The organism is Parashewanella sp. 2304DJ23-3, assembly GCF_056591695.1.
This window is the reverse complement of record NZ_JBWQOH010000013.1, coordinates 1-57,671: the sequence shown is the minus strand read 5'-3', so window position 1 is coordinate 57,671 and position 57,671 is coordinate 1. Positions and strand designations below refer to the sequence as shown.

Below are 57,671 nucleotides of genomic sequence, written 5' to 3'. Positions count from 1 at the left end.
TTTTGACTCCAGCTGCTATGGCCTAGTTTTTCTAACAGCAATCGACCAGAATCGTCTTCTGTCGAGTGTTTCCAAAATAGTTTATAAAATATCACTTCATTGAGTGTTGGGAGTAACTCAACATAAAGCTTCATTTGGCCTTGTTGAGCGATAAGTACACCACTAAATTGCGTCAAAGAGCCATTAGATGCACTACTGGATTTTAGCTGTTCTAATGTTGTTGCAATGTCAGGCGCTTCATCAGTAGAGTATAAATTCACCTGATTACATATATCGTTTAAATCAGCCTTGTTGTCGCAAACTAATTCATCGTGAATGGCATAAATATCAGCGTTAGCAACCGTTCTATATTTAAAGAGTCTAGAGCCCTTAGGGAATTTCGTATCAGGGAGAACTTGTTTCCATGCGTTAATCAGTGCTGTATTCGATTGTAACGCTGTAGATAATAATAAATTATCAAGGGTATGTTCTGTTGCTTTAACCGTTTGGCTAAAGGTTGGAACGTCTGGATTCAGGAGTTGAAGTTTGTCATCAATGATTCGATGAGAGTACTTATTCGGCAGCAAGGTCCATTCATTGTCGTGGAGGACACGAGTTTGTCTGAACCCGCTGTTTTGTATTAACTCGAAAGCAGTACCGTTAAATTGGTATGACTTGAACGATGAAATCCCTGTTTCTGGTGATATTCTTCGTTGCGAATAACGAATGTATTGCTCATCGTGAGAGTTCTCTCCCGCTAATTCAAATAACCCATCTGTCGTGATTTCTGCTTTTAAATCATATGTTGGGGCTTGTTGGTCGAGTTCAGCGGCTTGTTGCATCAACTTAAGGCTAGTGCCAGTAAGTTTCAATGCTCGCTTAGTGGTAGGCGAAAAGTTTTCAAAAGCAAACGGTTTATCTATCTTGCCGATTCTTGCTTGATAAGCTTCTTGTGCTAGTTTTTTGATATGCCTCATTGTATTTGATCTATGAATTTTATCGATCAAATCATTCAGCTCTTTATCTTTGATGTCTGGTTTCTCTTCCCGAATTAATGCGGCTAAATCGTCAGAAAACTGAGCATGATATTCATGCTTTACAGTCATTACCGTATTGGCCATGTATTGCATTTGTCTCGCCAATTCAGCTTGTAGCTTATTCGTGTCGGTAGATTTAGCCTGAGAGACATAGTCAATAGTGGGTTCACATGTTTCTATGCTCTCACGAACAGCGGCTTGCGCCGAATCCTGTGTAAAACCATTGTCCATCATGTTGTAAATAAGGTCTGTACAAGGTGAGATCATCTTCATGCTTGCATTACTCGAAAGCTGCACATTACCGAGCATGGCATGATCAGACATATCGGAAGATTCAAGAGTAATGAAAGCTCGAATAGGTTTTGAGTCAGCATCCGCTTTTGAAACATTCTGAAGAACATAATTGCCTTGCTCCCCTGACATGGTGGTCGGTTCGCCGCTGGTGTATGAACCATCCTCATTACTGTCCATATACACACGAGCATTTTTAATATGATCATGAGCCATCACTTTACCTTGAACAGTGACGGTTTGTGGTTGTTCTATGGGGGTTTCGGGTGTCGTGCTTTTATTGTCGCTACCACAGGCTGTTAAGCCTAAAGCTAATGCGCAAGTTGATAAGCTAAACATGTACTTCATTGTGTTACTCCAAAATTCCGTTTAATGGGCGTAGTGCACAAGAATGTAATAATTTTTATTGGTGAGTTTCTGCTAGAGTGCTTAAATTGGCTAAAAGAAACATGCAATACAGTTTAGGTCAGAGAAAGTTTTTATGCTCGAAAGATAGATGATGAGAGATTAAAATTGACGACGGACTTCAAATCGCCATTCAAAACCACCTACATCAGTGCCAGAGGTTAATGGGTAGGTCAAATCAATATGGGCGACGTTACCGTAACTGGCTTTAGATGAATACAATCTTGCGCCAATACCAACGCTACCAATAACGCCTTGTTCTTCATTCAAATGCGCTCTACCTCCAGACGCCCGACCAAAATCAGTAAAAACCGCCCAGCCAAGGTCGGCCAGTTGATAGAGATTTATGTTAGGGATATACCTAAGTTCTGCCGTAGTGAGCCATGCATTATCACCATGCTGATAATCATCAGGATACCCTCTAACGCCAGTTTCATCTCCTAGGGTGTTAAGTTGATCTAAGGGTAGATGTTTTGAAGTGGTAAATCGTGCTTTGCCATAGCCTATCCATTTAGGCGTAAAGTGATAAAAGTATTCACCACTCAAATTCATTCGGTAATAGTCTTGTTGAGAAGTATTGAAGTGGCCTTCTCCATTTAGGTTCATCAGAAACAAATGTTGTTTATGTTGATAGCCTTTTGACGTAGACCAATTTAAATGGTATCCCAACTCACTATTAGGTCTTGTATCTTGAGTTTCAAGCCCGAGAGTGAAACTATGTTGCCAGCCTAAATTAATGTCTTCGTTCTTATGTATTAGGCGAACATTTTGTAAAACCCGAAAGTCATCTTGAATAAACTGATAATTTACCCAAGGGTATAAAAAGTCTCTGTCAGCAGGGCGTTGCCCCGACACGTTAGTAGAAATAAATTCATGTTTGTCCTGAGTTACACCAACCGATAATCTTGATAGCTGTTCACTGTTATGAGAGAGCAGCCAACCATAATTAAGGCTGGCTTGATGGATATTATGCTCGAATTGCTCAACATCTTCGCCATTTTGACGTATGGTATCAATGCGCTGCTCATCGTTATAATTGACTGAATAGCTGTGGGTACCTTCAAGCGTATAAAAGGGTTTATCAAAGCTAAAGTTAATTGCTTTACCATCACTATTATCGTAATAACTTGCACTAACATCCGCATGTTTCACCCATTTCACAGGTGCTGACAGGCCAAAGAGGTACCCCTTTCTATCTCTGTTAGATTGATATTGAAAACTTGTGCCAATGCCTAAGCCGACTAAGTTATCTTCTTTAACCCCAAATGAATACTTACTTTCACCATTGCTGTGGCTGAAGTTCGCAGTGGGTAGTAATGACCAATTGTCCCAAGTTTCTACCACAATGATTTTACCTTTGCTTTTCATATCAGCGTCAGGGTCGGGTTTGGCAATGTATACTTTGGCGTCACGAATGTACGGCAGCCTTCTGAGGACTCGCTGAGCTTCAGTGATGTCTTGTGCATCCACCGTATCTTTTTCGGCAAAATTGAGTCGGTCTAAAATGACTTTTGGGCGTGTGTTGGTGTGCAGCTCATTAGCCCAGTGATGAATGAAAAAGGCGTTATCGGCACTTTCATCAAAAATTGAGTGGTTGATGATGATAATTTTGTCGACCTTAAAAGTGTCATTTTGCCTTACCGTTGGGGCAGCATAAGAGGCTGTAAACTTACAAAGTAATATGAGTGTCATTACTAAGTATCGACCAAAAGTCATGCTTGCTCCTTTAAAATGGTATTGAACAAATAACACACATTTATTAAAGGATAGTCAAGAAAATACAGTTTTTAGATTTTATGGGGAGGAGCTACTGCTGAGAAACAGTAGCTCAAGGCTATTACAGGTTACGTCTTGGTGGAACCGCAACGTTGGCAAAAATAAGCCCTGCCACTAATGACATAAAGATCAAGAAGATTTGTGAGCCTATCTCGACTTGATTGAGCATCGTCTCACCTGAAATAAGCGCATTTAATCCAATGTAAGTTTTACTGCCAGGTACTAAAATAACAATACCTTGTAGTAGAGCAATCGAGGCTGGCGCCTTCATCCAACGGGCAAATAAATTTGAGTACATTCCCACAGCTAAAGCACCGAAGAAAATACCAATGGAATCACCAATGAAATAACCGCCGAGCATTGCAAATGAGAAGGCGACAATACCGGCTAAAACACCCCATGGAGCGTCTTTAACTCGGGTTTTAAACATGATGGCAAGTGCAACCGACAACAATGGGACGGCAGCCCAAGCCGCTCCGTGAGGAAGAGGCATAGGCTCTGTTACTGGAACAACCCCGAATAAAGCATGACCAAGTGCTAATCCTAAAAATGCGCCAAAATAAAGCTTAAACAACAACATCATGGCATCCATGATCCTTGCTGTACCGGATATTAAGTCTCGTGAAGCAAGCTCAGCTAAACCTATCGTTAATGCCAGGCCCGGGACGAATACAATAATGCCCGATAAGATCACTACAGGAATATTGATACTGGAGTCATAAGTGGCAATAAAACAGCTTAAAAATGCGCACACGATGGCCGCTAAAGGTTCTAGCATTTCAGTCATTTTGCTTGAACGCTCAGCAACATGTACCAACCCATAAACGATGAAGCCCAACAATCCAGACCAAACTACGTCGTTCCAACTGGTGTCCATCAGCATCGCAAAGGCACCTGCTGATAAGCCAAAGGCAAAAAAGGTCAGAAGTGAACCATACGGATTAGGTTTGTCGGCAATTTCGTCAATGCGCTCTAACGCTTCATTTAAATTACGTTGTCCTGAGATTAACTCGTCTACCAATTCATCAGTTCGTGCCAGTGCGCCCAAATCCAACTCGCCTGGCTTAACACGCGCAAGGTGGTTGTACTCTTGTTCAGCATCATGGTGCAATACAAATGTCATTGAGGTTGGAGAGATGACAAAATTACCTTCTAACCCTAAGCAGCGAGAAACTTTCATTAAGTGAGCTTCAAGTCGGTAAGCGGGTGTTCCGAACTTATGAAGTGCTTTGCCAAGCTTAATGATAAACTTGCGTTTTATGCGGAATTCTTGATCGTTCAACGTCTAAGCCTAATAAATTGCAATTAACCTATAACCAATCCACGCAAATCAATGGATTGTACTATTTAAAAATTGCGCGAATATTAACTTATTTTGTCGATTTTTTGCTAGAAAAAAATGAAAAATATGCACTTTTTTTTAAGTTTAAATCGTAATGGCTATTTTTCTATTAAAACTTAAAAGGTTACTGCGCATTTGGTATGGTGAACAGTAACCTTTTTACATGTCAATTTTATGAATCCGAGTGCTGAATTGGACCCTTTAGTGTTACCTTTAAAATCAGGTAGCCAATGATGCCTGAAATTACAGAACCAAGAATAATTCCCAGTCGCTCGTCGAACATCCTGTTAATCCCCGATTCTTCAAATGCCAAAGAACCAATAAATAAGCTCATTGTAAAGCCAATACCACACAATGCAGAAGTACCATACAAACTTGCCCATGTCATATTGTTGGGCATTTTAGCGATCTTCATTTTTATAAACAAAGCACAAATACCAAAAATACCGACCTGTTTACCGACAATAAGACCAAGAGCAATACCAATTGGGACTGGGTGCAATAGCATTTCGGCATTCACGCCAGAGAGCGAAATTCCTGCATTCGCAAATGCGAAAATTGGTAATACAAAAAATGCGACGACAGTATGTAAGTCATGCTCCATGGTTTTAAGCGGCGATGGCGCATTGTTGTCTTTGGTGTTGAGCGGAATAAATAAAGCTAAAACTACACCAGCTAATGTAGCATGAACCCCCGATTTTAATGTTGCGATCCACATAATGATGCCGATAAGAATGTACGGACTCTTAGCGATAATATTGCTGCGATTCATGATGGCTAACACGGGGATACAAAGCGCAACAACAATCAATGCTGCAATGGATATCTTGGAGGTATAAAATAAAGCAATAATTACGATGGCCCCAATATCATCAAAAATTGCCAATGACGTTAAAAATATCTTAATGGATGTGGGTACTTTACTTCCAAGTATTGCGAGTATGCCTAACGCAAATGCAATATCTGTTGCTGCGGGTATCGCCCAACCATTTTGTGCCGTTGGGTCGCTGTGATTGAAATATAAGTATATGAGTGCAGGGACGACCATTCCGCCGACAGCGCCAACGGCGGGTAAAATAATGCTTTCTTTATTAGACAGTTCACCTTCCATGAGTTCACGTTTGAGCTCTAAGCCAACCATCAAGAAGAATACGGCCATTAAGCCATCGTTAATCCATAACAAGAGTGGCTTAGCAACCTCCAAAGCGCCGACTTTGACTTCTACAGGAGTACTGAGAAGCAGCTGGTAATATGGCTCTAACGGTGTATTGGCAATAATGATCGCTAGCAATGCAGCAATCATTAAAATGATCCCGCCAGCAGACTCTAATTTGAAAAAATCAGTGATAAAAGAAGGTTTAGTGTTTTCCATCTTCAGGACGGTCCTCCATAAAACAATTATTGAAGAAAACCATAGCAAATTGCTCGGGTATTTCCCACAAGAATTGACATTTTATGTCTTTAATCAAATGAAGGGTGATCAGTCTTTGGCGAGTGCTACGAGGAATTCGTGCTTAAGTTTCGGTGAAATCATGATCTGTTGATGTTTACCATAAGTGATGATCAATCTATCCATAGACAAAGCTGGGCTTGATATGGGATTACGTGTTTCTGTGATTGAAGTGATGGATTCGATGTCGATTCGCCATTTGAAAGGACCGCTAGTGATGATCAGTTGATTTTTGTGTTGATTGATATAATAACGGGTACTACCAAGTAGCCATAAAGGAAAAACAACACCAAGAAATAAAATGATCGAAGCAAATAAGGAATTGTGTAAAGTGAGTTCGGTTCCTAAAAGCTTGGCCGCTGCTAAAGCACAAAGAACAACACAAGCTAAAATTACCATTAACAACCAATGATCTATTTTTGAAACGAAAACCTTCACTTTCTAGATGCTCCCTGATTACGAATTCATCACTATATCACAGTATGATATTTAACCGCTTCTAGCAACTAATTAACCGAAACATCACTTTTGGTGTCTAAATGATATTGGTGTGAAAATGACAGTCTTTTCTTGATTGTGCTTTTAACAATCATCACAGTTGTAAATTATTTAAACTGTTTAAAATTAGTCACTTATAAAGTTGGCATGATCTGAGCAATGCATAAGTTAATTCATTTTGGGAAACAATAGATGCAAGGGGCTTGTATGAGCAAACAGAAGATTACCGCCATAGCGCTGCTCATGGTGCTGGTGGCCTCCTTTACGGTGCTACTCAGTTTAGGTAGTGAGATTTATCAAACGAAACCGCCAATCGCAACCGAATACAGCAGCACGTCAGGTGATGTTATTTTCAGTGGCAATGATGTTGAGCAAGGGCAACTTGTTTGGCGTTCGATGGGCGGACATCAGTTGGGGTCAGTTTGGGGACATGGTTCATACGTGGCACCTGACTGGACTGCAGATTGGCTTCATCGTGAAGCAGGCGCATGGTTGAACATCAAAGCTCAGCAAAAGTTTGGTGTTAATTTTGATGCCTTAGACAGTAGTAAGCAAGCAGGCTTAGAACAGTTGTTGCGTGAAGATATTCGTAAGAATACCATTACTGAAAATGCGGATGGCACCATCAAAGTTATTTTGTCTGATACCCGCATAGCTGCAATTAATGTTGTGTCTCAGCATTACTTGTCACTTTTTGGCAGCGACCCGAAACTGGCGAGTTTGCGTGAACAGTACGCCATGAAAGAAGGTACTGTGCCAGATCTTGCTCGCCGTGAGCAACTTAATGCTTTCTTATTTTGGGGCGCATGGGCAGCGATCACCGAACGCAAAGGCGAAGATTATACTTTTACCAATAACTGGCCTTATGATCCTCAAATCGGCAATAAACCAACGTCAGATAATATCGTTTGGTCAATTTTGAGTATCGTCTTCTTAATTGCAGGGGTTGGCGCACTTATTTGGCACCATGCCAGTACCAAGCACGATCCACTACCAGAGCCTGCAAAGCAAGATCCGCTGTTTTTGAACAAGCCGACACCGTCACAAAAAGCAGTTTATAAGTACTTTGTTACTGCGATTGGTTTGTTTTTACTGCAAATTTTCTTAGGAAGTATTACGGCGCACTATGCCGTTGAAGGCCAAGACTTTTATGGCTTCCCGCTTTCAGAGATTCTACCTTATTCAGTGACTCGTACATGGCACACTCAGTTAGCCGTATTCTGGATTGCGACAGCATGGCTTGGAACGGGTCTTTATATTGCGCCTGCGCTATCTAAATATGAGCCTAAATTTCAACGCTTAGGTGTGAACGTACTTTGGGTTGCTCTCGTGATAGTCGTTCTGGGGTCAATGACGGGTGAATGGTTAGGTGTTCAACAATACTTTGACCTAGACATGAACTTCTTATTCGGGCATCAAGGTTATGAATACATTGATTTAGGTCGTGTATGGCAAGTATTGCTATTGGGCGGGTTATTGATTTGGCTAGCCTTAGTAACTGCTTCAATTCGTCCGGCGTTAAAAGAGAAAGGCGAGATGCGTCCAGTCATCTGGATTCTGTACGCCTCTTGTGTCGCCATTGGCCTATTTTATGGTGCTGGCCTGTTTATGGGCAAACACACTAACTTAGCGATTGCCGAGTACTGGCGCTGGTGGGTGGTTCATTTATGGGTAGAAGGATTCTTTGAAACCTTTGCAACATCAGTAATTGCATTGATGTTAGTACGCCTAGGACTCATTCGTGGCCGCAGTGCTAACGGAGCGGTATTGTTCGCCACCGTTATTTTCTTAACGGGTGGTCTCATTGGTACTCTGCATCACCTTTACTTTACGGGGGCACCAACGTCCGTTATCGCTTGGGGTGCCATGTTCTCAGCATTGGAAGTTGTGCCGCTGGCATTAATTGGCTTCGAAGCCGTTGAGACTTATCGTTTACGTAAAGCCAGCCCTTGGATGGAGCGTTATCATTGGGCCATTATGTTCTTCGTTGCCACCGCATTTTGGAACTTAGTTGGTGCCGGTATGCTTGGGTTCTTGATCAATCCACCAATTTCTTTGTACTTTGTTCAAGGCCTTAACTTAACGGCAACTCACGGTCACGCCGCATTTATGGGTGTGTACGGGATGCTTGGTATTGGTTTAATGTTGTTCTGCTTACGTGGCTTAACAAATGATCTTAAATGGAACGAAGGATTAGTGAAAAAAGCCTTCTGGAGTTTGAACATTGGTCTAGCGGCAATGGTATTTATGTCACTTTTACCAATGGGATTAATCCAATTCTTCGCTGTCATTGAGAACGGCTACTGGTATGCTCGTTCGCCAGCAGTCATTCACAGTGAAGTGGTAGAAAACTTAGTATGGTTAAGAACGATTGGTGATGTAGTTTTCGCATTTGGTGGCTTGTTCATTGGTGTATTCTTATTTGACCTGATAAAGAAAGCCGTTATGGCACCAAAATCTGGACGTGACGTGTCTCAGATCGCATAAGTTAATTATTAATCAATATAAGGAGCTCATTTGGGCTCCTTTTTTAATGTGGATCAAATTCTAAATATTACCTCAGTGTTAAAGTGACCAATGTAATATTGACGATGGAGATTCCACTATGTTCGCTCAGTCCCAAATAACAGGGGATACCGTTATGGCTCTGAACCAATCAGATTTGACGCGTATTGCGTTAGATATCACCTCAGGGTTAGCGAACCGTGATCGCTTTTCACGCTTGTTGGATACCATCCGTCAAAACTTGCATTGCGATGCGGCTGCACTGTTGTCATATCATGGTGAATACTTTTCGCCATTGGCCATCAAAGGATTGCATGATGATGTACTGGGTCGTCGATTTGTTTTAAATGAACACCCAAGACTTGAGGCAGTGGCGCGTGCGGGTGACATTGTTCGATTTCCTGCAGACAGCGACCTAGATGATCCTTATGATGGACTTATTCCAAACCAAGGTGATGAACTTAAAGTTCACGCTTGTATTGGTTTGCCATTATTTGCCAATGAGAGGTTAATTGGCGCCATTACCATTGATTCATTTGATCCAAAGCGATTTGATCAATTCAGTGATTTTGAGTTACGTAGCTTGAGTGCCATTGCAGCTGTTTCATTAAACAATGCTTTGATGATGGAAAAACTCGAACAGCGAGCGATCAAAGATCAATCCAACAATAGTACAGTTTCAAGCTTGAATGAGCACAATCAAGATTCTGAAATGATTGGCCAATCGCAATTAATGCAAAACTTGCTTCAAGAGATTGCCGTTGTCGCTCATAGTGATTTAAATGTGCTGATTACTGGTGAAACTGGCACAGGTAAAGAGCTTGTTGCTCGTTCAATTCATCAAAAATCCCGACGAGCTGAGCAACCGTTAGTCTATCTCAATTGTGCAGCTTTACCTGAAAGTGTTGCTGAAAGTGAGCTATTTGGCCATGTGAAAGGTGCATTTACTGGGGCCATTAGCCATCGCAGTGGTAAGTTCGAAATGGCAGATAAGGGCACGCTATTTCTCGATGAAATTGGAGAGTTACCATTAGCCTTACAAGCTAAATTATTGCGAGTTCTTCAATACGGTGATATTCAAAAGATTGGTGACGATCGTAGTTTGCAAGTTGATGTAAGAATTATTGCTGCAACTAATAAAGACTTAAAAACAGAAGTGATGGAAGGGCGTTTTAGACCGGATCTTTATCATCGTTTAAGCGTTTTTCCAGTACAAGTCCCCTCACTCAGAGAGCGAGAAGGAGATATCACCTTACTCAGTGGTTTCTTCATTGAACGTTATCGGCAAAAGCTAGGGTTGAAGCACCTAAAATTAGCGCCGAGTAGTTTAGTGTTGCTGAACCATTATGCTTGGCCTGGAAATGTTCGAGAACTGGATCATGCCATTCATCGTGCAGCCATTATTGCACAAGCGCATTCGGGTGAAGAGCTTTGTACTATCAAGCCACAGCATTTTGAATTGTCAGGCGCTACAACTGGTGCGCAGCAATCAACTCATATTACGAATTCGCCAGCAATGAAGGTGATTAAAGGCTTAAGCTTAAAGCAAGCCGTTGATGAGTTTCAATCAGATTATATTAAGCAAGTATTAGATGAGAACAATAATAATTGGGCTGCAACCGCACGCTATTTAAAGCTTGATCCAGGAAACTTACACCGCTTAGCTAAGAGGTTGGGGTTAAAAGGCTAGAGGCCGTTCTCAATTAGTCATTTCGGTTTTAGGCGTAACCCGAAGGGCTGTATATATTTTTCGTTTCTTCGAAATTGCTTGGCTGTTAATTTATGGTGAATCTGTATTCATTTAAAGTAGTTAATACGGCCACTAAGGTAATCAGTGCAGCTAACAAGTGTCACCTTAATGAGTTTTGCATAAAGTACATCAACGTTAAAAAGTTGAAAACAGCTCTGACCTTGAACAGGGATTAACGTATACTAGCGGCGACTTTGTTATTGGAGTGTATTGTGCTGTTAGTTGTTCGCTGTTTAATTTTAGCCATTGCGTTAGTTACGGTTTTTGTTTTTAGTGGTTTATATTGTCTGTTAAGACCTCGTCATCGTGATAATGTACATGTGTTAGCTCAAATCTTTTCTAAAGTCAGCATCGTTTTGGGTATAAAGTTAGTTGTGAGACTGCCTAAGGTTTTGCCTCCAGCCCCTAATGTTTATGTGGCGAATCATCAAAATAACTATGACATATTCACTCACACTGCCGTTGTGCCAAAAGGCACGGTAAGCATCGGCAAAAAAAGCCTCGCTTGGATACCTTTTTTCGGGCAATTATATTGGCTGTCTGGCAATATATTAATTGACAGAAAAAACCGTCACAGTGCTGTGAGCACGATGGCAAAAGCGGCAGAAAAAGTGCGTAATGAAAAGCTGTCGGTTTGGGTTTTCCCAGAGGGCACGCGTTCAAGAGGCCGTGGTTTATTGCCTTTAAAATCAGGCGCATTTCACACGGCAATAGCCTCAGGTGCTCCCGTAGTTCCTGTGGTTGCAAGCTCTCAAAATGATATAAAGTTAAACCGTTGGAATAATGGTACAGTAATCATTGAAATGATGGAGCCAGTAGCAACGGAAGGGTTAGCGAAGTCAGATGTGAAAATACTCTCAGAAACCGTATTTCATCAAATGAAAGCTAAGTTAGAACAGTTAGATAATGAGGCTGCAAAGCTAAAATAAACTGGCAAAGAAAAATCTATCTCAGTAAAATTGGTGAGATATTTTTGCATTGGAGTTTTTTATGTCTGTTGAACGTTTGCTCAAAGAGCAATTTACAGAAAATCGAGCAATTGTTGATGAATTACTGGCGGACGGTTCTTTACCTGATGTGGAGTATATTATTGAGCATCATATGTCCTGCCGCAGCTTTGACCGTCTTGAAAAAGCAGCAGTAGAGGCATTCAAATTGGGTTATGATGTTTCAGATGCTGAAGAATTTGAACTGGAAGATGGCAGTATTATTTTCTGTTTTGATGCAGTTGCTCATCACGAATTAGATGTTGAACTTTTAGATAAAGCCACTGAGCAATTTGTGCAATTAGCGGTAAAATTAAAAGTGGATTACGACGGTTGGGGAACCTATTTTATGGATGAAAACGGCCCTCAAGAAGAGCCGCCTGTTCTTCATTAATCGGTAAACTAATGTAAATGTTTTTCGGCTGATTTTCGGTAGATAACACTACGATTTCGGCCATTGAGTTTTGCTCGATATAACGCTTTATCAGCCTGAGATACCCACATTAGACTGTCTTTTATTGATTCATCCAAATCGCATATTCCTAAACTGATCGTGACATTAAAAGATTCACCCTCAATATTAAATTCAAGTGTTTCTATTTTTTTCCGCAGTCTTTCAGTAAAGCAAATCGCATCCGCACTGTCTGTGCCAGCGAGTACTACGCCAAATTCTTCGCCGCCATAACGACCCGCACAGTCGGTTTCCCTTAATGACTGATTGAGCAGATGTGCGATTCTTTGAATTACGATATCTCCGGTCTGATGTCCGAATTGGTCATTGATTTTTTTAAAGTGATCAATATCTAACATCACTAAACTGGCAGGAGAATCATAACGATTAAAGCGTTCAAACTCTCTTTCCATGCATTGCTGCCAGTGGCGGCGATTATGCAGTTGCGTCAGTTCGTCTGTTTGGCTCAGACGCTCCAGAATTTTGTTGGCACTGTTGAGCTGTAGTTTACCGACAGCGATATCAGTAACGTCGTAAATAATGAGACTAATATGCGACACTTCACCTGTTAAGGACATCAGAGGTTGAAGCGTAACATTTTGGTACATATGCTCAGCTCGGCCTGTTATTGGACGAAAGTTTTTAAATTTAAAGACAAATGGGCGCTGTTCCCAGCTAATGAAGGAGCGGTTTCTAAGTAGAAAAACCGATTCCATTTTCTGCTTAAGCCAATTAACTTCAAGATCGGGGAACTCTTCAAAGAGGTTTTTATCTTTTAAGTCATTGGGTGATACACCGCTGTGGTTTTCCATAAAGCTGTTCCACAACTTTATATTGTAATTTTTATCTAAAACAACAATGCCAACTTCAATGGTTTGTACCATGTCAATTAACCAATGAAACTCGCTTATATGGGTATCATCTGTAGACATCGCAACTCCTATGATTCAAGCAAATAGCTGAGTTTGTTTGTCATCGTAGGCAGTGAGTCTTCTGTGAACAGCAACAGTAAGTCGCACTGAATATTATGATCTTGAATACGGTAATTAATTTCCATTGCCAACGTTCGTTGCCATTTTTCAGCGTTGTCATGAATGAGCTCATTGGCGGTACAATGTCGGCCTAAAACAACAGGGTGACTTTGGCTAAATGGCATGTGCATTTGCTCAGAAATACCATTTAAAAATGCACCGATGAGAACGTTCCCGGTATCGATTAATACTTCAATCTCAGCTTGGCTTGAATCAGGATGGTTAATGTTCATCAACTTTGCCATGTCATCAAAGCTAGAGTCATGGAATAACAATAAGGCTTCACCAGCAACGCCTGCACCAATGAACCCTTGGCAAAGCGCTGAAATTTGTTTGTCATTCTCTGTCGCTTTTAATGCCATCGTCAGTTCACTGACTTCAAGCACATTCACTGTCGGAATCGGCAGTGGTACATAAATATCAAGCAATTTAGCTAACAGATCTGCAGCACGCCCCATTGCAACATTAGCGATTTCTTGGCAGGCATCGCGCAGGTCGACTTTGATCATTGGCGCATCATCAGCTTGCGCATTATAGTTGCCATTGTATATGCCGTATTCTTGCAAAATATGACTTAATGCTTCAGTGCTGATGGGCTTTTGAATGAAATCGATAGCGCCTAGTGATTTTACTTTTTCGTAAGCTTTAAGTTGAATGTCGCCAGAGACGACGATAATCATTGCAGGTAAGTCGAGCTTTTGGACCGTTTTTAAAACTTGAAAGCCATCCATTACGGGCATGGTTAAGTCGAGAAATACGACTTCGCCTTTGCCTGCTTTAATGGCTTCAAGCCCTTCCATGCCATTTTTTGCAAATGTAATCGACACATCCCAGTCTTTTGGCAATACTCGAGCCATTTGCTTGCGTGCCATTGCTGAATCATCACAGATTAATACCTGGGTGGTCATGGGTTGAACGAGTCCTTCTTTGCCATCACTCATGGGTGATTTTTATTATTGTAGACGCTAATCATCATGCTTTGACATCAATGTATTTAGATTGATTCAAAAACATCGCCCTAGTCTTTGAAGCATGTCTTACTTTATTTATTATTTGGCAACATTTTGACGATAGTCAATTTATAAGTGAATGGTATACCGAAAATTAACGATGTACCAAAGAACTTGTTCAAATAATGTTTATTGGGTTAAAAAGTGATCAATTTTTGCGTTGAGTGATAATTAATCTTATTTTAGGTAAGCTTGTGTTTTTGCTCTATTTATTTTTGAGGCGTTTTCGCCTTATAAATTGACATTTTATAACACAGATAACTCACGGGTTGAAAATATGTCATTTCAAAATATCAAATTACTTATTGAAGATCAGGTTGCATTTGTAGTTTTACATCGTCCTGAAAAAATGAATGCACTTAATTTTCAAATGTTCAGAGAGTTAGACAGTGCTTATCGAGTGTTGAAAAATGACAGAACTTTGCGGGCAGTCGTAATCACAGGAGAGGGAGAGCACTTTTGCAGCGGTCTCGATATAAAGTCTGTCATGGCCTCTAAAATGTCTGCGCTAAAGTTACTATGGAAATGGTTACCGGGAAATGCCAACTTAGCGCAGCGGGTTTCCATTAACTGGCAACGACTTCCTGTTCCCGTCATTGCAAAGATAAATGGGCATTGTTATGGCGGTGGAATGCAAATTGCGCTGGGAGCTGACTTTCGCATCGTATCGCCTGACAGTGACTTTTCAATTATGGAAAGTAAATGGGGGCTGATGCCGGATATGGCTGGTTTGGCGAATTTACGTCAAATTATGCCAAAAGATAAGGCAATGAAATTGACAATGACATCTGAAATTATTGATGCCAACACAGCGCTTGAATACGGGCTTGTTTCTCAGGTTGCTGATGACGTTGAACTTGAAGTTGCTAGATTAATTGAACAATTTAAACAGCACTCACCAGATGCGTTAGCTGCAATAAAACTCAGTTACCATCGAAACTGGTCTGCAAGTATTCGACGTTTACTGGGTCGTGAAACTTGGTATCAAATCAGATTATTATTAGGAAAAAACCAGCGTAGAGCAGTTTATCGGCAAATGAAGGATGAAAGCGCTAGCTACTTCCTAAGAAAGTTTAAATGATATTATTTGAAAAATGTCCCGTTTTTACCAATGCAGTCGATTCTGAAGTTTTTGGACTTTTTGAGTCCGCAAGGTTAGGCTTAGTTTTACTCCAACGTAAGTGTCTTTGAGTCTTTGGAGTGACTTTACTAAGTCCCTCCGAGGGCTGTTGTTGTTTTCTCTTCTCTTCTTCTGAATGAAACTCAGTAAATGCGAGTTGAGTTTTTTGAGCAGTTTTAGCTAATGTTTGGTTTTCTCGTTTTGTTTCTTTGTTGATTTTGTTTACCACCTGTACTGCGGCATCTTCAAATGCTTTTAAATCAGAAAGTAGTTCTTCTTTTTTTATACTAGCTTCAAAATCATCGTATTCATCGACAGTTTCTTTTGGTTTTAACTGAAATGTACCGTATAAACTGCCCACTGAGTTATCGATGACTTTTGGCTCACGGTGGAGTGGATCTGTTTGAGTTGAGACATGACAAGATTGAGACTGAACGGTTTCGGTACAAACCTCTTGAGTGACTTCATCTGAGAAAATATCTTCAATTTCTTTTTGCAATTGTGCTTGTTCTGCATGTGATAGCGTGTTTTGGATTTCACGATCACCTACACCATATTTTAAGCTTGCAGAGCTTTTTGGAAGGGTATCTTCTGAGTCTGCAATGAGCCCTGCTTTTAAAGATTCTACTGAAGGCTTTGGCACAGGCTGTTTAGGAGAAGGCGTTTTTAGGAATTGATCTAAGTGGTTGCCAAGTTTCTCTTTGACTTGATTCACAGCCCATGAAGTCGCTTTTGTGACAATGCTATGTTTAGGAGAAGGCTTTCTTGAGTTTAAAGCACTTCCTTCGAACACTGTGGGGCGTGATTGAATTGACGTTGGTCCTTGAAACATGTAGCTACCTCATTTCAGTTGCTAATAAATATTCTAAGGAGAAATGGAATATATCCAATTTAAATTTAATTCATCTTTTGTTAATAAAAAGGCAGCCTTATGGCTGCCTTATAGAATTGACAATGATTCAGATTAAGCGTGACTAACCAGCACCAAACGAATCGCATCAAGTTGCAATGGGCAATCATTCATATAACCACCTAGCTCTTGGATTTGATCTCGTAAATGTTCTAATTCCTCATCACGAATATTCGGGTTAATTGCTTTTAACGCTTCCAATCGCTCAAGTTCAGTTGTGATTTGAGTAGTCATAGATTCACGAGCGCCTTCAACCAGTAGCGCTAACTTTTCTTCCGCAACCTCTTGTGCTTTAGGTAATAGTGGGTGAATCTGCGCTTGCGATGCGGTAACCAGTTTGCTACCAATATGACGATTTACTGCACTGAGCTGACGATCAAAACCATCATAGTCTACTTTATCAGAGAGATTATTCCCGGCCTTATCCAATAACACGCGTATTGGCGTTGGAGGTAAGTATCGATAAAGTTGGCTCGATTTCGGCGCTGAAGCATCCGCCATATACATTAACTCTAAGAACAGAGTGCCTGCTGGCAATGCTTTGTTTTTCAGAATCGCCACACTTACAGAGCCTGTTTCAGAGCTGGTTATTAAATCTAAACCAGTTTGCACAATTGGATGCTCTTGGGTGATAAGTGCAATATCATCACGTGACAAGGCCGTATCACGATCAAAGGTTACGGTAATACCATCTTCAGGTAAGCCCGGGTATGTCGGGAACAGCATATGTTCACTTGGTTTTAAGATAATGGTGTTTTCACCGTTATCTTCTTGGTCAACACCGATAATGTCCCATAAACGGATCACTGAGCTAATTAAGTCAGTATCTTCGTCACGCTTTGCCAAACGTTCAACCAACTCTTGTGATCTTTTGCCACCATGAGAGTTGATTTCGAGCAGTCGATCTCGACCTTGCTCCATGGCCTGCTTGAGTTCTTTGTACCGTTGTTGTGTGTGGTTCATCACTTGTGTCATCGCATCTTCATCGCCGGTTGTTAGGCAAAGAAGTAGCTCACTTGCAAACTCTTTATACAACATATGACCAGACGGGCACGTTAGCTCAAAGGCATTTAAGCCTTGGTGATACCAATTCATCAGGGCTTCTTGTGCAGTATCTTTAAAGTACGGCAAGTGAATATTGACATCGTGTTGTTGACCGATTCGATCAAGGCGACCAATACGTTGCTCGAGTAAATCTGGGTTCAGCGGTAAATCAAACAGAATTAATTGACTTGCAAATTGGAAGTTACGACCTTCAGAGCCAATTTCTGAACAGATCAACGCTTGTGCACCACCGTCTTCTTGCGCAAAGTAAGCACCGGCTTTATCACGATCGATGATCGACATACCCTCGTGGAACACAGTAGCTTGAATGCCTTCACGTAAACGAAGAGCTTCTTCAAGACTTAATGCTGTATCTGCTTGGCTGGCAATAATCAGTACTTTTTGGCTACGATGATTTTTTAAGAACTCAATCAACCAGTCAACTCGGGGGTCGAACTTCCACCACTCTGAGTTTTCAGAATCAAATTCTTGATAAATCTTTTCTGGACTTAAGGCTTTTTTGACCTTTAGCTCAAGCTGAGCTGCACCTGTTGACATACCTGTCGACATCATGGCATTTACACGTGCTGCGGTGCGGTATTGCTCTGGCATGACTTGAGGCTGAGGATTAAAAATACGTTGTGGGAAGCCTTTTACAGAAGCACGACTATTTCGATAAAGCACACGCCCAGTACCGTGACGATCCAGTAACTCTTGAAGTAATTCATTACGAGCAGCGTGTTGCATTTCAGCATCAACATCATCGCTTTGAATCATCTGAATATTTGGGTTGATGTCTTTTTCAGTCAGTAATTCTGTCAAACTGTTGATGGCTTCATTAGACAGCTTTTCTTCACTCACTAAGGCATCGGCTGCGGCTGCCACATCGCGATAACCTTCTTCTTCTTTAACGAAAGTTTCGTAGTCGTAGAAACGATCAGGATCAAGCAAGCGTAAGCGAGCAAAGTGACTTTGATGTCCAAGCTGGTCTGGTGTAGCAGTAAGTAAAAGTACACCAGGTACAACGTCACTTAAGGCTTCAACGACTTGATAAGGACGGCTTGGCTTGTCTTCTGACCACTCTAAATGGTGAGCTTCATCAACCACCATTAAATCCCAATCAGCATCAACGGCTTGCTCTAAACGCTTTTTCTTTCGCAGTAAATCCATTGAACAAATAATGAGTTGTTCTGTATCGAATGGATTGTCGCTATCAGCATAAGCTTCAACGCAGCGCTCTTCATCAAAAACGGAGAATTTAAGGTTAAAACGGCGCAGCATTTCAACCAGCCACTGGTGTCTTAACGAATCAGGAACGATGATCAATATGCGTTCCGCACGGCCCGTAAGTAGCTGTTGATGGATGATCAAACCCGCTTCGATGGTTTTACCTAGCCCAACTTCGTCGGCCAATAACACTCGAGGCGCAAAACGACGGCCAACTTCATGAGCAATCCATTGTTGGTGAGGAATTAAACCTACACGGGGACCTTGAAGACCAAGTAAGTCAGATGTGGCTAATTTATGGCGTAACAATTGTGAACGGTAACGAACACCAAAACGATCTAAGCGATCGATTTGTCCTGCAAAAAGACGATCTTGAGGCTTATTGAAACGTACATTGTGGTTCAATAAGGTTTCACGAAGAATGACTTCCTCGCCTGTATCTTGTCGGGTGCCTTTATAGACAACCAATTGGTTTTGTTCTTCAACCTCGGTGACAATTAATTTCCAGTCTTCATGGCTTTCCACGACGTCACCAGGGTTATAAATAACACGAGTAAGAGGGGCGTCTTCACGGGAAAACATTCTATTATCCCCAGTGGCGGGGAATAACACGGTCACCATGCGACCTTCAACTTGAACAACGGTTCCTAAACCAAGATCGGACTCAGTATCACTGATCCAGCGCTGACCTAATGCAAACGGCATTTTTTACTCTTATCTCCGGGCTGACTCACAAAAGGCGCGTATCTTATACCATCGGAAAAAGATTTACATTAGGGCATGTGGAACTTTGAAACTTATTTTAATTTTCGCCGTTGATTAAGCGATCACAAACCCTGTTGTTTTATGTTTATAGCATGAAATGTGGCGCACTGAGTCAGACGTTCACAGCAAGAGCCTAAGCCTATACTCGTCTTTGACTAAAAACAATCCTAATCCTATTTACTGGGTTCAGGCAAAAGTGGATCGCCAGATAAAGTTTGCAAAAAATCACGCCAAATATCATGCGTGCGTTGCTTAACAGTTTGATAGTCACAGTCGGCAGTCATAATGCTGACAATAGTACCTTGAGAATACATCTGATAGACCGCTTTACATTGTGCTTTTGCATAGTTTTGCCATTGCACTTGTGATTCAATAATGGCTTTAGACGCTTGTGGTTGAGATTGGTAAGCCGATTTAGCTTTACTCAGGTATTGCTTCATTTGCTTTTTAGCAAGTACGGTTTGTTGCTCTTTACACTGAGCTATTTGCAGAGTGTTTTGGGCGTTTTTACAATCTGTGGCTGCGAGGGTAGATGAACTGAATATGAGTGTAGCAATGAGAACGGTTTTCATAATTGAGCTCCGTGAAGAAAAATTTGCTTGAACCAAGCCTACTTTTGACTTTAAGTTATAAGCATAAGCTTATAAATTGCAAATTAAATCCCCCACAGTTTTTTAGGGATAACATCTGAAAGGAATGTATGCATAAGATTGCTACTCTTGGTCCAGCAGGTACGTATTCAGAACAAGCCTGTATCCGTTTTATTCAACAACTTGACGATGCTTGTAAAATTCATTTCTTTCCTTCAATTAAGAAAGTGATTTCAGCCGTTGGCGATGAGTCAGATATTGGTGTGATCCCGATTGAAAATTTTTCAGAGGGGTATGTGTCTACCGTATTAGATGAATTGTCGAAAACCGATGTGCAAGTGCTAGCAGAAGTGCTGTTACCAATTCGGTTTTCTTATGCCAGTAACCAAGCTAACAAACAAGATGTCGAAACTTTGTTTGTACAATTTGTGGCAAAAAATCAATGCAGTGAGTTTTTAGAGTCATTTCATGATGTTGACTTTGTACAAACTGAGAGCAATATTTTATCCTTGGAACAACTTAAACGCTGTGAAACCCCCGCTGCAGCCATCATCCCCAGTGCGGCAGTGAGCCAGGGTGAATTTGCTATGATCGAACATGGTGTTGCTGATTATGTAGAGAATCAAACTCGGTTTCTAGTATTAGGTAAGCCTAATCTGTCTATCAATTTGCCCATCGATTTAACGACCAGTGTTAAGACTTCTATCATTGTTTTTAATGATGATGATTGCCCTGGTGCACTCAATGAAATTTTGAACGGGTTTGCCAGTAGAGGCATTAATTTGTTGTCCATTATTTCTCGTCCAACTCGGCAAGCTTTTGGGCAGTACTTTTTCTATATTGATTTAGAAGGGCATGCACAAAGTCCAAATTTGGCTTCAGCACTGAGGGTAATTCAGTTACAGCATCGAATAAAAGTTTTGGGAAGCTATCACAAGATATACAGTGAGTAGGGTGTATTAAAATTTAATAAAAAAATCGTATCTTTTTTTCTCAGCATAAGCTTTACTAAGAAGTATCTGCTGGCAGAACCAAAGGGAGGGTGACCGTAACAGTTATTCATTGAATGTGTTATCACTCAGCATTTTTGGAGGCGCCATGGACCGAGACGACACTAAGCTGTTTGTATTAGATACCAATGTTTTATTGCATGAACCACTAGCGATATATTCTTTTAAGGAACATGATGTTGTAGTACCGATGACGGTACTGGAAGAACTCGATAGTATTAAGGACAGAAAACGTGATGTAAGTCGCGATGCCAGAGTGGCTATACGAACATTAGAAGATACTTTAGGTGGTGATATTACCCCTGAACAGCTTGTAAAAGGCGTTGAATTACCCGCAAGACCGGGTCATGAGGATGCTACTGGCCACCTCTCTATTTTCCCTGATCACCAGATTGAATTTACCATTGGCACTTTGCCTGGTGACAACAACGATAACCTCATCTTAAACACGACTTTACACTTACAAAAACTTCATGCGCCACGCATGGTTGTTTTGGTGACAAAAGACATCAATATGCGTCTCAAAGCCAAAGGGGCGGGCATTCAGCAAGTTGAAGATTATCGACGCGATCAGATCATCGATGATGTTCGCTTTTTAACAAAAGGGTTTCATCAATTTTCAGGTAACTTCTGGAAGCATGTTGGCGATATCGACTCTCAGCGAGAGGGACGAAAAACGTTTCACCAAGTTCCAATGGCGGAAATTGATACTGACCTACTCTATGTTAATCAATACTTAATTGATGAAGACTCAGATTTTTGTGGCCGTGTGGTTGAGAAAACCAGCGATCACGTAAAATTTCAAGATTTGAATCGAGAGCGTTTAATGAACTTAGACGCTTGGGGTATTCGCCCTAAAAACGTCTATCAAGGCATGGCAATGCAAGCCTTGTTAGATTCCGATATCGATATGGTCATCCTTACCGGCCCTGCGGGTTGCGGTAAGACTTTGTTGGCTATGGCTTCCGCCTTAGAGCTGGTCATTGAACGCAATCAATATGACAAGATTATTGTGACCAGAAACACGCCAGAGATTGCCGAATCTATTGGTTTTTTACCGGGCACGGAAGAGGAAAAAATGGGCCCTTGGCTTGCGGCAATTACCGATACACTTGAAGTGTTGCATAAAAATGATGTTAACCCATCCGGAAGTATGAATTACATCATGGAGAAGGCAAACGTGCAGATGAAGTCAATTAATTTCATGCGTGGTCGCTCGATTCAAAATGCAGTGGTATTACTGGATGAGTGCCAAAACTTAACCGCCTCACAGTTGAAAACGATGATCACACGTATGGGAGAAGGTACTAAATTGATTTGTTGCGGTAACTTAGCGCAAATCGATTCCAACTACTTAACTCCGGTTACTTCAGGTCTTACTTACATTGTTGAGAAGTTTAAAGACTTTGATGGCAGTGCAAATATTTACCTGAACGGTGTCGTTCGTTCACGTCTTGCTGAGTTCGCAGAAGAACAGCTGTAGCAACCATAATGAGTTGATACTTCGATCGCTACTGCGTTGGAGTATCAACCAAAATAATTCGTCCTAAGGGAGCGTATTTTTTCCCATAATCGCTATTTTCTCCAGAAATAAAGGTAACTTCATAGAGGGTTTGATTCTCATGGCCATGAGTTAATGGCTGCAGTTCAAACTTATATCCTTCTTTAAGATTTGTGCACTCCTTGGTCATATTTACACCATCGTAAGGCTCAAAGACCGGCTCGGACTCCATTTGTTGGGTTTCATGAAATCTACGAAGTGTCATGGTTTTAAGTTCTTGAGCTTGACTATTAAGTAAGCAACCATTATCAGATAATTGTGTTACAGACCATTCAATAAAACCTTCAAACGATTTGAGTTTTGGGGCCCCTTGCTGGATTGCAAAATGGATTTTAGTATTTTCACTTTCAACTTCTTTAATATTTTCTTCAACTTGCGCTTTGAGAGGAGAATATGTTTTGGGGCTGCTGATTTGAAAATATCGAAAGAGTGAAGTCATATACAATAGTTAAGCTAAGAACGAGTTGTTACATTTTATGTTGTTAAACTTGAATGTAAGGTGAACAGTTTTATGTTTATATTAATTAATTATAAAAATAGTAATTTAATGACCTAAAATTTTAATTTCATTGGTGCGGGTTTATCAGGTGAGTGTATGTATTCGCTTTTTTATTTAAGTTGTCACAATTTCAGATCAATTTAGATATAGGGTTCTAAACTTATTTACGATCATAGAGTTATTAGCACTTCATATGTGACATCAAAATGTCAGAGGGTTATAATGTCAAGCGAACGTCATCCTGACTGGTAGTACAACAGGGACAATAAATGAAACCGACCGAACCTGTTCAGCAACTTACAGCACCTATTCAACGAAATTATAACCGAGCCGTTTTTTATACCTATATTGGTGTAATTGTCATGGCGTTATGGGTCGCTTGGGTAGCATACGGTGAGCAAAAAGCACAGGTGATGAACGAACGTGAGCAGCAAATTGATCGTCACGTTTTACAAGTCGATTTATTATTAGAGTCCAGCATTCGAGCCATAAAAAGCTTGCGGGATGTGGCGGTTGATTACTTAAAACGTGGCGAGCCCGCCAATGATAAAACGCTGCCGAAATATGAAAAGTTTGCTCAGAAAAACCAAGTTTTTTCTTTAGAACCAGAATATTCCAAAGCGGGTAAGCCCTTTACCAATATGGGGCAAATTACTGGCCTTGGCACTTTAAAGCATCGTGATGAAAATTTTTACCGTGAATTACAGATGCTGTATGAGCTTTCTCTTTCTTTTCCTGTTGCGAAAGATACCGCACAAAAAACCTCAGCGATTTATTACATCTCAAAGCAAAAGATGATGTCATATTACCCTTGGCCCAAGGATAGTAGTGCATTTCGTGAAGAGCTCTTAAATCAAAAACAATTCCAACTTGTTGGCCCCGCAATGAACCCTCAGCGGAGTGTTTCTTGGCGACCTGCGTATGTAGATTCGACCAATAAAGGGTTGTTGACGACGCTCGAAGTCCCAATTTACGACAATGATAGCTTCATGGGTTCCATCAACTTAGATATGACTCTGGCAGAACTGTCCAAACAGATCCGTTTGTATTTTAAAATGCCTGGTACGGTAATATTGCTCGACCAAAATAACAATGTACTGTTCCACAGCGACATTGATTCTAGCGATATGACCCGGGTGTATCACATCAGTCAGCGTATCCCAGCTGAGTTGCATTCTCTGTCTGAGTCAGACCTTTTTGAAGCCCAAGATGGTTTTATTCGTAACGGTTATTACATTCACTCTGTTGCTTTGCATAATGCGCCGTGGCGTTTGCTGTATTTGCAAAGCGTGGATGATATGTTCAACGATGCATGGAGCAAATTACAGCAAACTTTTTTCCTTGTTGTGCTTGCGCTGTCGTTGTTGGTGACCATTGTTCACTGGCAAACACGACGATCCTTTGTGACGCCGGCTTCGCAACTGCTTTCTCACCTTGAAGGTTGTTCACAAGAGCCGCTACCTGTGCCGACAAAAACGACGCCAGGTTGGATGCCTTGGTTCCAATTGGTGAGTCGGATTTTTGAAGAAAATCAGCAATACACTCATCACTTAGCAGAGCAAAACAAACGCTTAGATAAATTGGTTGCCATACGGACAGAAAAACTCAAAGAAACCACAGAGCGACGTGAGCGAGAATACGCATTGCTGCGTTCTCTGATTGACTCGATACCCGAAGCGATCATTTTCAAAGACAAAGAAGGTAAATACCTCGGTTGTAACAAAGCGGCTGAGCGCATGTTGGGGTACACCGAAAATGAGCTGATTGGGCAGTCATCAGAGACCATGACTCATCCAGAATTGGGAGACCGAATTCGCGCTGAAGATGAGCAGATATTAAAAGACAAAACACCACTGCGTTACCAAGAAAAAATCGAGCTCGCAGGGAAATCAGTATTATTAGATACCCTGAAACTTCCTTTTTATAATCGCCGTGGTGAATTACTCGGCTTGATTGCTGTATGGCGTGATGTCACGCATGAATATGAAAGTGCTGAGCAGTTGCGTTTATCTGAAGAACGTTATCATTTGGCCATGGATGCGGTAGAAGATGGTTTATGGGACTGGTATCTGGATTCTGAACAAATCATCTGTAATCCGGCCTATTTCACCATGATCGGCTATCAGCCTAATGAGTTCCCAGCCTTACTTTCTACGGTGGATGACATGATCCACCCAGATGATAGGCAACGTGTTCAAGAGTACCGTTCTCAATACCTAGCCGAGCCTGATTCAGTCTACGAAATTGAATTTAGAATGCTGGGTAAAGCCGGTGAGTACTTCTGGTTGTTATCTCGTGGCCGAGTGGTTGAATTTACTGAATATGGCCACCCGAAGCGTATGGTGGGTACGCATAAAGATATCACTCGACAAAAGATTAATGAAGTTGCGCTATTAGAAGCTAAGCAGGACGCTGAGTCTGCCAACTTATACAAAAGTGAGTTCTTGGCGAATATGAGCCACGAGATCCGCACTCCAATGAATGCCATTATTGGTATGTTGGAGTTGGCACAGCGAACAGCCCTTACTGAGCAACAGCACGACTACCTAACCAAAGCGGGGTTCTCCGCTCAATCATTGCTTCGTATTATCAATGATATTCTTGATTTCTCTAAGATTGAAGCGGGTAAGCTTGAGCTTGAAAAAGTACCGTTTGCGCTTGATAAAGTGCTCGATCACGCTCTGGATTTAAATGTATTAAAAGCCCAAGAAAAAGACGTTGAAATGCTACTTTATGCACCCGTTACCGCAGGCTTAACTTTAAAGGGTGATCCACTGCGTTTAGGGCAAGTGCTTATTAATCTACTTTCTAATGCCGTGAAATTCACGCAACACGGTGAAATCGAATTAGGCTGTGAAGACGTAGGTGAAAGGGATCATCGTATAACGCTGCAGTTTTGGGTGCGTGATACGGGTATTGGTATTGATAAAGAGAAGCAAGCACAGTTGTTCGATGCCTTTGCTCAAGCTGATGGTTCAACGACGCGCCAGTACGGTGGAACAGGCTTAGGGTTATCGATTAGCCAACATTTAGTTTCAATGATGGGAGGCAAATTGCAAGTGCAAAGTGAGCCTCATTTAGGCAGTACTTTCAGCTTTACTATAAGTTTTGAAATTGCAGAAGAAACTAAACAGGTACCGCTGATTGTTCCTCCTAAGCTGAATAACATTAAGACCTTAGTGGTTGATGATAATCCAACAGCACTGCAAATATATTCAACGTTAATGAGAGATTTTCACTTTGATGTGGATACCGCAGAAAGTGGGGTCGAAGCACTTTATAAACTCAACGAAGAGCCAATTGATTTGCTCTTGATCGACTGGATGATGCCAGAAATGAATGGCGGTCAGGTGATTGAAGAGCTTCAAATGATGGTTGAAGAAGGCCGCATTGAGATCATGCCAAAGATCATCATGATGACCGCATATGCATCAGAGCCTATTCAAGGTGAAGTCGACGAGTCTAAGGTGTCTGCATTTTTACAAAAACCTTTTAAAGCATCAGCTTTATTTGATGAAATTATTACGGCGTTTGCAGATGAACCGTTAACCATTGATAGCGAAACTATTGAAGATGAAGATGTCGAATCTGCAAAAGCAAAGATATTGCTTGTAGAGGATAATTTGATTAATCAGCAAGTCGCCTCTGAGCTTTTGAAGAGTGCAGGTTATCAAGTTGAAGTTGCAGACAATGGTCAAATTGCACTAGATATGATTGCCGAGCATGCGTATTCAGCAGTTCTGATGGATATTCAGATGCCTGTGATGGATGGCTTAACAGCGGCAAGAACGCTAAGAGAAACATTCGACCATGAACAGCTTCCTATTATAGCTATGACCGCACATGCGATGTCTGGAGATAGAGAAAAAAGTCTATCGGCCGGCATGAACGCACATATCACCAAGCCTATCGTTCTCACCGAATTATTTGAAACTCTAGAAGAGTGGATAAGTTAATCCTATTAGTCATACCCTTTTTTAAGTTTCATGGAAGGGTATGGCTTTAAATCATGGTTGCCTATTTTTTCTCAGGTAGGCATGATAAAGCAGCAAAGCTTACTATAACAAGGAGATAGGATGAAATCCTACGTTGCTGCATTTTCACTTTCCCTACTTGCGCTCTCAACAACCAGCTTTCCTTCATTGGCTGAACAGAACCCCGTTTCAACAATGATCGAATCAAGTCAAACACATAAAGGATTTATGAACCTGTTTTATGATGATAAATCAGGTGATGTCTATATGGAAGTTAAAGCGCTCAATAAGCCATTTTTGATGGTGACCAGTTTGCCTCATGGTGTAGGCTCGAATGATATTGGCCTCGATCGTGGTCAGCTTGGTCAAACTCGAATGGTACAGTTTGAACGTTATGGGCCTTACCTTGTTTTAAAGCAGTTGAATACCGATTATCGAGCCAATACCAGTAATAAAGCAGAAAAGCGGGCGGTAAAAGAAGCGTTTGCAGAGTCTATTCTATGGCGAGGGAAAATTGAGTCAGAATCTCAGCCGCTGGTAAAATTGAATGACCTTGTATTGAAAGACCTGCATGGCATTGAGAAGCGTTTATTGGCGACTAAGCAAGGAAACTATAAACTTAACTCGTCGCACTCCATAGTGCTTCCTAAAGGGATAAAGTCATTTGAGAAGAATGCTGATATTGATGTTCTACTGACTTACAACACCAGTAAAGCTGGAACGTATGCGCAAAGTGTCACACCAGATGCAAATAGTATTTCAATCCGTAAACGTTTTTCATTTGTTGCGTTGCCTGACGATAATTACAAGATAAGACAGTACAACCCAAACAGTGGTTTTTTCGCACAAACCTTTATGGATTACGCACAACCTGTTAATCACAACATTGTGCAACGTTACATTGTGCGTCATCGTCTGCAAAAGAAAATACCTGGGACAGCGCCTAGCGAAGTCGTAAAACCAATCACTTATTATCTTGATCCAGGCGTGCCTGAGCCAATTCGAAGCGCCTTGTTAGATGGCGCTCGCTGGTGGGAGCAAGCGTATACAGATGCAGGGTTCATCAACGGGTTTCAAGTTAAACTGTTACCTGAAAATGCCGATCCTCAAGATATTCGTTACAACATGATTCAATGGGTGCATCGTGCAACCCGTGGCTGGTCTTATGGTGCGGTGATCAGCGATCCCCGAACCGGTGAAATCATTAAAGGTCATGTTACGCTTGGCAGCTTGCGTGTGAGACAAGATTATCTCATCGCTAAAGGATTAACCGCTGGTTGGAAAGACAGAGATGCAGCAGAAAAGGCCTCAATGGATTTAGCACTTGCTCGTATCCGTCAATTATCTGCGCATGAAGTTGGACACACATTAGGGATTGAACATAATTTTGCTGCATCGAGTCATAATAATGATTCAGTGATGGATTACCCTCATCCTTATATGTCGCTAAAAGATGGTGAAATAGACATCTCTAAACCTTACGGTATAGGACTTGGTGCTTGGGATAAGTGGGCGGTGAACTTTGGCTATGGTGAGTACAATACAAATCAATCAGCTCAAGAGGTTCAACAGCAGCAAATTGAAGAAGCGAAAACACAAGGCATACGCTTTATTGGCGAATCAGATTCTCGTTCTGCCAATGCGGCTCATGTGTATGCAAGTTTATGGGATAACGGCGAAAACGCCATTGATGAATTAGAGCGTATGCAAAAAGTACGTCGTGTGGCGATTGATAACTTTAATCAAAATGCACTGACCGAAGGCGCCGTTCAGAGTGAGTTAATTGATGCCTTTGTACCTATGTACTTAATGAGTCGATTTCAGATACAAGCTGCTGCGAAATGGATTGGTGGCGTTGATTATCGTACCGAAGAAGACAGTTCTTGGCAGTTTGTATCAGCGAAAAAGCAGCAACAAGCCCTTGATGCGTTAATTGATGTATTAGAGCCTAAGCAACTGCAAGTACCCAATCAATTACTGCATTTATTTATCCCTAAGTCTGGAGATTATGTATCCACTCGTGAAAGTTTTGCCTCTTCACTTGGAAACTTAGCCGATGAAACGGGGATGGCAGAAGTGCTCAGCCGCCATGTGGTTAAAAGTTTGCTGCAATCTACACGGTTAAACCGAGTGAACCAAGCTGCTACTAAAGACAGTAAGCAATTATCCGTTCAAGAACTGTTAGAGCTGTTAACCAAAGCCACATTGCTGAAAAAGCGTAATACGACTAAAACTCAATCGATTTGGATGCGAACCAATGCCGTTGTAATCGATGAATTATTGGCAAGTTTACATAACCCTAAAACCTCGATTGAAGTGAAAGGTGTAATTGCAGAAAGGCTTTCATATTTGGAAGATAAACTGGAAAGTCGAGCGAAAAAAGCGAATGACCGTCAAGAAGCACATTATCTGTGGTTGAAAGAGGGGATTGAAAAAGGGTTAGAAGATAAAGCTTTCCGCTTAATTGAAAAGCCGTTGCCGATGCCGCCGGGGTCGCCTATTTAACTTAAATTGCTTACCCTATATTAATGAAATAGGGTAAGCATACTATTACTGATTAAAACTTTTGATTTAACAGGTCCCTATGCATGGTTACTTTTAAACCAAGCTCTGATGGAAGCTGTACCATGATATCGCCTCTAGTATATTGTTTCTGCATTCTTTGAAGTTGCTTTTTATATTCTTCCTTTGAATGGTCTTCTGTTTTACCTAAGACAAGCTCTCTTTTAGCTTCAGCTTTTACCACGTCCTTATTGTATTGTGTAAAGACATGGACTGCTCTCTGTTCAATCAAAGACTTGGTTTGGTCATGATTTTTTGATTTTACAGGATTTTCTGGGTTGTGAAATTTTTGAGTTGCTACGAATACAGGTTTTTTAGAGCCTGCACTTTGAGATAAGTCTAGAGTCCACTCTTCACCATTAGTCAGTTTTATTAAGTTTTTTACATGAAATTGACGAGATGCATCTGATAGATCATGTGGGTTACCAATACTAATACCTTCAGCCTTCACAATTGGACCTTTACCAAATGCTTCATACACCGAAGGAAGAATCATCAAATCTAACTGCTGTGTAGCTGAAGAAGACGCTGCCATTTTCTATTTCTCAAACTAATAAATTGAATAAATGAGAATAAAGGATTACTCCATTACAATTAACATTTGTGAATAAAAATTAATCAGATGTTTATGTTGCAGATAATAGAATTACACAACGAATCTAGGTTTATTTCCGACGTTTTGTTAGTGCTTTCTTATTGGTTAATTTATTCCTAACTTATTTGTCTTGGGCAAGCAAAGTATGCCATATAACCCATTATTAAATAGGCAATTTGCAACCTCTATGAATATGAAGTGCGAGGCTAACATTATTCACTCAAGCTAATGAAGGACACTGATGAAAATGATCCCGCTTCTTTAAGAAAGAGCGTTTCTAATCTATATGGAATACAGCGTAGATTCAGAGTTGTGTTGATATGTCGTTCTGTAACAACTTTAAATTAGAACATTATCTAGTTGTCATCGGGACGACTGTTTTAGGTGGTGAAATTGAGCCCTTAAGATTTGAAGTAAAGAGTATGTTGGAGTTTAATATGATTTCGAGAGTAGACAGGAAGCCATCTGACGCTATGTTTAAACTAGCGGGTCAGCAACTAAAAATAGTAGAAAAAAGAGAACCAGTCAATTTTGACGGAACAGTTCATACAGACGGAATTGGGGAGCATACAGTTAACTATTATGATGTTAAATATCGTTTGCACCGCTCTACCGAAAAGTTTCTGCATCGTGATCTTGAATTTTGTATTTTAGACGTGAATGCCCTCCCTGTTTCTGAAGGAAGAGTGAATGTTTAAGTAAGCCCTAAACAAATCAATAGAGCAAATTCAAAAAAAGAAGGTTAGAAGCAGCATTCAGTGCGGTCGCAACTCAGTTTGGAAACTATATAGTCGCAAAGGGGGTGCAAAGAATGAAAGTAGTCGACTATTTTACGCCAAAAATGGTTAGACTAAATCAGCTACAACAGGCTACTCAGCAAAGAAATCAGCAAGTTTTGCAACAAGTACATCAACCAGTTGGGCAGTTTAGAAGAAGCTGATTTGATGAACGCAATGGTACAAACTGAAGTAAACATACTCTAAAAGGCATGCTTAGTTTCTATTTGAATTATCAATTCTTTTCGACAACACAAAACAAGCCAGCCCCATCAAAATATTGGTTATTGGTAGCGCCAATAACAGACCGTGAATGCCATATACTACAGCGCCTAAATAAGCCATCGGTAGCATCAATAAGAACAAGCGGCTGAGATTAATGACCAATGAGCTGACAGGGCGATGATAAGCGTTCAGTACGTTTGCAAAAACGATCACAACGCCTAGTGGGCCGTAAGCTAAGGGTAAAACCATCACATAGAAACTCAGCCATTTTAGAACCAGTGGATCTGAACTGAAAATCTCAGCGATGGGTTCGGCCAAAAAGAACAGTGGAATATACAGCAGAGTTTGGAAAATAAAGATAAATTTAATTGCCAATGTTACCGCTTTTTTTGCTCGCTCTGGCTGTCCTGCGCCCAGATTTTGAGAAATAAAAGGCAGCAAGCTGGATGATAATGCCATGACAACAATCAGTGCTAAAGACTCGATTCGGATACCCGCACCAAAGGCGGCTACAGCAGCATGATCGAATCTAGCCAACATGGCCATCAGCAAAGTATTTGCCAATGGGTTGATTAAGTTCATTACAGCCGCTGGCTTAGCAATATGGGCTAACCTTGACCAATTATGGCGCATTCGTTTCAAGCAAAATTCAGTAAAGCCGAGTAACTTTTTAGAAACCACTAAGATGTAATTTGAAAATCCAAAAGCAATTATCCATGCAATTAAGGTTGCAATAGCAGCGCCTTGAATACCGAGTTCAGGGAATGGGCCAAGACCAAAAATGAGAAGCGGGTCCAGAATCACATTAATGACTGAGCTTAATATCATAATTAATGCGGGGGAGCGAGTATCTCCCGTAGCTCGAATTCCCTGATTTGCCACCATCATAACCACTAGGATGGGTGCCCCAAAATACCAAATATGCAGGTACTGTTTGATCAGCTCAATATTTGTGGCCGTTGCACCTAATACCTTAAACAGTGGCTCAATAGTGAAAAAACCAATCATCGCTAACACGAGAATAATTGAGAAACACAATATTAAGGCATCATGCAAAAACACCCTAGCTTGAGATGTGTCACCAGAGCCAATTAAACGGCCAAGGTTGGTTGAAACACCAGAACCAATGCCAATGGCAATACTGGACATTATCAACGTAACGGGAAAGGTAAAGCTGATAGCTGCAAGTGCATCAGTGCCGAGCTTACTGATGAAAAAGGTATCGATTAAGTTATAACTGAGAACCGTAAAAATGCCGACAATATTTGGCAAGCTCATTTTAAACAGCACTTGAGCAATAGGTGCAGTCAGCAATCCATGATTATCTCTCATAAAAACGTAATTCGTTACCTTAAGAAATGAAAAGTGGTAGGTTGTTGTCAGATTTTAGCAAAGAACCACTTAAAAGGCAGTGAACAAGCTGTTGGAAAGTTAAGATTTGGACTTTTTTTTAGCTATGCACTTGGAATTTTGTTAATTGACCTTATATCTCAAACTATCTGAGGCGAAAGCCTAAATTTAATTGAACGTTTTAGCCTAAGTCACAGGCCGTAACTCGTTAGGAGAATCCATAAATGAACATTCGTCCATTACATGATCGCGTAATCGTAGAGCCGCTTGAAGTTGAGTCTAAGTCAGCAGGCGGTATTGTGCTAACTGGCAGCGCAGCTGAGAAATCATCTCGTGGCAAAGTGCTCGCAAAAGGTAAAGGTCGTATTCTAGAAAATGGAAGTGTTCAAGCACTTGAAGTTGAAGTGGGTGATACCGTTATCTTTAACGAAGGTTACGGCGTGAAGAAAGAAAAGATCGACGGTAAAGAAGTGTTGATCATGTCAGAGTCTGACATTCTGGCAATCGTTGCTGAGTAATAGCATCTTTCGTATCAAAAAATTTAGAGGATAAATCAACATGGCTGCAAAAGAAGTCTTATTTGGTAACGACGCACGCACTAAAATGCTGAATGGCGTTAACGTTCTTGCGAACGCAGTAAAAGTTACTCTGGGCCCAAAAGGTCGTAACGTAGTTTTAGACAAAAGCTTTGGCGCTCCATTGATCACCAAAGATGGTGTATCAGTAGCAAAAGAAATCGAACTAAAAGATAAGTTCGAGAACATGGGCGCTCAAATGGTGAAAGAAGTTGCTTCTAAAGCCAATGACGCAGCAGGTGACGGTACTACTACTGCAACCGTTCTAGCACAAGCTATCGTAACTGAAGGTCTAAAAGCCGTAGCCGCTGGCATGAACCCAATGGATCTTAAGCGCGGTATCGAAAAAGCCGTTAAAGCAGCTGTTGTTAAATTAAAAGAACTTTCAGAAGAGTGCAGCGACGCTAAAGCAATCGCTCAAGTAGGTACTATCTCTGCAAACTCTGACGAAACAGTGGGTGAAATCATTGCTAACGCTATGGAGCGTGTGGGCAAAGAAGGTGTTATCACTGTTGAAGAAGGTCAAGCACTAGAAAATGAACTTGATGTGGTTGAAGGTATGCAGTTTGACCGCGGTTACCTATCTCCATACTTCGTAAACAAACAAGAAACGGGTAGCGTTGAGCTAGAATCTCCGTTCATCCTATTGGTTGATAAGAAGATCTCTAACATCCGTGAATTACTTCCACTTCTAGAAGGTCTAGCTAAGACTGGTAAGCCACTACTTATCATCGCTGAAGACGTTGAAGGTGAAGCACTAGCAACACTAGTTGTGAACAACATGCGTGGCATCGTTAAAGTAGCTGCTGTTAAAGCCCCTGGTTTCGGTGACCGTCGCAAAGCGATGCTACAAGATATTGCTATCCTAACTGGCGGAACCGTTATCGCTGAAGAAGTTGGAATGGAGCTTGAAAAAGCAACATTAGAGGACTTAGGTACCGCTAAGCGTGTTGTTATCACTAAAGACAACACAACCATCATTGACGGTACAGGCGAAGAAGCGCAAATCAATGGTCGTGTTGCACAAATCAAGCAACAAGTTGAAGAATCTACTTCTGACTACGACAAAGAAAAACTGCAAGAGCGCATGGCTAAACTAGCTGGTGGTGTTGCCGTCATCAAAGTTGGCGCAGCAACTGAAATCGAGATGAAAGAGAAGAAAGCATTGGTTGAAGATGCACTTCACGCTACTCGCGCTGCCGTTGAAGAAGGTGTTGTTTCTGGTGGTGGTGTTGCACTGATTCGTGTTGCTTCTAAGATTGGCGACATTGATGTTATCAATGAAGACCAAAGACACGGTGTTGAAATCGCACTACGTGCAATGGAAGCGCCACTACGTCAAATCGCAACCAACGCTGGTGAAGAAGCATCAGTTGTGGCCAATAACGTGAAAATTAACGGCACAGGTAACTATGGTTACAACGCTGGTAATGATACTTATGGTGACATGCTAGAAATGGGTATCCTTGACCCAACTAAAGTAACTCGTAGTGCGCTTCAGTTTGCTGCATCGATTGCTGGTCTTATGATCACCACCGAAGCAATGGTAACTGAAGAAGAGCAAGATATGCCTGCTGGTGCACCTGATATGGGTGGCATGGGCGGAATGGGTGGCATGGGCGGAATGATGTGATCGCCTTAAGCTAACCAAGCTTCTGTTTTAAAAGAAAACCGCAGTCAATGATTGCGGTTTTTCTTTTTACAAAGATTGTTTCAGTAAAGAGATTAGGAAAGTTAATCTCGAACGAATGAAGTCTGAACCAAAGCTTCTAAAACAATCTCACTCTTAATTACTTTAAAATTTAGTGGTTGTTGTAACTGGCCAAACAGTGATGCCCCACCGCCAAGTAATATGGGAAATTGAGTGATCACCATTTCATCGATCAAATCTTCTTTAAGAAAGCTTTGAATTGTCACACCGCCGTCAATGTACAAATCGTTAAACCCTTTAGCGTTCAATTCTCTGACAATGTCTTTCAATCTACCTTTCAATAACGTGACTTTGTCTTCATAGCCTTGCGGCACTTTCGTCATGGTGTTACTTAATACAAAAACAGGTTTTGTATAAGGCCAATCACAATCAAAGCTTAGCACAGCATCAAGGGTATTACGGCCCATTATTAGGCCATCGACTCTCTCCATCAGAGCGAAGAAACCTGTATCGATATTGTCTGGATTTGGTACCGAATGTAACCAATCGATTTGACCTTGTTTGTCTGCGATGAAGCCATCTAAGCTGGTTGCAATAAATACTATATTCGCCATTTCACTTCGCTCATAGGGGTTAAAAAGAATGGAGAAATTATATACTCATAGAGACATAAAGGGCATTGCGTAATTTTAGCTGTGTTGAAAACTTGAAAGGTCGGATAGTTTAACCGAGAAATAAACTTAAGTTACTTTAACATATAGATGTTATATTAAAGTAACTTGGTCTGTTCGTCCTTATAAATTAAACTAAATCTGTCTTAATACTCACTTCACCTTCTAATGTTCGGTGAACGGGACACTTATCTGCAATGACGAGTAAGCGTTGTCTATCTTCATCACTTAAATCTCCGGTTAAGGTGATTTTACGAGTGAATTGATCGACCTTCCCTGACGTTTGTTCACACTCTACGCAGTCGGTTGCATGAATCTTGTCGTGACTGATATCCACTTGTACGTGCTCAAGCGGAATTTTTTTTCGTCTGGCGTACATGCGAATGGTCATTGATGTACAAGCACCGAGCCCAGCACTAACAAGTTGATACGGTGTCGCACCAAGAAAGTCACCGCCGTAACTTTCAGGTTCATCTGCAATGAGGTGGTGACCCGCTGCACTGATGTCTTGAGTAAAGCCATCAGGGTTAGTTTCACTGACTCTTACAATGCCTTCAGGTGCTGTCATCAGCTTTGGCAATAGGCTTACGTTAATGTATTTTTGTACCCACGCAGCAATGATATCTGAAGCGTATTCAGCATCTTTGGGGTTCGACAGTAAATGGTCGGCATCATCCAAGGTAACAAAACTTTTAGGATGCTTGGCCATTTGAAAAATACGTGCTGCATTTTCAAGTTCAACGGTTTTATCGAGCGGCGCATGCAATACCAATAACGCTTTTTTAAGCGAAGCAATCTTTGGTTCTAATGTGTTTTGTGCAATGTCGTCTAAAAATTGTTGCTTGATGGTGAACGTGCGACCACCTAATTGCACATCCGCTTGACCGTCAGTTTCGATAGTCTCGATTTTTTGGCCAAAATTATGAGCAACATGATGCGGATCCGCTGGTGCCCCAATAGAAATTACGGCTTTTGCTTCGGGAACATGCCCTGCTGCTGCGAGTATTGCTGCTCCACCTAAAGAATGGCCTATTAGCAATTGTGGTGCTGCAAAGTTATCTCTGAGGTAATTTGCAGCAAGTAACAAGTCTTCGATGTTGGAACTGAAATTTGTGTTAGCAAACTCACCATCAGAATGACCTAAACCCGTAAAATCAAATCGTAAAACCGCAATACCTAATGACGCTAAGCGTTGGGCAATTCTTCTTGCGGCTGGAATATCTTTAGAACAAGTAAAGCAGTGGGCAAATAATGCGTAAGCAGCAGGTTTACCTGTCGGCAGATCTAAGCGAGCGGCGAGTGTTGAACCATCATGGCCAATAAATTCGTGACGTTCAGTTTTCATATTATTTACCTGTTGTGCTGGACGATTGTTAGTATGAATGGCTGTAACATTCAGCGTTGCAGCAGTTTTTTCAACGTACCGTTTTTCAATGCGGCTTGCAGATCATCATCACCGCCGATGTGCTGATCATTAATGAAGATTTGTGGTACGGTTTTACGTTGGCTACGGGCAATCATTTCTTGCCTTAATGATTCGCTATTAGTGATCTCGAAGTTTTCGAAGCTGACGCCTAAATCCGTTAATGTCGCCTTTGTACGTTTGCAGTAAGGACAGTAATCTTTCGTATAAATTTCAACTTTTGCCATGATATTTCACCGTTAAATCAGCTTTATTTTGTGTAGGTATTATAGATGAATAGAGAGTTTCAACTATGTGCCAGTGTCTATTCCTTTTGTCTGAATGTCTAAAATGGCATTCAAGAGTCACAGAGAGCTTCGTTCATTCAGCTCGTATTTATGGTTTTTAACATACACTTACCTAATAACTCAGATAAACGAGTTGAAGTTTAAATGGCATACACGAGTGAAAGTGCAGTTGAGTTAGCAAAGCAGCTATCTAAACAGTTTGCTGACCGTGCTGGTGAAGCAGATAAACTAGGTAAGCTTCCTGTAGAGGATGTTCAACTGCTGAAATCTTCGGACTATCTAACGTTAAATATTCCTAAAAAGTTCGGTGGCTCTAGTTTGTCAGTTAAAGACTGTGTATTGACTCAATTAGAAGTGGCACAGGGTAGCCCATCCACAGCTATTGTTGCTGCTATGCCTTTGCATATTTTTGGTCAAGCACATGAACACGCATTGTGGACAGAACAAAATTATGAACGATTTTGTCATGAGGCCGTATCAGGAGCCATATTTAATATTGTGGGTACAGAACTTGAGCTTGGGAGTCCTTCTAGAGGGCAGATGTATGCGACAACGGCACAAAAGACGAGTGATGGATTATTAATTAGAGGTCATAAAATTTGTATCACAGGTGGCAAGCACCTTACCCATTTATTAGTGACTCTCAACTATGAGGGAGAGCCTAAAGTCGTGCTGGTTGAAAGTCATCGGAAGGGAATATCTTGGCAAGAAACCTGGGGAGAAGGGCTATCGCTGCGTGCCAGTGATAGCCATGATGTGTGGTTTAATGATGTCATTGTTCCGGCCGAAAATCTTTTGATTTCCGAATCTAAAAAGTCAGAGTTAAGTGGAAAAGCTTGGTTCATGATGATGATGTCTGCGGTATATCTAGGGGCCGCAATAGGGGCTCGTAATGCCGTTATTCAATATGCTTTAGAGAGAACACCCACCGTTTTAGGTAAATCTATAGCAACATTGCCAAGTATTCAAAAGCAAATTGGTGAGATGGATATTTCATTGCAAGCGGCTAGGGCATTATTGCTGGATGCAGCTGATTCATGGGTTCGGAAGGACTTTGCTAAAGTCGTTTCAGCAAAATACTTTGCAATACAAGTCGCTAATAACGTCACACAAAAGGCACTTGAAGTAGCTGGAAGCACAGGGCTTACGCACTTATTACCTTTAGAAAGGTATTTTAGGGATGTTAGGGCGGGATTAATGCAACCACCGAAAGGCGATACAGCCTTAGAGTTGATCGGGAAAAGTGCAATAGATGCTATGAATGGTCAAAAAGTGACGTAACTCTTTTACGATAAAGATAAAGTGCAGTATATTCAATTGGTTTTATTTCATCTAAAGATATTTGTGCTTGTAAGCGATGAGCTTAATAGGAGGTAGTACGTGAAAAATTTGATGTTAGGGGCATTGGGTTTATTGATTTGCTGTAATGTATTTGCTGCGGACACTGTGGTTCAGTTGAAGGACGGTCGAAGTGTCGTTTTACATGATGATTTTACATGGGAATATGTTCAGCCCCAAGCTCAAAAACAACCATTAAATTCACCTAATAAAAATGTTGCTGCAAAACCTCAACAGGCGATTCCCGTAGTTTCAATTCCACAACAACGCTTTGCTCAAATCCAATTGGGCTCTGATAAAAATATTATGCAGATTGAGCAGTCAGGTGTTGGTTTGTTATTTCAAGCAGCCCATTATGATCAGGGTGAGTTAATCATCCCAGTGAGTGTCACCAATAATGGTAAATCGTCCGTGATTAAGGTTGATATCAGTTATCAGCTTTTTGATTCTCAAGGTCAACGTATTGTTAAAGACGAAACCAGTGTTTGGACATCAGTGAAACGCTTACCTGAAACCTATTTAAGACCGAAGAAACAAGCGCAAGGCATAGCGTTAAAAATCTCAGTGGGCAAGTTGCCGAATTATGAACTTAAAGCTGAAATAAGCGATATTTCGACTAGAAATTGATGAGAAATGTAGTAAATATAGTTTTAATTTAAATTCCAACCCCTTAAGAGGATACTTTAAGGGGTTGGCTTATGTATCAGAAGAGCAATTAAGGTCTTGCCCTCCAAAAGCACTCTTTTAATAGATCAAGTTCCGCTTTAATTGCTTCAAGCTTTTCATTAGCCTCATCAGCTATAATTGAATTGTATGTTACAACTCCACCTATTTCTTTAGGGGATTTAACATTACTTTTACCTCTAATTTCTGTTTTTTTTGTCAAATAATTCAGAAAGTCTAAAGTGGAGCTGGCATATTCTCCTTCATTCAAGTAATCAATTAAATTTTGAAGCTCAAAATGTTGTGCTAAAGCTGACTCTGCACTAAAAGTTGTTGAATTTAGCTTGAATTTTGAACCATCCCATACAATTAATTCTTTTAACTGAGTAAGAGTTCGAAGCTTTTCATGAGCTAATTTAAAGCATTCTTTATTTATTTTTTTAGCTTCAGTTTCATCTCTTGTTGACATGGCTTGCACATGTTCTGTACTGAGAAGTAATATATCATAACTTGCAAAAGCCGTTATTCCAGCTAGTAAAGTATTATCTGAAATTATAAATCGATAAAAATTAGTACCAAATTCATCTGTTTTTGGAACTTGAGTTCCCATCGGTGAAGCTTCCCAAAGCTGCTTAAATGAACAACTCAATGGAATGTGATATTTTTCAAAGAAGGCATTAAAGCTTTGTATGGCATCCGTTAACTCTTCAGGCGTATTAGCTTTAGACGCTGTACTGAAATGTTTAACGAAATAATAATTCATGAGTTCAAAATCAATAGGCTTAGAAGGGAAGTTATTTTTTAAGCACTCTTCAAGTCGCTTACAAACTTCTTTTTCAATTGAGTTCCTCATTCCTAATACTAGACCTATATCATCAGGTCTTGTTGATCTTGGCGGTTGAGCTATTTGCACTGCGACTGGTTTTGACTCATGTTTTTTCTTACCTTTTTCACTAACAAATTTAAGGTAAGACTTAGTCGGAGAGTGATACTCAAGTTCAAACCTTCCTGTAGTTTTCTTGCCTACAAAAAGCTGGGGCGGTTTGTATGAACTAAGTTCTTTATTTAAAGCTTCAACGGCAGAGCGAGCATCCATTAAAGATATAGGATTAAGAAATTTAGCCAACTCATCATTAACTGATTCTATATTAACGCCATTTTTGACAGTATATTTTTTAGAGTTGGTGAAGTCAGAGATCGTAAGAAATTTAAGTGAGGCTACTGTCTCAGAAAAGTGATCGTCTGGATTTAGAAAATCCTCACCTAGCTCGGTCTCGCTACTGGAATCTAAATCTTCTAAATGTGGATATTCATGATATCCATGTGCACCAGTTGATCTTTCCACAATTATTTACCTTAAACGTTAAATCTATGTAAATTATAGATAAAAATATAATTAGTAAGATTAATTATGGATTAATAATGTTTTACTTTATTCTAAAAAAATGAAAGGTGTAAAGCAGGTTATGTTTGTAAAGTTTATATCAATACTTCCAAAACTTAGGGTGCAGTAACACTGCAACAGTTAAAATCTCTAATCGCCCTAGTAACATTCCGATAGAAAGTGCCCATTTGGCAGTATCCGTTAAACCAGCGAAATTCCCTGAAGGACCTATCACAGGGCCAAGCCCCGGCCCAACATTGCTGACTGCAGTAATTGAACCACTAAAGCTGGATACAGGATCTAACCCAGTGAGAACCAAAACAATCGTCAGTAAGATGACAACGCCAATATAGAGAAAGAAAAAAGTAACGAGTGAGCGCACAATATCTGGCTTGATCGTGCGCCCATTATAACGTTCAGTAAATACGCCGTTGGGGTGAATTTGCAATTTCAATTGCTCACGCATAATGGCAAAGGCGATTTGAAAGCGAAAAATTTTCATGCCGCCAGACGTCGAGCCAGAGCAGCTGCCTGCAAACATTAAAAATAAAAACACAATGTAAGCGACTCCGCCCCATTGCCCATAATCGGTAAGGCCATACCCCGTTGTTGTTACCACGGAAACTACGTTGAAACTCGACAGCCTAAGAGCGTCAATTAAGGTTAAATCATGGGTGTACCAAAACCATAACGCTAACGAGACTGACACAAATGTGATGAACTTTAAAAAGCCCCTGACTTGTTCGTCACGCCATACTTTTAGACTTCGCTGCTGAATGCATTGCACAAATAAAATGAGTGGTAAGCCGCCTGCTGCCATAAAGATGGTGCCTACCCATTGTGCTTGGGTTGAAAAGCCTGACATGGATTTATCGGAGGTTGAGTAACCGCCTGTAGAGATTGTTGTCATGGCATGGTTAATGGCGTCAAACCAATTCATGTGTGCTTGATGATAAGCGACAGCGCAAGCGATAGATAGCAAGATGTAGATGAAGAATAAATTCTTCGCCATGTCTTGCGTTCGTGGTGTACTTTTATCGCTCCAGTCTGATGACTCTGTGCGGAATAAGCGCATTCCACCTACGTTTAGGAATGGTAAAATCGCCACGGCCATGACAATAAACCCAATACCACCAAGCCATTGCAGTAAGGAGCGCCAGATAAGAATACTGTGATCCATCTCATCCAGACCTGAAAACACTGTAGACCCTGTAGTCGTGATCCCTGACATGGTTTCAAAAAACGCATCGGTGTAGCCAATGCCATGATAGAAAGTAAAAGGCAGAGCGGCGAACAAACTCACCACAAACCAAGTGATACTGGTGAGCAAGAACATCTCACGGATATCAAGCTGAATCTTGGACTTTTGTCCTTGATGAATGCACACACTGGAAAATATGCTGGTGATGGCAAGAGCTTGAATAAAGGCGACACTGGTGTCTTCGCCGTAATATAGTGCAAACCCAAGCGGGATAAGCATAAACCCTGAGAGCATGGATAAGAATGTTCCCAGAGTAAATACGACAGGTCTAAAATTAATGATTGATTTCAATGATGCTCGCTTAGAAGAAGAAAGCGCTCGGCTGGAACAGCTTTTCGACTTCGCCGATAAACTTCTTATTCACTAAAAATAAAATCACATGATCTCCTTGCTCGATTACCGTTTTATCATGAGCCATGAGAACTTCCTGATCCCTAACAATAGCTCCAATTGTAGTACCTGGTGGCAATTTAATGTTGCCAATCTGCTTACCGACCACTTTAGAAGTGCTGGCATCACCATGAGCGATGGCTTCGATTGCCTCTGCAGCGCCTCTTCTTAAAGAGTAAACGTTACAAATATCGCCTTGGCGAATGTGGGTCAATAAGGCCGAAATTGTAGCTTGTTGCGGTGAAATAGCGATATCGATATTCGCTTCTTGTACAATATCTACGTAGGCTTCACGTTGGATAAGCACCATGACTTTTTTAGCACCTAGGCGTTTTGCCAGTAGTGCAGACATGATGTTGGCTTCATCATCATTGGTTACAGCAATAAACACGTCCGTTTGATCGATGTGTTCTTCCATTAACAATTCTTGGTCGGCCGCATCACCACAAAATACGGTCGTATTTTCTAAACGCTCTGAGAGCGCCTCTGCACGCTCGGCTTTATGTTCAATCAGTTTTACGGCATGACTGCGTTCAAGTTTCTGTGCTAACCCTAAGCCAATATTACCTCCGCCAGCGATCATGATATTGCGATAGGAGTTATCCAGCTTTTGCATTTCACTCATCACCGCTCGAACATGGCGACTGTCGGCAACGAAGAACACTTCATCATCCGCTTCAATCACGGTTGTCCCTTGCGGCATAATCGGCTGGCCTTGACGGAAAATCGCTGCAACACGAGTATCGATGTTCGGCATATGGTCACGTAATGCTGCGAGAGCATTACCAACAAGAGGCCCTCCGTAATAAGCTTTAATCGCCACCAAACTTAAACGACCTTCACCAAATTCAAGCACCTGCAATGCACCTGGATATTCAACCAAACGATGAATGTATGAGGTGACCAATTGTTCTGGTGCAATCAACTCATCAATAACAAAACCACCACGCAAACGGTTATCCGTATTTTTGAGTTCAGTATTAATGAAGAGTTTGTTCTTCAGGTTTAAATATTGCTCTGATCGAATACGAGCGATTTTTGTTGGCGTACCATAAAGGGTGTAAGCAATCTGACAAGCCGCCATATTACATTCATCGCTGTTGGTCACAGCAATCAACATATCCGCATCTTCTGCACCAGCTTCCTTTAAAACATCAGGGTGTGCTCCGTGGCCCACCACTACCCGCAAGTCAAACTTATCTTGCAGCGTACGAAGACGTTCTTTGTCATTATCGATTAGGGTGATGTCATTATTTTCACCCACAAGGTTTTCAGCGAGCGTACCACCCACTTGTCCTGCACCCAATATGATAATTTTCATGACTTACGATTATCCTTATTTTTTTAAACCTAGCAAAAGCAGTTGGTTATGCTTATAAACGCAGAAAAAATGGTTATTAGCAAGGCTTGAGTTGCAGCGAGTAGAAAATACTACTCGCAAAACTCGTAACGAAGCTAGTGACAATTTTAGTCAGTTTATGAGCGTAAAACATGCTTGGATCCTCTTCATTTTGTGAAGATATGTTTTGTGTCCAATTGCTTTTACTCGGCTTTAAGCAACCTTGCATAATAGAATCCGTCCATTTGGCTTTGACCCGGAAGGATTTGCCAGCCAATCGCTGATTTGTCAGCTTGCTGGTCGATCGTTAATAGCTCAGCATCGTCAGTACGAGCTAAAAAGGCTTCCACTTGCTCTTTATTTTCTTGCGGTAAAATTGAGCAGGTCGCATAAATAAGCGTACCCCCAGGTTTCAACCATTGCCAACAATGATCGAGAATTTTTTGTTGTAACTTAGCAAGTTCTGTAATGTCGGCTTCTTTGCGTAACCATTTAATATCAGGGTGGCGACGAATCACTCCTGTTGCAGAACAAGGCGCATCCAACAGAATTCGATCGAATTGTTCACCGTTCCACCAAGATGGAATGTCAGCAGCATCGCCATGAATTACTTTGGCGGTGAGTGCTAAACGTTCCAAGTTTTCAGTTACTCGTTTTAAGCGCTGCTCATCAAAATCTACAGCAACGACATCTGCATTAGCAGACTCTAAAATATGGCAAGTTTTACCACCCGGTGCCGCACAAGCATCAAGGATGAGCTCCCCATCTTGTGGTGCTAATAATTCAGCCGCCCATTGTGCCGCAGCATCCTGAACGGATACAGAACCTTGTTCGAAGTTTGGTAACTGCATCACATCCGCTGGTTTATCAAGTAAAATAGCGTTGGAGTTGTCCCCTTTTGATGCAGAAATTTCCGCCTGTTGCAGTAACTGTAAGTACGAATCTCGAGATTGCACTTTTTGGTTGTTACGTAACCACATAGGTGGGCGTTGATGGCTTTGCTCAATTACTTGTTGCCAAGTGTCTGGATAGGCTTGCTGCAAACGCTTAATGATCCAGCTTGGCGTATTAAACTCTAAAACTGGATTCGCTGTACTTAATTCGGCTTTATTACGCTGAATATTGCGTAGTACACCGTTAACGACTTTTACAAGGCCATCAAATTTAAGCTGTCGGCAAGCTTCTGCGGTTTCAGAAATCGCAGCGTGTTCAGGGATGCGAGTGAAATACAACTGATAGCAGCCGACTAACAGCAATTGATGCACAATGCGCTGCTTCCCTTTAAATGGCTTGCTTAAACAATCACTGACACATTTATCGATTTGCGGTAGGTGACGCATTAAGCCATAACAGAGCTCAGCCAAAAGGGCTTTATCTTTGCCATTTTGTAAATGCTGCTGTTGCTTTGGAAGTGCAGCCGAGAGTGAAACGCCTTGCTCAAGTACGGCAAAAATAGCTTTAGCAGCTAATGCTCTAATATTCATTTAGCGGCCTCGTTAATGACTTGCTTCAGGCTCAGTTGTGTACCAACTTCAAACCAGTCCGCTCGGCCATTCATAATTTCTGCTGCAGAAAGCGGTTTTTTACCTGGTAATTGTAGGGAGAGTAAACGTAACGTGCCATTAGCTACCGCAATATCAATACCTTGTTTATTGGCACTCACAATGGTGCCAGCAGGTTTATCATGTTGCTCTGAGAGCGCTTGAGTTTGCCACACTTTAATGTTTTGCTCATGATGCTTAAAGTAGCTAACCGGCCATGGGTTAAAGGCTCTTACTTCTTGCCATAATTGAGTGGCTGATTTAGTCCAGTCTATTTCTGCTTCTTCTTTAGACAGTTTTTCAGCATAATTGGCCAGTGTGTCATCTTGTTTTTCAGCACTGAGCGTTCCAGCGGCTAAACCAGATAAAGCTTCAATTAAGGCGTTAGGACCTTGATTTGCCAGCTTCTCGTACAATGTGGCAGAGGTGTCTTCATCCTCAATGGGTAAGCGTGTTTTCAGTAACATGTCGCCCGTATCTAACCCAATGTCCATTTGCATGATGGTTACACCCGTGTCTTGATCACCAGCCCAAATCGAACGTTGTATCGGTGCCGCACCACGCCATCTCGGCAGTATAGAGCCGTGAACATTAATGCAACCGAGCTTAGGTGTATCTAAAACGATTTGCGGAAGAATCAATCCATAAGCCACAACAACCATGATATCGGCATTTAATGCGGCGAGTTCCTGCTGTGCATCTTCTTTTCTTAAGGATTGTGGTTGGTATACAGCAATGTTGTGGCTTTCAGCGAGTTGCTTTACTGGACTGGCTTGCAGTTTTTTACCTCGACCCGCTGGACGGTCAGGTTGAGTGTAAACGCCAATAACATCATGTTCAGAGTCGAGCAGCGCCTGTAAGTGGCGAGCAGCAAAATCCGGAGTACCGGCAAATATAACTTTTAATGGTTTCAATTTCGTGCCTTTAGTAATAAATTCTTTTTTTAAGGGCGATTAAGCTTCTTTTGCAGCTTGGCGAGCTTCTTTTTCTAATTTATCTTTGATTCGGTTGCGTTTGAGTGGTGATAAGTAATCGACAAATAGTTTTCCATTAAGGTGATCCATCTCATGCTGGATACAAATCGCAAATAATCCATCGGCTTCAATAATAAACTCAGTGCCTTCTCTGTCTTTCGCTTTCAGAGTAACAAATTCCGAGCGGTCTACTTTTGCAAACACACCGGGTACTGATAAACAGCCTTCTTCATTGGTAAATTGCCCACTACTGGCCACAATTTCAGGGTTGATAAAGACTTTAGGGCGATCTTCTTCGTCGTATAAGTCCATCACAATCAGTTGTTGGTGAAAATCAACTTGGGTTGCCGCTAAACCAATACCTTTTTGTTCGTACATGGTTTCAAACATGTCATCAATTTGCTGCTGCAGTTGTTCACCCCAATCGGTAACAGGCTTAGCTACAGTGCGTAAACGTTCGTCTGGAAAGCGTAACACGGTTAAAATTGTCATAAATTCACTCTAAATGATTAAAAATAGGCCAGAATTTATATGCGTATAAATTGCAACTTCATTTACAGCAAGTATATACTGACCAATTAATATCCGGAGGATATAATAAATTAAATACTCATATCGTTTAATTTTAATCCTTTAGCGGTATCAATAACAGCAAAAGCTGATACAAAGCACAACTTTGACATGGACAGTTTCATGAAACGTTTAACTTTTTTAATCTTTTTCCTGCTCAGTTTCAGTGTTTTAGCAGACGAGTTGGTGTTAAAGAAGAACCACCCTGAATCTTATGCCGTTAAGAAAGGCGATACGTTATGGGACATTTCTGAGTATTTTCTTAATGATCCCTGGAAGTGGCCTGAACTATGGGGGGCCAACCCGCAGGTTGCCAATCCACACCTCATTTATCCTGGCGATGTTTTAACATTAATTTTTGTTAATGGTCAGCCACGTCTCGTGAAACAAGTACAAAAGAAAAAAGCCGTTGTTCATATGAGCCCTCATGGGCGAAAAATTCCAAAGCGTTCTGCCATTCCGGTGATTGAGTTATCACTGATTCAATCTTATTTGTCTCAAAACCGTGTAGAGAAGATGGAATGGATAGAACTACAGCCACAAGTCCTCGGTGGTGAGCGTGAGTCTCGCTATCATGCTCGTGGTGATGTGATTTATATTGACAGTCAGCTCCCTGTTGGTGAAAAGCTGGGTATCTATGAAGAAGGGCGTGAGTTTGTATCTTCTGAGTCAGGTGAGCATCTTGGTCAAGAGTTGATTTTAGCCGCAAGTGGTCGAGTGATTGAGTCTGGCTCTGTGTCTAAAGTGAAATTACTGAGTAATGTTCGCGAAACCGAAGCGGGTTTTAAAGCACTGCCTGTCGATGAAGAAGCGTTAATGTCTGCTTTTTATATGCCTTCAGCAGGTAATCCTTCGCCAATGACCAAAGTAATTGCCATTGGCAATTCTCAACGTGAAGCGGGTCACTTAAATGTGGTGTATGTTGATGGTGGCCGCCATCAAGGTGTAATGCCAGGACAAGTGTTTGACATCATGCGTGAAGGTGATCAAGTTGTGATTGATAGTGATGATAAGCCAGTTCAACAGCGTGACCGTAATATCTACGATGATTTTATTGCAACCGTTTCTGAAGAAAGTGCCATCAAAGTGCCACACACATATCGAGGAAATTTAATTATCTTTAAGTCATTTGAAGATGTGAGTTTAGGTTTAATTATGCTTAACGATCGTCCGGTCAGAGTCGACGATATGTTAGCATCACCTAAGTCATTAAAGCTATTGGTTGAATGAACGATAAACAACTGGCCGATTGGTTAGTTGTTTGTGCGGTATCTGGGCTAGGGCCTGTTCAGATTCAACAATTCCTACAAAAAATGAGCTTGGCTGAATTACGCCAAGCTCTTACAACGTCATTTAAGCATATTCCAGAATCATCTCGACCCAAAAGGCAGTTTGAATTAAACCCCCAACGGGTTGACCAAGCGCTTACATGGTTAGAGGCAGATGAAAACCATCATATTTTAACTTTTGATGATCCCCTTTATCCTCCGCTACTGAAAGAAATTGATTCTGCTCCTTTTTTACTGTTCGCAAAGGGAAATGTGGCGTCTTTATCTATTCCTTCTATTGCGATTGTAGGAAGTCGAGATGCCACCCCGACAGGTTTGAAACACAGTTATGAGTTCGCTCAGCAATTGGTGGAGAGAGGAATCGTTGTCAGCAGTGGTCTGGCAGCAGGGGTTGATGGTGCAGCGCATTCAGGGGCCTTAGCTGCAAGTAATGATCAAGAGTGCAAGACCATTGCCGTTCTTGGAACTGGGGTCGATGTGGTTTACCCCAAACGTCACCAAAAGTTATATCATGATATTCAGCAGCAGGGTTGTGTCGTCAGTGAGTTCTGGCCGGATACCCAACCCTATGCGGGAAACTTTCCGAAACGAAATCGGATCATCAGCGGTCTTAGTTTAGGTACGGTGGTGATTGAAGCCAGCCGCAGAAGTGGCTCGTTAATTACAGCGAGGCTTGCAAATGAACAGGGTAGAGAAGTCTTCGCCTTGCCTGGCAGTGTGTTGAGTCATCAGAGCCAAGGGTGTCATGATTTAATTAAATCAGGCGCTAAGCTGGTGGATTGTGTGGATGATGTATTGGAAGAATTACCAAGCATTTGTCAGTTTCACCTTGAAGAAATCAAAAGTCGCCACAATATCTGTCAAGAAGCGGATCTGGATTTGCCATTTCCGAAACTCTTGGCTAGTGTAGGCTATGAGGCTACGGCAATTGATGCCATAGTCGAGCATAGTGGAGCAACCATAGATCAGGTTCTCGAACAGTTGTTAGAGTTAGAGTTACAAGGCTGGATTTCAGCCGTCCCTGGTGGTTACGTCAAACTGAAGAGGAGTTAGCTGATGTTCGACATTTTAATGTACCTTTTCGAAAACTATGTTCAAGGTGAGACGGAACTTCTTGTTGATGAAGACCAACTTACTAATGAGCTAACACGTGCTGGTTTCCATCAGTCGGATATTATCAAAGCCTTGGATTGGCTAGAGCGTCTGGCAGAGTTACAAAGTAAGGACGTGCCTTACTTACGCGATCATAACCAGCAAACCTTTCGCATATACACCAAAGAGGAAATGGAAAAACTCGATGTTGAAAGTCGCGGTTTTTTGATGTTTTTAGAACACATCAAAGTTCTGAGTGTTGAGACAAGGGAAATGGTCATTGACCGTGTCATGGAATTGGAGGATTCACAACTCGACTTAGATGATCTCAAGTGGATTATTTTGATGGTTTTATTTAATGCGCCGGGTCATCAATCCGCCTATGAGCAGATGGAAGATCTGATCTTTGAACAGCCGGATGGACGTTTGCATTCTTAAGTATTGATTATTGAGTCCGAGTAAAGAAAGGAAGCAAATGGCTTCCTTTTTTTGTATTTCAAGGGGAGAGAAATGCAGAGTCATTTAAAGTTTATTAATCCTGAACGTTTTGATGTCGTGATTGACTTGATTTATGCCAAACCATCAAACTTTACAGGCAAAATACACTATCAACATGCAAAATGTTTTTTACATCCAGATGCGGCATCTTGCCTACAGCAAGCGGTAAATTTGTTAAAACCGCTAGGTTTAAGGATAAAAATTTGGGATGCTTTTAGGCCGTTAGCCATTCAGCAAGCCTTATTTGACCATACACCTAATCCTGAATACATCTCTCATCCTGTTTTGGGAGAGCGGCCCCACCCACGAGGAGCTGCACTTGATGTTACTTTGATAGATGAACTTGGCGAAGAGCTCAATATGGGAACTGGTTTTGATGATTTTCGTACATTAGCTCATCATGGCAATTTTGAAGTCGATATCGAAGCCCAGAAAAATCGCTTAATCTTGGCTGGAGCAATGTCATTGGCTGGTTTTGAAAAGAATGATAGTGAATGGTGGCATTACCAATTACCTGATCTACAGTCTTACCCGATTATCGAAACTGACATGGCAATTAGTCAGATGTTAGTTAAAAAAGAAGAGCATTAGACATGACTAATGCTCGTATTTAACTAAAAATTAGTAGTGCTTATGTTGTTCATCTAAGGCAAGGTAATCTGGCTTTAGATAATCTCTGTAGCTGTATCTGTCTATCTTATATAAGCGATCTTTCGCCTTGTCATCAGGTTTAGGGTTCGCTTTGAGTAATGCCTCAAGCCAAACCTCGTAATCAGTTTGATGCGCTTCAATTTCTGTCAATAAGCTTTTATAACCGTCGAAATAATCATCTTTTAAAAAGTTACTCAATTGCACCAACTGCTCAGGATGTTTTTCTGCTAAGTATCGAATGGCGAGATAGCTCCAACGATACGTTCTGTCTAATCCGTCTTTATATTCGGTTGCAAAAATGGTTTTAAGGTCGGGTGCTGATGCTTGATTTTCTCTGGCCAATTTGAAAGAGCGTTCGTTGTCATCCCCTTTGGATACGTACTCTGCTAATCCTTCTGACCACCACACCATATGGCTTGGGAAATGACCAAATTTTCCGTACTTAGTAAACCGGCCATCAAGATAATGTACGTATTCATGGTTTAAGTTCCACACTGCAAATTTCGGTTCTACCCACCATTGCCTGAAAGCAAAAAAGCGTGCTTGATTACCTTGTTTTTGTGGGGTGCCTTCTAGGTACATACCACCATTATTGGTGCGGATGTCATAGATAAGCTGACCATAAGCGTTATATTGGCTCCAGTTTTTAAATACTACGACTTCTAGCGCATGGTTATGGTCGTTCGCCGTAGGTTTATTCTGTGTTGCAAGGAGTTGATGAAAGCCAGACTCTTGAGAGGTGAGCTTAGTGCAAGACTCTGTCAATTCAGCTGTGGTGAGATCTTGGTGAGTGATAAACGTGGTCTTCGAACAATCATGACGGTGTGGGAGCGCAATTTCTTGCTTTGGAATAACACAACGTTCAGTATCCTTTTCACAAAGCTCACGTCCAGCGTGGGTGTTTACATGGTAACCAAAAGTATAAGCCATTTTCGCAAGCTCACCTCGATCGCCAATATCAGCATCGGCAATCGCTGTTGCGGCATTGTCTGTGGCCAGCTCTGCAGTTGTTGGTTTACCATCGTCACCAGAAGGCAGTGCCAAGCGATATAAGGCTAAGGCCCAATAAGCATTCTGCAAAGGCCAGTCATCCATTTTAATGATTGCTTTGTTACTATTGGCAAATGCTATGATCGGCTTATCGACTTGTGCGTTAACCAGCACTTTAGCTAAATCGCCACCCGGCTTTTTCCCAGCTTTATGCAGCATAAACCCATAGGCTCTCAGGCTCTCCCATAACGCAAAGTCATTTGCTTGGTTACTTACTGATGCTGTTTGTGATTCGAGCTGAGCTTGTAAGAATGGCAGCAACTGTTTTACCTGTTGAGCTTGCTTGTCATCATTGAAATAACGATACATCGTTACGGCAAACTGCTCTTGAAATCTTGGATTTGAAGCCATCAGTTTATTATTCGCAAGTGACGCTAACGCATCAGCTAATTGCTGCTTTTGTGTTTCTGAAATGTCTTTTATTGGCCCCAAATAACTGTAAGCCCGCAAATAATAGAGTGCTTGATTTACTGACGTTGTGTCATGAGCATTCGATAAATAACTGACGACCTTATTAAATTCATTAGCATTTAATAGCGGCTGCTTTGCATCGAAAAGCTGAGTTGAAGTAAGTTGTAATACTGGTGAAATATCTTGCTTTGTCGTGGGTGGTTGAGTTGTTGATTGGCAGGCAGTGAGTGAAAGCAACAGAAGTGTCGCAATACTCATATATTTTGTCTTGAGCATGAGATGTCCTTATTCCTTATATTTATTATTACTGTATACAATATATTCTTTTGCTCAAAAAGTGAATCAATTGGTTTATTACCAACTCGTACTCAAATGTGATCTACTCAGAGCTTCATCAGCGGTCAATATTTCAGTGAAATTGGTAAAGGTATAGTTGTTCTATTGTTAAGGCGATTTTTCGATGGCGTTTGGTCGCTAGTGAGCTCCCAAGGGCAAGGTGAACAGCTTTAATTACTACGTTACAAGTTCTTATATTATCCCGATAGTATTACAAACTTGCGCCTTGCACTTAAAGCTTTTCACTCTTGCTGAGCGATCACTAATGAGTAAGAGTTGGTATAACGCCAGTAACTTCAGTAAAATGTGTCAAAAATCAATGTGAATCGAGCTTACTAGCCTCTCATGTCTAAAATCGACCATCAGTTATTCAGTGCTCATGAGCATGCGCTGGAAAAAGAATACGAATGTTGCCCGGATTGTGGCAGTGAATTGTCGGTGAAACACGGGAAATCAGGCAGTTTCCTTGGTTGCAATAATTACCCACAGTGCCAATATACTCGGCCGTTAGTTCAGCATGAAGCCATTGACTCTCAGGTGATTGAAGGTTCACAGTGTCCGGAATGTGGGAATGAGTTAGCAGTAAAATCGGGTCGTTATGGCATTTTCATTGGTTGTACTAACTTCCCAGAATGTCATCATATTGAAAAGCACGATCAGCAACCCGAAGTCGAAGTCATCTCTTGCCCTGTATGTAAAGAAGGGCATTTAGAACATCGAACTAATCGTTTTGGGAAGAACTTTTATGCTTGCAGTGCTTATCCCAAATGCAAGTTTATTTTGAACTATAAACCTGTAAATCAAGCATGCCCTGATTGTGGTTTTAGTGTGTTAGTGCAACGTAATATGAGCAGTGGTTTACGACTCGAATGTCCAAAGAAAACCTGTAAATTTAAACAAACCCTATAACATTAAATAAGACAATAATGAAGAAGATCTCTGCAGTTGAAGTAAAATCGATCATTGATGCTGGTGGCATTATTGCTTATCCAACAGAAGCGGTATACGGCATCGGTTGTGATCCTGATAATGTTGAAGCCTTAGAAAAAGTATTGAAGATAAAACAGCGTCCTTGGGAAAAAGGCTTAATTATTGTGGCGAGCCATTTTGATCAGCTTAAAGGTTACGTCGATTTCTCTAAGTTGACGCCACAACAAGTTGAACAAGTAAAAGCAAAGTGGCCAGGACCAGTCACGCAAGTCATGCCAGCGCTTGAGCGAGTTAGCCCAAAGCTACGTGGTATCTTTGATACCATCGCCGTTCGTATTTCAGCGCATCCCGTGGTGAAAGGTTTGTGCGAAGCCGCAGGTAAACCATTAGTTTCAACCAGTGCTAATTTAGCGGGTGAACCACCGATTCGAAGCGATAATGAGATTCAAGCCCAATTTGATAAGCACATTGATGCATTAGTTTTAGGTGATTTAGGGCAACAAACCCAACCGTCAACCATCATAGATGCAAGAACTGGCCAAATTTTAAGATAGAGAAAGTACAACAATGAATAATGTAAACCCTGCTGAAGTAAAGGCGTTCCTACTGGCACTGCAAGCGAATATTTGCCAAGGGCTAGAACAGTTAGACGGTAAACAGACTTTTATTACCGATAGCTGGGAGCGTGAAGAAGGTGGCGGTGGTACCAGCCGTGTACTGACCGACGGTAATGTGTTTGAGCAGGCCGGTGTGAATTTTTCCCATGTGATGGGGGCAAAAATGCCAGCATCGGCCACAGCGCATCGCCCTGAATTGGCAGGACGCAGTTTTGAAGCCATGGGGGTTTCATTAGTGATTCATCCAAAGAATCCATATGTTCCAACAACTCATGCTAATGTACGCTTTTTTATTGCCACCAAAGAAGGTGCTGATCCCGTATGGTGGTTTGGTGGCGGATTCGATTTAACACCTTATTATCCATTCAAAGAAGATGTGATTAGCTGGCATCAAAATGCGAAAGATTTGTCTCAGCCTTTTGGTGAAGACGTTTATCCTAAGTATAAAAAATGGTGTGATGATTACTTCTTCATACCGCACCGTGGCGAGACTCGCGGTGTAGGTGGGTTGTTCTTTGATGATCTCAATGAGAAAGGATTCGAACAAAGTTTCAATTACATGAAAGCGGTGGGTGAAGGTTTCCTAACGGCTTATGCACCAATTGTTGAGCGTCGAAAGGATACAGCGTTTGGCGAGAGAGAGCGTGAATTCCAACTTTATCGCCGTGGCCGTTATGTCGAATTCAACTTGGTGTATGATCGTGGTACCTTGTTCGGTCTGCAAACAGGCGGTCGCACTGAGTCGATATTGATGTCAATGCCGCCACTTGTGCGCTGGCAATACAGCTATGCACCAGAGGCGGGTACACCTGAAGCTGATTTATATGAGAACTATCTTAAACCTCAAGATTGGTTAAATTAAATTTTATAGTATCTGAATTATGCATAAGCCGGAATATAAACATTTAGCCTATGCATATCTGATCTTTATCAAGGTTAACTAATCTTAGCTGGGTGTTATTTGGGCGTAGGATAATTACCAGGGTATTTGTAAGTAATTTCTGGAGTAAAGCTTGGTTTATCATGAGAACATTCAATAAAGCCTTTCTTACATCGAGTCCCTAATACTGCTAGTGCATGATCTCCGGTAAAATTATATGAGTCTAACCATCCAACTTCTGAGATGTGGTATTCATCGCCATTCTCAACAGAAAAGGAAAGGTGCATATGTCTTTTTCCAAAGTTCCATGTATCTTTCGCATTATAATTTTTAGGCAGGCCTACTAATACATGTCTTGAAGTTTGAGGACTATGATAGTGATAGCTTACGCAAGTGTTAGGTTTAACATTATACTTAGCGCTACACACAAATGTCATATTGCTGTGAGAGCCAGAGCAATCTTCAGCGGTAAACATGACAGCAATGTTAGTTTCTCCAAAAAAACGTGCTTTAACGCTGCCGTCACCTTTAGCATAAAGTGCTTTATTTTCATCGCCAGCATTGTATTGGGTATCATTACATATAATTACATCACTATTCTTAACAGACTTAGTATTAAAGTTGTTAAGCTTGGATGCATTGGCTGCAAAGCAACATTGCACAAACATTAAAATCAATAGCAATTTACTTTTCATAAATTAAACCATAGTGAATTCATAAGTCGATAATTTAACTAAGATTTTAAAAAAGTCATAGGGTTTAGTTAAGTATCTGTGTGAGTGTTAAGCCTGTATTTATATTTGTTGTTTTTAATGGTTGATTGTATGTTTTACGATTTTTTTGTGTTTCTAATATGATCTGCTAAGGTCGAAACAGCCTGAAATATCGCTTGTCGATGCTCAGGCTGTGTAACATTTTCTGCCAACGCATGTTCAAAACACATCAACCATTGATCCCGCATGGCCTCATCAACGGCAAACGGCATATGCCTCGCTCTCAATGCTGGATTTCCATATTTTTGCTGGAACAGTTGCGGCCCACCGAGCCAGCCACTTAAAAATTCATAAAGCTTTTCTTCTGATATTGTAAGAGAATCAGGGTGAATATCTCTCAAGGGCTTTACTTGGGGAGCACTATCCATAAACTGATAAAAACTCGCAGCGATGGCTTTAATAGTGCTGTCACCACCAATCAAATCATAAGCATTAGATTGAGAAGGATCTCGCTGAGAAAGTTGAGAGTTACTATTAGGTTCAGTGATTTTTGAAAGCGTACGTTTAAACCAGTTCATTTTGCAGTCTTAATATTCTTGATGATAAGGAATAACTGCAAAGCATTATAAAGGAAAACTGAATGGCAGACAGATATGCCGTTATTGGCAACCCCGTAGAGCACAGCCAATCTCCATTTATCCATGCTGAGTTCGCCAGACAAACTCAACAGTCTCTAAACTATGAGAAACTTTTTTCGCCATTAGAGTCATTTAAAGAGACGGTTGAGCAATTTAAGAAAGCAGGTGGACTTGGAGCAAATGTCACCGTTCCATTTAAAGAGCAAGCGTTAACGCTGTGTGATGAATTATCGGATACCGCTAAAGTCGCTGGTGCAGTGAATACCTTATCAATAACAGCAGAAGGTAAACTAAAAGGTGATAATACCGATGGTTATGGTTTGGTTACCGATCTTAAACTGCAATTTGGTGAGCTAGTAAATAAACGCATACTAATCTTAGGTGCTGGTGGTGCGACTCGTGGCTGTATTCTGCCACTGCTCAACGAACAAGTAGAGCAGTTGACTATCGCTAACCGAACCAAAAACAAAGCAGAAGCCTTAGTTAAACATTTCAATCATCAACAATTAAGTGCTCTAGGCTTTGATAAACTGAGCCAAGAAGCACCATTTGATCTGATTATCAATGCTACAGCTGCAAGCTTAACGGGGGAGGTGCCAAATATTCCAGTTGAGGTGATTCATAACAACATTAACTGTTATGACATGGTCTATGCTGCCAAACCAACAGCATTTTTAGTGTGGGCAAAACAGCACAAAGCAAAAAATGTTGCAGACGGTTTAGGTATGTTGGTACATCAAGCGGCGAATAGCTTTCGTATTTGGCGTAACGTTCAGCCTGAACCCAAGGCTGTCTTAAACAAACTAAGAGAAAACTTGAAATGAACCAAAGTGTGATTTTTACAGACAGCTTGGTATTCAACAAAGAACAGAACACGATTGAATTTGCGGCGCAGAATATGGGGATCAATATTCCTTGTTATCTATCGCTTGAGCAATTAAATACGTTAGCCGGTAAAGAAGTGCAAGAAGACAATGTCATCGAAGTAGCGGAATCACTTCGATTTGATATCGAAGAGCACTTTGAAGACAAAATTGACGCCGAAGAAGTGGATGAAAACGGCGCCATTTACTTTTAAATAAATTTATTCGGCCGTTTCGGCAATATAATCATTTTTCAAACGAACATAGTGAGCTGCAGAATAACTCAAAAAAGTACGTTCTTTATCATTTAACGGGCGTACTTGTTTTACAGGGCTACCTACATAGAGGTAACCGCTCTCTAAAACTTTGCCTGGTGGCACTAAACTACCCGCACCAATCATCACATCATCTTCAATGATGGCATTGTCTAAGATAAGTGTTCCCATTCCGACCAATACACGATTACCAATAGTACAACCATGAAGCATAGCTTTGTGGCCTACCGTAACATCATCTCCAATAGTGAGAGGATAACCATCAGGGTTAGATTCAGATTTATGAGTCACATGAAGAACGGTACCATCTTGAATATTACTTCTTGCACCAATCTTAATCGCATTGACGTCGCCACGAGCAGCAACCATCGGCCAGATACTGACATCTTCATCAAGGTAAATATCACCAATAAGCACCGAGCTTGAATCAATGTAAGTGTTTTCCCCAATAAAAGGGCGCATTCCTTTATAAGAACGAATCGATGACATAATAATAAAGCCTAATGGATAAATAGATAATGAGATGAACTATACCGAATCAGGGCTAATATGGCTAAATCAGCGTGATAATTACACGATGTAGAGAAAAAATGAGCGCTACAGTTCGCTTTTTCAGCAGGCGAACATTAAAAAGCAAAAAAC

At 41.2% G+C, this 57,671-nt stretch carries 50 protein-coding genes (1 of these 50 running past the window's edge); 24 read left to right on the top strand and 26 right to left on the bottom strand.

Going from position 1 to position 57,671, the window contains the following annotated elements; translation table 11 throughout:
• The 5 genes from AC1EU2_RS17550 to AC1EU2_RS17530 form a co-directional block, all read right to left on the bottom strand.
• Positions 1-1,655 carry the 5' portion of a hypothetical protein gene (locus AC1EU2_RS17550; protein WP_480299577.1) on the bottom strand. Its footprint begins 760 nt before the window's first position, so 1,655 of the gene's 2,415 nt are visible here — the first part of the coding sequence; the start codon lies at positions 1,653-1,655; its stop codon lies beyond the left edge, outside the window.
• Between the two features lie 159 nt (positions 1,656-1,814).
• Positions 1,815-3,428 carry a ShlB/FhaC/HecB family hemolysin secretion/activation protein gene (locus tag AC1EU2_RS17545; protein ID WP_480299576.1) on the bottom strand — a complete coding sequence of 538 codons (1,614 nt, stop codon included), beginning with the start codon at positions 3,426-3,428 and terminating at the stop codon, positions 1,815-1,817.
• Positions 3,429-3,549: 121 nt separating this feature from the next.
• Positions 3,550-4,770, bottom strand: coding sequence for a threonine/serine exporter family protein (locus AC1EU2_RS17540; protein WP_480299575.1), 1,221 nt, complete (start codon positions 4,768-4,770; stop codon positions 3,550-3,552).
• Positions 4,771-5,002: 232 nt separating this feature from the next.
• Complete coding sequence (nhaA, locus tag AC1EU2_RS17535; protein WP_480299574.1) at positions 5,003-6,202, bottom strand: Na+/H+ antiporter NhaA; 1,200 nt, start codon at positions 6,200-6,202, stop codon at positions 5,003-5,005.
• Between the two features lie 108 nt (positions 6,203-6,310).
• Positions 6,311-6,718: a PH domain-containing protein gene (locus tag AC1EU2_RS17530; RefSeq protein WP_480299573.1), complete on the bottom strand. Its 408-nt coding sequence runs from the start codon at positions 6,716-6,718 to the stop codon at positions 6,311-6,313.
• 267 nt (positions 6,719-6,985) lie between these two features.
• Here AC1EU2_RS17530 and AC1EU2_RS17525 point away from each other — a divergent pair, with 267 nt between their 5' ends.
• The 4 genes from AC1EU2_RS17525 to rraB all read left to right on the top strand — a co-directional run bounded on the left by AC1EU2_RS17525 (position 6,986) and on the right by rraB (position 12,413).
• Entirely contained in the window at positions 6,986-9,265 is a 2,280-nt protein-coding gene (locus tag AC1EU2_RS17525) for a nitric-oxide reductase large subunit (protein WP_480299572.1), read from the top strand.
• 154 nt (positions 9,266-9,419) lie between these two features.
• Positions 9,420-10,973 carry a nitric oxide reductase transcriptional regulator NorR gene (gene norR / locus AC1EU2_RS17520; protein ID WP_480299633.1) on the top strand — a complete coding sequence of 518 codons (1,554 nt, stop codon included), beginning with the start codon at positions 9,420-9,422 and terminating at the stop codon, positions 10,971-10,973.
• A 272-nt stretch (positions 10,974-11,245) separates the two neighbouring features.
• Complete coding sequence (locus AC1EU2_RS17515) at positions 11,246-11,962, top strand: 1-acylglycerol-3-phosphate O-acyltransferase (protein WP_480299571.1); 717 nt, start codon at positions 11,246-11,248, stop codon at positions 11,960-11,962.
• Positions 11,963-12,023: 61 nt separating this feature from the next.
• Complete coding sequence (gene rraB, locus AC1EU2_RS17510; RefSeq protein ID WP_480299570.1) at positions 12,024-12,413, top strand: ribonuclease E inhibitor RraB; 390 nt, start codon at positions 12,024-12,026, stop codon at positions 12,411-12,413.
• Between the two features lie 8 nt (positions 12,414-12,421).
• Here the strand turns inward: rraB and AC1EU2_RS17505 are convergent, their stop codons facing one another.
• Entirely contained in the window at positions 12,422-13,402 is a 981-nt protein-coding gene (locus AC1EU2_RS17505) for a GGDEF domain-containing protein (protein WP_480299569.1), read from the bottom strand.
• Positions 13,403-13,410: 8 nt separating this feature from the next.
• A complete protein-coding gene (locus AC1EU2_RS17500; RefSeq protein ID WP_480299568.1) occupies positions 13,411-14,409 on the bottom strand; it encodes a response regulator in 999 nt (332 codons plus the stop codon).
• 379 nt (positions 14,410-14,788) lie between these two features.
• Between AC1EU2_RS17500 and AC1EU2_RS17495 the strand changes: the two genes are divergently transcribed.
• Complete coding sequence (locus AC1EU2_RS17495) at positions 14,789-15,592, top strand: crotonase/enoyl-CoA hydratase family protein (RefSeq protein ID WP_480299567.1); 804 nt, start codon at positions 14,789-14,791, stop codon at positions 15,590-15,592.
• Here the strand turns inward: AC1EU2_RS17495 and AC1EU2_RS17490 are convergent.
• The 3 genes from AC1EU2_RS17490 to AC1EU2_RS17480 form a co-directional block, all read right to left on the bottom strand.
• The gene (locus AC1EU2_RS17490) at positions 15,585-16,463 is read right to left on the bottom strand and encodes a hypothetical protein (protein WP_480299566.1); all 879 of its coding nucleotides are present in this window, start codon (positions 16,461-16,463) and stop codon (positions 15,585-15,587) included. The two genes, AC1EU2_RS17495 and AC1EU2_RS17490, sit on opposite strands and share 8 nt — an antisense overlap.
• A 132-nt stretch (positions 16,464-16,595) precedes the next feature.
• Positions 16,596-19,517, bottom strand: coding sequence for an RNA polymerase-associated protein RapA (gene rapA / locus AC1EU2_RS17485; RefSeq protein ID WP_480299565.1), 2,922 nt, complete (start codon positions 19,515-19,517; stop codon positions 16,596-16,598).
• Positions 19,518-19,750: 233 nt separating this feature from the next.
• Positions 19,751-20,149, bottom strand: a complete 399-nt coding sequence (locus AC1EU2_RS17480; RefSeq protein ID WP_480299564.1) for a lysozyme inhibitor LprI family protein — start codon at positions 20,147-20,149, stop codon at positions 19,751-19,753.
• A gap of 128 nt (positions 20,150-20,277) precedes the next feature.
• Between AC1EU2_RS17480 and AC1EU2_RS17475 the strand changes: the two genes are divergently transcribed.
• Entirely contained in the window at positions 20,278-21,120 is an 843-nt protein-coding gene (locus AC1EU2_RS17475) for a prephenate dehydratase (protein WP_480299563.1), read from the top strand.
• 145 nt (positions 21,121-21,265) lie between these two features.
• The gene (locus AC1EU2_RS17470; RefSeq protein ID WP_480299562.1) at positions 21,266-22,660 is read left to right on the top strand and encodes a PhoH family protein; all 1,395 of its coding nucleotides are present in this window, start codon (positions 21,266-21,268) and stop codon (positions 22,658-22,660) included.
• A gap of 28 nt (positions 22,661-22,688) precedes the next feature.
• Here AC1EU2_RS17470 and AC1EU2_RS17465 read toward each other — a convergent pair whose 3' ends face one another.
• Entirely contained in the window at positions 22,689-23,177 is a 489-nt protein-coding gene (locus tag AC1EU2_RS17465; RefSeq protein WP_480299561.1) for a hypothetical protein, read from the bottom strand.
• Positions 23,178-23,506: 329 nt separating this feature from the next.
• On the opposite strand from AC1EU2_RS17465, the gene AC1EU2_RS17460 reads away from it, so the two are divergent.
• On the top strand, positions 23,507-27,193 hold the full coding sequence (locus AC1EU2_RS17460; RefSeq protein ID WP_480299560.1) for a response regulator: 3,687 nt from the start codon (positions 23,507-23,509) through the stop codon (positions 27,191-27,193).
• Positions 27,194-27,313: 120 nt separating this feature from the next.
• Positions 27,314-29,716 carry a zinc-dependent metalloprotease gene (locus tag AC1EU2_RS17455; RefSeq protein ID WP_480299559.1) on the top strand — a complete coding sequence of 801 codons (2,403 nt, stop codon included), beginning with the start codon at positions 27,314-27,316 and terminating at the stop codon, positions 29,714-29,716.
• A 52-nt stretch (positions 29,717-29,768) separates the two neighbouring features.
• On the opposite strand, the gene AC1EU2_RS17450 is transcribed toward AC1EU2_RS17455, so the two are convergent.
• Entirely contained in the window at positions 29,769-30,308 is a 540-nt protein-coding gene (locus tag AC1EU2_RS17450) for a hypothetical protein (protein ID WP_480299558.1), read from the bottom strand.
• A 497-nt stretch (positions 30,309-30,805) separates the two neighbouring features.
• Between AC1EU2_RS17450 and AC1EU2_RS17445 the strand changes: the two genes are divergently transcribed.
• The gene (locus AC1EU2_RS17445) at positions 30,806-31,066 is read left to right on the top strand and encodes a hypothetical protein (RefSeq protein ID WP_480299557.1); all 261 of its coding nucleotides are present in this window, start codon (positions 30,806-30,808) and stop codon (positions 31,064-31,066) included.
• A gap of 113 nt (positions 31,067-31,179) precedes the next feature.
• The gene (locus AC1EU2_RS17440; protein WP_480299556.1) at positions 31,180-31,308 is read left to right on the top strand and encodes a hypothetical protein; all 129 of its coding nucleotides are present in this window, start codon (positions 31,180-31,182) and stop codon (positions 31,306-31,308) included.
• Positions 31,309-31,360: 52 nt separating this feature from the next.
• Here AC1EU2_RS17440 and AC1EU2_RS17435 read toward each other — a convergent pair whose 3' ends face one another.
• On the bottom strand, positions 31,361-32,701 hold the full coding sequence (locus AC1EU2_RS17435; protein WP_480299555.1) for an MATE family efflux transporter: 1,341 nt from the start codon (positions 32,699-32,701) through the stop codon (positions 31,361-31,363).
• Positions 32,702-32,943: 242 nt separating this feature from the next.
• Between AC1EU2_RS17435 and AC1EU2_RS17430 the strand changes: the two genes are divergently transcribed.
• Both AC1EU2_RS17430 and groL read left to right on the top strand, forming a co-directional pair.
• On the top strand, positions 32,944-33,237 hold the full coding sequence (locus tag AC1EU2_RS17430; RefSeq protein ID WP_129944755.1) for a co-chaperone GroES: 294 nt from the start codon (positions 32,944-32,946) through the stop codon (positions 33,235-33,237).
• Between the two features lie 40 nt (positions 33,238-33,277).
• Entirely contained in the window at positions 33,278-34,927 is a 1,650-nt protein-coding gene (gene groL, locus AC1EU2_RS17425) for a chaperonin GroEL (RefSeq protein WP_480299554.1), read from the top strand.
• A gap of 101 nt (positions 34,928-35,028) precedes the next feature.
• On the opposite strand, the gene AC1EU2_RS17420 is transcribed toward groL, so the two are convergent.
• From AC1EU2_RS17420 to grxC, 3 genes are all read right to left on the bottom strand, one after another.
• Positions 35,029-35,559, bottom strand: coding sequence for a dihydrofolate reductase family protein (locus AC1EU2_RS17420; RefSeq protein ID WP_480299553.1), 531 nt, complete (start codon positions 35,557-35,559; stop codon positions 35,029-35,031).
• Between the two features lie 187 nt (positions 35,560-35,746).
• Positions 35,747-36,961, bottom strand: a complete 1,215-nt coding sequence (locus AC1EU2_RS17415) for a bifunctional alpha/beta hydrolase/OsmC family protein (protein WP_480299552.1) — start codon at positions 36,959-36,961, stop codon at positions 35,747-35,749.
• A 50-nt stretch (positions 36,962-37,011) separates the two neighbouring features.
• Positions 37,012-37,266 (bottom strand): glutaredoxin 3, encoded by a 255-nt coding sequence (gene grxC, locus AC1EU2_RS17410; RefSeq protein ID WP_480299551.1) that lies wholly within the window; start codon positions 37,264-37,266, stop codon positions 37,012-37,014.
• 204 nt (positions 37,267-37,470) lie between these two features.
• Here grxC and AC1EU2_RS17405 point away from each other — a divergent pair, with 204 nt between their 5' ends.
• Positions 37,471-38,607, top strand: a complete 1,137-nt coding sequence (locus AC1EU2_RS17405; RefSeq protein ID WP_480299550.1) for an acyl-CoA dehydrogenase family protein — start codon at positions 37,471-37,473, stop codon at positions 38,605-38,607.
• Between the two features lie 99 nt (positions 38,608-38,706).
• Entirely contained in the window at positions 38,707-39,291 is a 585-nt protein-coding gene (locus tag AC1EU2_RS17400; protein ID WP_480299549.1) for a DUF3157 family protein, read from the top strand.
• An 88-nt stretch (positions 39,292-39,379) separates the two neighbouring features.
• Here the strand turns inward: AC1EU2_RS17400 and AC1EU2_RS17395 are convergent, their stop codons facing one another.
• The 6 genes from AC1EU2_RS17395 to def all read right to left on the bottom strand — a co-directional run bounded on the left by AC1EU2_RS17395 (position 39,380) and on the right by def (position 46,708).
• Positions 39,380-40,672, bottom strand: coding sequence for a hypothetical protein (locus tag AC1EU2_RS17395; RefSeq protein WP_480299548.1), 1,293 nt, complete (start codon positions 40,670-40,672; stop codon positions 39,380-39,382).
• A 139-nt stretch (positions 40,673-40,811) separates the two neighbouring features.
• Positions 40,812-42,254 (bottom strand): TrkH family potassium uptake protein, encoded by a 1,443-nt coding sequence (locus AC1EU2_RS17390; RefSeq protein ID WP_480299632.1) that lies wholly within the window; start codon positions 42,252-42,254, stop codon positions 40,812-40,814.
• A gap of 19 nt (positions 42,255-42,273) precedes the next feature.
• Positions 42,274-43,683 (bottom strand): Trk system potassium transporter TrkA, encoded by a 1,410-nt coding sequence (trkA, locus tag AC1EU2_RS17385; protein ID WP_480299547.1) that lies wholly within the window; start codon positions 43,681-43,683, stop codon positions 42,274-42,276.
• A gap of 221 nt (positions 43,684-43,904) precedes the next feature.
• Positions 43,905-45,185 carry a 16S rRNA (cytosine(967)-C(5))-methyltransferase RsmB gene (gene rsmB, locus AC1EU2_RS17380; protein ID WP_480299546.1) on the bottom strand — a complete coding sequence of 427 codons (1,281 nt, stop codon included), beginning with the start codon at positions 45,183-45,185 and terminating at the stop codon, positions 43,905-43,907.
• A complete protein-coding gene (fmt, locus tag AC1EU2_RS17375) occupies positions 45,182-46,156 on the bottom strand; it encodes a methionyl-tRNA formyltransferase (protein ID WP_480299545.1) in 975 nt (324 codons plus the stop codon). Before fmt ends, rsmB begins: the two co-directional genes overlap by 4 nt.
• A 39-nt stretch (positions 46,157-46,195) precedes the next feature.
• On the bottom strand, positions 46,196-46,708 hold the full coding sequence (gene def, locus AC1EU2_RS17370; RefSeq protein ID WP_480299544.1) for a peptide deformylase: 513 nt from the start codon (positions 46,706-46,708) through the stop codon (positions 46,196-46,198).
• Positions 46,709-46,897: 189 nt separating this feature from the next.
• Between def and AC1EU2_RS17365 the strand changes: the two genes are divergently transcribed.
• From AC1EU2_RS17365 to ddpX, 4 genes are all read left to right on the top strand, one after another.
• Positions 46,898-48,016 (top strand): LysM peptidoglycan-binding domain-containing protein, encoded by a 1,119-nt coding sequence (locus AC1EU2_RS17365; protein ID WP_480299543.1) that lies wholly within the window; start codon positions 46,898-46,900, stop codon positions 48,014-48,016.
• Positions 48,013-49,128: a DNA-processing protein DprA gene (gene dprA / locus AC1EU2_RS17360; RefSeq protein ID WP_480299542.1), complete on the top strand. Its 1,116-nt coding sequence runs from the start codon at positions 48,013-48,015 to the stop codon at positions 49,126-49,128. Before AC1EU2_RS17365 ends, dprA begins: the two co-directional genes overlap by 4 nt.
• Positions 49,129-49,131: 3 nt before the next feature.
• Positions 49,132-49,605: a DUF494 family protein gene (locus AC1EU2_RS17355; RefSeq protein WP_480299541.1), complete on the top strand. Its 474-nt coding sequence runs from the start codon at positions 49,132-49,134 to the stop codon at positions 49,603-49,605.
• Between the two features lie 72 nt (positions 49,606-49,677).
• Positions 49,678-50,256 (top strand): D-alanyl-D-alanine dipeptidase, encoded by a 579-nt coding sequence (gene ddpX / locus AC1EU2_RS17350; protein ID WP_480299540.1) that lies wholly within the window; start codon positions 49,678-49,680, stop codon positions 50,254-50,256.
• Between the two features lie 30 nt (positions 50,257-50,286).
• On the opposite strand, the gene AC1EU2_RS17345 is transcribed toward ddpX, so the two are convergent.
• Positions 50,287-52,053: a collagenase gene (locus AC1EU2_RS17345; RefSeq protein ID WP_480299539.1), complete on the bottom strand. Its 1,767-nt coding sequence runs from the start codon at positions 52,051-52,053 to the stop codon at positions 50,287-50,289.
• Between the two features lie 405 nt (positions 52,054-52,458).
• On the opposite strand from AC1EU2_RS17345, the gene AC1EU2_RS17340 reads away from it, so the two are divergent.
• From AC1EU2_RS17340 to hemF, 3 genes are read left to right on the top strand one after another with little or no spacing between them, the layout of a single operon-like run.
• Positions 52,459-53,022, top strand: coding sequence for a DNA topoisomerase family protein (locus tag AC1EU2_RS17340; RefSeq protein WP_480299538.1), 564 nt, complete (start codon positions 52,459-52,461; stop codon positions 53,020-53,022).
• A gap of 17 nt (positions 53,023-53,039) precedes the next feature.
• Positions 53,040-53,597: an L-threonylcarbamoyladenylate synthase type 1 TsaC gene (tsaC, locus tag AC1EU2_RS17335; protein ID WP_480299537.1), complete on the top strand. Its 558-nt coding sequence runs from the start codon at positions 53,040-53,042 to the stop codon at positions 53,595-53,597.
• 13 nt (positions 53,598-53,610) lie between these two features.
• Positions 53,611-54,522 (top strand): oxygen-dependent coproporphyrinogen oxidase, encoded by a 912-nt coding sequence (gene hemF / locus AC1EU2_RS17330; RefSeq protein ID WP_480299536.1) that lies wholly within the window; start codon positions 53,611-53,613, stop codon positions 54,520-54,522.
• A 95-nt stretch (positions 54,523-54,617) separates the two neighbouring features.
• On the opposite strand, the gene AC1EU2_RS17325 is transcribed toward hemF, so the two are convergent.
• Positions 54,618-55,235 carry a hypothetical protein gene (locus AC1EU2_RS17325; protein WP_480299535.1) on the bottom strand — a complete coding sequence of 206 codons (618 nt, stop codon included), beginning with the start codon at positions 55,233-55,235 and terminating at the stop codon, positions 54,618-54,620.
• 134 nt (positions 55,236-55,369) lie between these two features.
• Complete coding sequence (locus AC1EU2_RS17320; RefSeq protein ID WP_480299534.1) at positions 55,370-55,831, bottom strand: group II truncated hemoglobin; 462 nt, start codon at positions 55,829-55,831, stop codon at positions 55,370-55,372.
• 62 nt (positions 55,832-55,893) lie between these two features.
• On the opposite strand from AC1EU2_RS17320, the gene aroE reads away from it, so the two are divergent.
• Positions 55,894-56,715, top strand: a complete 822-nt coding sequence (gene aroE / locus AC1EU2_RS17315; protein ID WP_480299533.1) for a shikimate dehydrogenase — start codon at positions 55,894-55,896, stop codon at positions 56,713-56,715.
• Complete coding sequence (locus AC1EU2_RS17310) at positions 56,712-56,969, top strand: DUF1488 family protein (RefSeq protein WP_480299532.1); 258 nt, start codon at positions 56,712-56,714, stop codon at positions 56,967-56,969. Before aroE ends, AC1EU2_RS17310 begins: the two co-directional genes overlap by 4 nt.
• Positions 56,970-56,975: 6 nt before the next feature.
• On the opposite strand, the gene AC1EU2_RS17305 is transcribed toward AC1EU2_RS17310, so the two are convergent.
• Positions 56,976-57,521: a gamma carbonic anhydrase family protein gene (locus AC1EU2_RS17305; RefSeq protein ID WP_480299631.1), complete on the bottom strand. Its 546-nt coding sequence runs from the start codon at positions 57,519-57,521 to the stop codon at positions 56,976-56,978.
• Positions 57,522-57,671 lie beyond the last annotated feature (150 nt).

Bases quoted from the DNA above. Each gene is read 5' to 3' on its own strand.
- AC1EU2_RS17545 (WP_480299576.1), bottom strand. From the start codon at position 3,428: ATGACTTTTGGTCGATACTTAGTAATGACACTCATATTACTTTGTAAG.
- nhaA (WP_480299574.1), bottom strand. From the start codon at position 6,202: ATGGAAAACACTAAACCTTCTTTTATCACTGATTTTTTCAAATTAGAG.
- AC1EU2_RS17525 (WP_480299572.1), top strand. From the start codon at position 6,986: ATGAGCAAACAGAAGATTACCGCCATAGCGCTGCTCATGGTGCTGGTG.
- norR (WP_480299633.1), top strand. From the start codon at position 9,420: ATGGCTCTGAACCAATCAGATTTGACGCGTATTGCGTTAGATATCACC.
- rraB (WP_480299570.1), top strand. From the start codon at position 12,024: ATGTCTGTTGAACGTTTGCTCAAAGAGCAATTTACAGAAAATCGAGCA.
- AC1EU2_RS17505 (WP_480299569.1), bottom strand. From the start codon at position 13,402: ATGTCTACAGATGATACCCATATAAGCGAGTTTCATTGGTTAATTGAC.
- AC1EU2_RS17500 (WP_480299568.1), bottom strand. From the start codon at position 14,409: ATGACCACCCAGGTATTAATCTGTGATGATTCAGCAATGGCACGCAAG.
- AC1EU2_RS17495 (WP_480299567.1), top strand. From the start codon at position 14,789: ATGTCATTTCAAAATATCAAATTACTTATTGAAGATCAGGTTGCATTT.
- AC1EU2_RS17490 (WP_480299566.1), bottom strand. From the start codon at position 16,463: ATGTTTCAAGGACCAACGTCAATTCAATCACGCCCCACAGTGTTCGAA.
- rapA (WP_480299565.1), bottom strand. From the start codon at position 19,517: ATGCCGTTTGCATTAGGTCAGCGCTGGATCAGTGATACTGAGTCCGAT.
- AC1EU2_RS17480 (WP_480299564.1), bottom strand. From the start codon at position 20,149: ATGAAAACCGTTCTCATTGCTACACTCATATTCAGTTCATCTACCCTC.
- AC1EU2_RS17475 (WP_480299563.1), top strand. From the start codon at position 20,278: ATGCATAAGATTGCTACTCTTGGTCCAGCAGGTACGTATTCAGAACAA.
- AC1EU2_RS17470 (WP_480299562.1), top strand. From the start codon at position 21,266: ATGGACCGAGACGACACTAAGCTGTTTGTATTAGATACCAATGTTTTA.
- AC1EU2_RS17465 (WP_480299561.1), bottom strand. From the start codon at position 23,177: ATGACTTCACTCTTTCGATATTTTCAAATCAGCAGCCCCAAAACATAT.
- AC1EU2_RS17460 (WP_480299560.1), top strand. From the start codon at position 23,507: ATGAAACCGACCGAACCTGTTCAGCAACTTACAGCACCTATTCAACGA.
- AC1EU2_RS17455 (WP_480299559.1), top strand. From the start codon at position 27,314: ATGAAATCCTACGTTGCTGCATTTTCACTTTCCCTACTTGCGCTCTCA.
- AC1EU2_RS17450 (WP_480299558.1), bottom strand. From the start codon at position 30,308: ATGGCAGCGTCTTCTTCAGCTACACAGCAGTTAGATTTGATGATTCTT.
- AC1EU2_RS17445 (WP_480299557.1), top strand. From the start codon at position 30,806: ATGATTTCGAGAGTAGACAGGAAGCCATCTGACGCTATGTTTAAACTA.
- AC1EU2_RS17440 (WP_480299556.1), top strand. From the start codon at position 31,180: ATGAAAGTAGTCGACTATTTTACGCCAAAAATGGTTAGACTAAATCAG.
- AC1EU2_RS17435 (WP_480299555.1), bottom strand. From the start codon at position 32,701: ATGAGAGATAATCATGGATTGCTGACTGCACCTATTGCTCAAGTGCTG.
- AC1EU2_RS17430 (WP_129944755.1), top strand. From the start codon at position 32,944: ATGAACATTCGTCCATTACATGATCGCGTAATCGTAGAGCCGCTTGAA.
- groL (WP_480299554.1), top strand. From the start codon at position 33,278: ATGGCTGCAAAAGAAGTCTTATTTGGTAACGACGCACGCACTAAAATG.
- AC1EU2_RS17420 (WP_480299553.1), bottom strand. From the start codon at position 35,559: ATGGCGAATATAGTATTTATTGCAACCAGCTTAGATGGCTTCATCGCA.
- AC1EU2_RS17415 (WP_480299552.1), bottom strand. From the start codon at position 36,961: ATGAAAACTGAACGTCACGAATTTATTGGCCATGATGGTTCAACACTC.
- grxC (WP_480299551.1), bottom strand. From the start codon at position 37,266: ATGGCAAAAGTTGAAATTTATACGAAAGATTACTGTCCTTACTGCAAA.
- AC1EU2_RS17405 (WP_480299550.1), top strand. From the start codon at position 37,471: ATGGCATACACGAGTGAAAGTGCAGTTGAGTTAGCAAAGCAGCTATCT.
- trkA (WP_480299547.1), bottom strand. From the start codon at position 43,683: ATGAAAATTATCATATTGGGTGCAGGACAAGTGGGTGGTACGCTCGCT.
- rsmB (WP_480299546.1), bottom strand. From the start codon at position 45,185: ATGAATATTAGAGCATTAGCTGCTAAAGCTATTTTTGCCGTACTTGAG.
- def (WP_480299544.1), bottom strand. From the start codon at position 46,708: ATGACAATTTTAACCGTGTTACGCTTTCCAGACGAACGTTTACGCACT.
- AC1EU2_RS17365 (WP_480299543.1), top strand. From the start codon at position 46,898: ATGGACAGTTTCATGAAACGTTTAACTTTTTTAATCTTTTTCCTGCTC.
- dprA (WP_480299542.1), top strand. From the start codon at position 48,013: ATGAACGATAAACAACTGGCCGATTGGTTAGTTGTTTGTGCGGTATCT.
- AC1EU2_RS17355 (WP_480299541.1), top strand. From the start codon at position 49,132: ATGTTCGACATTTTAATGTACCTTTTCGAAAACTATGTTCAAGGTGAG.
- ddpX (WP_480299540.1), top strand. From the start codon at position 49,678: ATGCAGAGTCATTTAAAGTTTATTAATCCTGAACGTTTTGATGTCGTG.
- AC1EU2_RS17345 (WP_480299539.1), bottom strand. From the start codon at position 52,053: ATGCTCAAGACAAAATATATGAGTATTGCGACACTTCTGTTGCTTTCA.
- AC1EU2_RS17340 (WP_480299538.1), top strand. From the start codon at position 52,459: ATGTCTAAAATCGACCATCAGTTATTCAGTGCTCATGAGCATGCGCTG.
- tsaC (WP_480299537.1), top strand. From the start codon at position 53,040: ATGAAGAAGATCTCTGCAGTTGAAGTAAAATCGATCATTGATGCTGGT.
- hemF (WP_480299536.1), top strand. From the start codon at position 53,611: ATGAATAATGTAAACCCTGCTGAAGTAAAGGCGTTCCTACTGGCACTG.
- AC1EU2_RS17325 (WP_480299535.1), bottom strand. From the start codon at position 55,235: ATGAAAAGTAAATTGCTATTGATTTTAATGTTTGTGCAATGTTGCTTT.
- AC1EU2_RS17320 (WP_480299534.1), bottom strand. From the start codon at position 55,831: ATGAACTGGTTTAAACGTACGCTTTCAAAAATCACTGAACCTAATAGT.
- aroE (WP_480299533.1), top strand. From the start codon at position 55,894: ATGGCAGACAGATATGCCGTTATTGGCAACCCCGTAGAGCACAGCCAA.
- AC1EU2_RS17310 (WP_480299532.1), top strand. From the start codon at position 56,712: ATGAACCAAAGTGTGATTTTTACAGACAGCTTGGTATTCAACAAAGAA.